The following is a 57,671-nucleotide window of genomic DNA, read 5'->3' as shown; positions in this document are numbered from 1 at the left end:
CCGGCTGCACTGCGAACTGCCGCTGCTGGCGTTCACCCCGGAGGAGCACGCGCGCAACCAGATGGCGCTGTCCTGGGGCGTTGAGACGTTCCTCGTGCCGTTCGTGCACCACACCGACGACATGTTCCGCCAGGTCGACCAGGCGCTGCTGGGCCTCGGCCGCGGCAAGCCCGGCGACGTCGTGGTCATCGTGGCCGGTTCGCCGCCCGGCACGCCCGGTTCGACGAACACGCTGCGCCTGCACCCGCTCGGGTCGCTGACCGGCCACATCGGCCGCTGATTCGGCGCGTACGCGTCCACGGGGCATCCGGATCACACCGGGTGCCCCGTTCGGCGTGTGTGGCACAGCGGACACCGTGCGGAAACCCGGAAAGGCCCTACCGGCCGGTAGTCTCCGCTGGTGAGCACCAATGATCCGGTGACCGGTCAGGCGGCCGTGGACCACCTCGTGCAGCTGCTGGACCTCGACCGCGTCGACGACCTGCGGTTCGTCGGCCACAGCCCGGCCGAGCTGCCCATCCGCGTCTACGGCGGACAGGTCGCGGCGCAGGCGCTGTGTGCCGCCGGGCGGACCGTCGAGGAGTCCCGGCGCGTGCACTCCCTGCACGGGTACTTCGTCCGCGCCGGCGACCCCCGCCAGCCCATCGAGTACGCCGTCGAGGTCATCCGGGACGGCCGGTCGTTCTCGGTCCGGCGTACCGTCGCGATCCAGGACGGTAAGCCGATCTTCCTGATGTCGGCGTCGTTCCAGATCGAGGAGTCCGGGCTGGACCACCACGCGCCCGGCCCCGACGACGTGCCCGGCCCGGACGGGTTGCCGACGATGCTGGACCGGCTGACGCCCTACCCGGAGCGGGCCGAACTGTGGCAGACCATCCCGCGCCCCCTCGACGTACGCTACGTCGGCGAGCCCGGCTGGGTCCGGCCCGGCACCCGGCAGCCCGATCCGCACCAGCGGGTCTGGATGCGCATCGACGGCAAGCTGCCCGAGGACCCGCTGGTGCACGCCTGCGCCCTCACGTACGCCTCCGACCTGACCCTGCTCGACTCGGTGCTGTCGGTGCACGGCGAAGTGTGGGGGCCGGGCGGGGTGATCGGCGCGTCGCTGGATCACGCGCTGTGGTTCCACCGGCCCTTCCGGGCGGACGAGTGGTTCCTCTACGACTGCTGGTCCCCGTCGGCCTCGGGCGCGCGCGGCCTGGCGACCGGCCGGATGATCGACGTCGAGGGCCGGCACATCGCCACCGCGGTCCAGGAGGGACTTCTCCGGAAAGTCCACTAGCGGACGCTGGCCCCTAAGATGCCCCGGAGCGCGTGGGAACACGGACAACGGTCGGATAAAGTTGTTCATGTGCGCCTCTCCGCCCGCGTGGACTACGCGATCCGTGCCGTGATCGAGCTCGCCTCCGTCGAGCCGGTCCTGGCCGGCAAGCCCCCGGCGGACTTCCCGATCACCTCCGAGCGGATAGCCAAGGCGCAGGAGATCCCGCCGAAGTTCCTGGAAAGCATCCTGCTGCAGCTGCGCCGCGGCGGCGTGGTCAACGCGCAGCGCGGCCCCGAGGGCGGCTACTGGCTCGCCCGGCCCGCGTCGGAGATCACCCTGGCGGCCGTCATCGAGATCATCGACGGCCCGCTGTCACAGGTGCGCGGCCAGCTGCCGGCCGATCTCGGCTACCAGGGCCCGGCCCAGACCCTGCAGAAGGTCTGGATCGCGGTGGAGGCGCAGGAGCGCACCATGCTGGAGCAGGTGACGTTCGAGCACCTGGCGAGCGGGTCCCTGCCTTTCTGATCTTTAGTTCGAGATCAATTTCAAGATCAAGTTCGGATCAAAATACTGTCCCGGGTTCGTCGATCTCACTTCCGCTCCTCGCGCGGGAGACCGTTCCGGCCCTGGGGGGCCTCCACTGCCACCTGAGTGGGGCGAAGCATCGTCCGCCGTCGTCCGGTCACCGTTTACCCCCAACCAAACCCCGCCCGGCTTGGGTCGGCCCGGCCTTTGTCGCGCCTGTCCGGCTTGTGTGGCCAGTCGACGGCCGGCGGGGTGATCGTTTGCGGCTGAGGTGCGGAAAAGGCCGCCCGATGCATGATCGTTTACGGTTCTGGAGCGCGTTGACCGGCTTTTGCTACACCTGACGCGTAAATGATCATGCAGATCCGGCCGGATTTACACCCCAGCCGTAAATGATCACGAAAACAGGATCAGTGCCGCATCGTAGAAGATCGTTCCCGCATCCCGGGCCACAGCGGTCGGCCAGACGGCTTAGCGTGATCCACAGCGGCTGAGATGTAGAAAACCGGCCTGTAGCGACCCGGGACGAATTGATCTTAGAGAAGATCTTGATGTACCCGTGACCTGAGTCACCCGTTCGGCCATCTTCCGGATTTCCCCGCCTCATGCCAAACTCAATGCCTAGTAAGTCAGTAGGGAATATATGGATGGTAGGGATAGTGGGGATGACGATGGGTAGGGCACGTGTCGCGGCGAGCATCGCCGCCCTCGCGGTCGCGGCGATCGGCCTCGCCGGCTGCTCGAAGGACTCCGGCAGCGGCGCCGGGGACAAGCCGGAGGTGACGCTCTCGCTGGTGGCGTACTCGACTCCGCAGGCGGCGTACGAGGCGCTGATCAAGGCCTTCCAGAAGACCGACGCCGGCAAGAACGTGAAGTTCAAGCAGTCCTACGGCGCCTCCGGCGACCAGAGCCGCGCCGTCGCGGCCGGCCTGAAGGCCGACATCGTGGCCTTCTCGCTGGAGCCGGACGTCACCCGCCTGGTCACGGCCGGTCTGGTCGCCGACGACTGGAACAAGAACGCCACCAACGGCTTCGTCACGGACTCGGTCGCCGTCATCGGCGTCCGCAAGGGGAACCCGAAGAACCTCAAGACCTGGGACGACCTGGTGCAGCCGGGTGTCGAGGTGCTGACGCCGAACCCGTTCACGTCGGGCGGCGCCCGGTGGAACATCCTCGCCGGCTACGGCGCGAAGTCGAACAAGGGCGCCGACCAGCAGGCCGGCCTCGACTACCTGGACAAGCTGATCTCCAACGTCCCGGTGCAGGACTCGTCCGGCCGCGCCTCGCTGCAGACGTTCACCGGCGGCAAGGGCGACGCGTTCATCTCGTACGAGAACGAGGCGATCTTCGCCCAGCAGCACGGGCAGGCCGTCGACTACACCATCCCGGACTCGACGATCCTCATCGAGAACCCGATCGCGGTCACCAAGAACTCCGAGCACCCGACTGAGGCCAAGGCGTTCCTCGACTTCCTCTTCTCGGCCGACGGCCAGAAGATCTACGCGCAGAACGGGTACCGGCCGACGGTGCAGGGCGTCGACACCGGCGGCGTGAACTTCCCGACCCCTTCGGGCCTGTTCACCATCAAGGACCTGGGCGGCTGGACCGACGTGACCAAGAAGTTCTTCGACACGAAGACCGGCCTGGTCACGGCGATCGAGCAGAAGCACGGCGTCGCCACGGTCGCCGCGTCCCCGAGCGCATCAGCGAAATAGCATGACCGCCACCCTCGACAGGACGGCCGCGCCCGGTGCCACCAAGGCACCGGGCTCGGCCCGCGTCCGGGGACCCAAGAGCCCCGGGCTCGGCCTCGGCCTCGCCGTCCTCTACCTCAGCCTGATCGTGCTGTTCCCGCTGGCCGCCGTCGCCTGGCGCGGCGTCGAGGGCGGCCCGCAGGCGTTCTGGTCCGCGGTCACCACGCCCGATTCCTGGGCCGCCCTCAAGCTCACCCTCGGCGCGTCCGCCCTGGTCGCGATCATCAACGTCGTCATGGGCACGGTGATCGCCTGGGTCCTGGTCCGCGACAGGTTCTGGGGCAAAGGCGTCGTCGACGCCCTCATCGACCTGCCGTTCGCGCTGCCCACGATCGTCGCCGGCCTCGTGCTCCTCGCGCTGTACGGCGTCACCAGCCCGCTGCACGTGAACCTCGCGTACACGCGGGCGGGGGTGGTGGTCGCGCTCCTGTTCGTCACCCTTCCCTTCGTCGTACGCACGGTCCAGCCGGTCCTGCAGGAACTCGACCGGGACATGGAGCAGGCCGCGTACTCGCTGGGGGCCGGGCCGGGGCTGACGTTCCGGCGGATCATCCTGCCGAACCTGGTGCCCGCGATGGTCTCGGGGGCCGGGCTCGCCTTCACCCGGGCGATCGCCGAGTTCGGCTCGACCGTCCTGCTCTCCGGCAACCTGCCGTTCCAGACCCAGGTCGCCGCGGTCAACATCTTCGGCCGGATCGAGGGCGACGACACCGCGTCGGCGGCGGCCGTCTCGACCGCGCTGCTCGTCGTCTCGTTCCTGGTCCTCGTCGTCCTCGATCTGCTGCAGCGCTGGGGGTCGCGTCGTGGCTAAGTGGATTCTGCGCCTGGTCGCGCTCGCGTACCTGTTGTTCCTGCTGATCCTGCCGATCGGGCTGATCGGCTGGCGGACGTTCGCCGACGGGCTCGCCCCGGTGATCGAATCGCTCACCTCCGAGGAGGCCCTGCACGCCATGCGGGTCACCGTCGAGGTCGCGATCTGGGCGGTCGTGCTCAACACGGTCTTCGGCGTCGGCGCCGCGATCCTGCTCGTCCGCCGGGAATTCCCGGGCAAGCGGCTGCTCAACGCCCTCATCGACCTGCCGCTCGCCGTGTCGCCGGTCGTCGTCGGGCTCGCGCTGATCCTCGCGTACGGGAAATATTCGACGGTCGGCGGCTGGCTGGAGACGGCGGGCATCCAGGTGATCTTCTCGGTCCCGGGCATGGTCCTGGCGACCGTGTTCGTGTCGTTGCCCCTGGTCGTCCGCGCGATCGTGCCGGTGCTGGAGCAGATGGGCGACGACCAGGAGCAGGCCGCCCGTACGCTCGGCGCCGGCGGCTGGGCGACGTTCCGGCGGATCACGGTGCCGGGCATCCGCGGCGCGCTCGGCTACGGGATCGTGCTCTGCCTGGCGCGGGCGCTGGGGGAGTACGGCGCCGTGGCGGTGGTGTCCGGCAAGATCGTCGGCGAGACGCAGACGCTGACCCTGTTCGTCGAGGAGCGCTACCTCAATTACGAGGTACTCACCGCCTTCGCCGCCGCCTCGCTGCTCGCACTCGTGGCCGTCGCCACGCTCCTGATCACCCGAGTCCTTCGCCCGAAGGAGGGCAACTGATGGCCATCGAAGTACGCGACGTCTCCAAGTCGTTCGGCAGCACCCCGGTCCTGAAGGACGTGAGCGTCGACATCACCTCCGGCTCGCTGACCGCGCTGCTCGGCCCGAGCGGCGGCGGCAAGTCCACGCTGCTGCGGGTGATCGCGGGCCTGGAGACGCCGGACGCGGGCACGGTCACGATCTCGGGTGTGGACGCGACGCGGCTGTCCCCGCAGCGGCGCAACGTCGGCTTCGTCTTCCAGCACTACGCCGCGTTCAAGCACATGAGCGTGTTCCGCAACGTCGCGTTCGGCCTGGAGATCCGCAAGCGCCCCAAGGCCGAGATCCGCAAGCGGGTCGACGAGCTGCTGCAGCTGGTGCACCTGGAACAGTTCCGCGACCGCTATCCCGCGCAGCTGTCGGGCGGCCAGCGCCAGCGCATGGCGCTCGCCCGGGCGCTCGCGGTCGAGCCCGAGGTGCTGCTCCTCGACGAGCCCTTCGGCGCCCTCGACGCCCAGGTACGCAAGGAGTTGCGTACGTGGCTGCGGCGGTTGCACGACGAGGTGCACGTGACGACCGTCTTTGTGACGCACGACCAGGAGGAGGCGATGGACGTGTCGGACTCGATCGTCGTGCTCGCCGACGGGCAGGTGCAGCAGGCCGGTACGCCGCAGCAGCTCTACGACGAGCCGGCGAGCCCGTTCGTGATGAGCTTCCTCGGCCCGGTGACCCGGCTGGACGGGCGGCTGGTCCGGCCGCACGACATCGACATCGCGACCTCGCCCGAGCCCGGGACCGTCGAGGCGACCGTGAACCGGATCGTCCACCTGGGCTTCGAGGTACGCGTCGAGCTCCAGGCCCGCTCCGCGGCCGAGGACCCGGAGGACGTCTGGGTGCAGGTGACCCGGGGGACCGCCGAAGGGCTGCGGCTGCGTACGGGGGACACCGTCCACCTGCGGGCGATCCCGTCGGCGCTCTCGCTCACGGTGTGATCCCGGCATGACCCTGCCGGCCCGCGTCGACTACGCGGTGCGGGCGCTGCTCGGCCTGGCCCGGTCGGCGCCCGCACCGGCGAAGGCGGCCACCCTCGCCCGGGACGCGGGCATCCCCCGGCCGTACCTCTACGACGTGCTGGCCGAGCTGCGCCGGGCCAACCTGGTCCGGGCCCAGCGCGGCCACTACGGCGGGTACGCGCTCAGCCGCCCGCCGGACCAGATCACGCTGGCCGACGTCCGGCGCGTCCTCGACCCGCCGGGACCGCCCGCGCCCCGCCGCGCGGACCCGCTGGGCGAGCGGCTGAGCACGTTGTGGGGAGCGGCCGACGACGCGACCCTGCGCGTACTGGACGAGGTTTCGATCGCCGATCTGTTGTCGGGGTGTGAGAGCACGTCTGGTTGACTCGGCGGCGTGACCACCCTCGCCCGCCGGCTCGGCACGCTCGACGCCGTCGTCATCGGCCTCGGCTCCATGATCGGCGCAGGCGTCTTCGCCTCCTTCGCGCCCGCCGCCCGGGCGGCCGGACCGCTGTTCTTGGCCGGCCTCGGGATCGCCGCGATCGTCGCGTACTGCAACGCGACCGCGTCGGCGCAGCTGGCCGCGCAGTACCCGACGTCCGGCGGCACCTACGTGTACGGACGCGAACGCCTCGGCGACTGGTGGGGTTTCATCGCCGGCTGGGGCTTCGTCGTCGGCAAGACGGCCTCCTGCGCGGCCATGGCGCTGACGTTCGCCGCGTACGCCGCCCCCGCCGGCTGGGAACGTCCCGTGGCCGTGGCCGCCGTGGCGGGACTGGTGGCGGTCAACTACCGCGGGGTCACGCGTACGGCGAAACTGGCTCGGATCCTGGTCGCCGCGGTGCTGGTGGTGCTCGCGGTGGTGACGGCGGCCGGGTTGCGTGCCCCCGGGGCGCCGGCGGGGCAGGTGCACGGTGCCTACGGCGTGCTGCAGTCGGCGGGCCTGCTGTTCTTCGCGTTCGCGGGCTACGCGCGGATCGCGACCATGGGCGAGGAGGTACGCGAACCGCGCCGCACGATCCCCCGGGCGATCCTGATCGCGCTGGGCATCGCCGTCATCGTGTACGCGTTCGTCGGCGTGGCCGTCCTGCACGCGCTCGGCGCCGACGCGCTCGCGACGTCCACCGCCCCGCTGCACGACGCGTACCCGTCGGTGATCGTGACGATCGGCGCGGCACTCGCGTCCCTCGGCGCGCTGCTGGCGCTGATCGCGGGAGTGGGGCGCACGACGCTGGCGATGGCCCGGACCGGCGACCTGCCGCGGTACCTCGCCGCGGTGCACGAGAAGTACCAGGTGCCCCACCGCGCGGAGCTGGTACTCGGCGCGGTGGTCTGCGCACTCGTGCTGACGGTGGACCTGCGCGGGGCGATCGGATTCTCGTCGTTCGGCGTGCTGGTCTACTACCTGGTCGCGAACCTGGCCGCGTTCACGCAGACCGACCGCCTCTACGCCCGCTTCTGGCAGGTGCTCGGCGCGCTCGGCTGCGTGGTGCTGGTCGTGACGCTGCCGCTGCCGGCGATCCTGGCCGGGGTGGGGGTCTACGCCGTCGGCCTTGTCTATCGCGTCGTTCGGCTGAGATCAAGGGCTTGAGAATCTTTTATCAAGATCTTTTGTTCCCGGGTTCGTCGATCTCACCTCCGCTCCTCCCGCGGGAGACCGTTCCGGCCCTGGGGGGCCTCCACTGCCAGCTGAGTGGGGCGAGGCATCCATCACCGTCGTCCGGTCGCTGGTTCACCCCTTCAACCCGGCTTTTGTCGCGACTGTCCGATATGGGTATCGGTTGCCGGCGGGTCCTGTGCCCGACGCCATGATCATGTAGCGCCATTCCGGCGATGGGGGTGGCTGCGCCTTGATCATGTAACGCCATATCGGCAGGAGAGCGTTTTCTTGCCGGAACAGGGTTACATGATCAAGGAGTTCGGCGCGATCATCGGCGACCCGCTATGGGTGACGCGGCTCTTTACCCCGGACTTTGTCGCGACTGTCCGATATGGCGATCGGGTGGATCGGCTGGTGGGTGATCGTTCGCGGCTGGGATGTAGTTTTCGGGCCTGTTCCTCGATCCATTGCGGCTGGGATGTCGCTATGGGCCGATTTCCTACATCTGGGGCGCCCTGGATCTTGGGACAGGGGCGGGTTTTAACATCGCAGCCGCTGTCGATCAAGCGCGCGCCGCCCCGTCCTCGGCCGGAGCCCATGACGCGAGAACGATCTTCCGTCATGTGGGCCGGAGGCGCGGAGTCCTTGATCATTTACGGCTGAGGTGTCAATCCGAGCCGATCTGCATGATCATTTACGCCTCAGGTGTAGCCGGAGCCGGTCAGCGTGCTCCAGGACCGTCAACGATCATGCATCAAGGGGCCGTTTTCACACCTCGGCCGTAAACGATCACCAAGTCCGGCCGCGACCGTCACCAAGTCCGGCCGCGACCGTCACCAAGTCCGGCCGCGACCGTCCGTGCAAATCGGATAGTCGCGACAAAGCACATGGCGGGGTCAGAGGGCGGCGCGGACCAGCGCGGCCAGGTGGTTGGCGGCCTCCGCGACCGGGACCTTGGTGGTTTCGCCGCTCGCGCGGACCGTGATCTCCACCGTGCCCTCGGCGAGCCCGCGCGCTCCGACCGTGACCCGCAGCGGGAAGCCGACCAGTTCGGCGTCGCTGAACTTCACGCCCGGCCGCTCCTCGCGGTCGTCGAGGATGACCTCGACGCGCCGGTCGAGCAGGTCGGAGTAGAGGGTGTCGGCGGCGGCCACGGTCGCCTCGTCCTGGCCGAGCCGCACGATCGCCACGTGGAACGGCGCTGTGGCCATCGGCCAGAGGATGCCCTTCTCGTCGTGGTGGCTCTCGACGATCGCGGCGAGCGCCCGCTCGACGCCGATGCCGTACGAGCCCATGATCGGGGCCACCCGCCGGCCGTCCTGGGTCAGCACGCTGACGCCCAGCGACTCGGTGAACTTGTAGCCGAGCTTGAAGATGTGGCCGACCTCGACCGTGCGGACGACTTCGAGGGTCGCGCCGCAGCGGGCACAGGTCTCGCCCGCGACGACCTCGCGCAGGTCCGCCCAGCGTCCGACGGTGATGTCGCGTTCCACGTCCACGCCGCGCAGGTGCACGTCGTCGATGTTGGCGCCGGTCGCCATGCCCCGGCGGCCGCGCAGCGCCTCGTCCGCCACGATCGGCAGGCCCGTCACGCCGACCGCGCCGAGGCTGCCGGGCAGCGCGCCGAGCGCCGACTGGATCTCCTCCGGATGGGCCGGGCGTACGCCGACGGCGCCGAGCACGTCGATCAACTTCTGCTCGACGAGCGCGTGGTCGCCGCGCATCAGCACGAGCGTCAGCTGGTCGTCGACGACGTAGACGAGCGTCTTGACCTGCCTGTTCCCGGGGAACCCGAACCGGACGTCGAGGTCGTCGATCGTGCGTACGCCGGGGGTGTCGAAACGCTCCGGGGTGTCCAGGAGGCCGTCGTCCTCGACCGGGGCCAGGGCGGCGGCCGCCTTCTCCACGTTCGCGGCGTACCCGCAGGCGGGGCAGTGCACGACGAGGTCCTCGCCGGCGCCGCACGGCGACATGAACTCCCGGGAGTCGCTGCCGCCCATGGTGCCGTTGGACGCCTCGACCGGGATCGCCTCGATGCCCAGCCGCTGGAAGATCCGCACGTACGCGTCGTAGTGCCTGTCGAACGACACGTCCAGGCCGGCCTGGTCGAGATCGAAGCTGTAGGAGTCCTTCATCGTGAACTCGCGTACGCGGATCAGACCGCTCTTCGGCCGCGGCTCGTCGCGGAACTTGGTCTGGAACTGGTACCACATCTGCGGCAGCTCGCGATAGGAGCGCAGCTCGGCGGCGAGGGTAGTGAAGATCTCCTCGTGCGTCATGCCGAGCGCCAGGTCGGCTCCCCGGCGGTCACGCAGCCGGAACATCTCCTGTCCCATCACGTCCCAGCGTCCCGACTTGTGCCAGATCTCCGCCGGATGCATCGCCGGCAGCAGGAACTCCTGCGAGCCGATCCGGTCCATCTCCTCGCGGATCACGGTCATGATCTTCGCGCGTACGCGTACCGCCATGGGCAGGAGGCTGTAGTGGCCGGACATGAGCTGTCGGACGAAGCCCGCGCGCAGCAGCAGCCGGTGGCTGACCGCGTCGGCGTCGGCGGGGTCCTGCCGCAGGGTGGGGACGTACATCTGAGACCAGCGCATAGTCGCCGAGCCTAGCCGACGGTCCCGGCGAACCGGACATCAGTTAAGCAGGGCCGAAGCGGTGAAAGTGCCGGGAGCGGGACTCGAACCCGCACGCCCTTTCAGGCAATGGATTTTGAGGCCATGGTGTCTACCGATTCCACCATCCCGGCGCGGACGGCTCACTCTACCCGACTAGGCTTCGGGGCAGAAACAGGGTTCGCTGGGTGTTGGGAGTTGTCGGTGACGGAAGTGCAGGCGGGCGCGGCTCGTAAGCGGGTGCTGATCGCGGAGGACGAGGCGCTCATCCGGCTCGACCTCGCCGAGATGCTCGGCGAGGAGGGCTATGAGGTCGTGGGCGAGGCGGGCGACGGCGAGACGGCCGTGCGGCTGGCCGAGGAGCTCAAGCCCGATCTCTGCATCTTCGACATCAAGATGCCGATCATGGACGGCCTCGCCGCGGCGGAGAAGGTGGCCGGCGCCCGGATCGCCCCGGTGATCATTCTGACCGCGTTCAGCCAGCGCGACCTGGTCGAGCGGGCGCGCGCGGCCGGTGCCATGGCGTACCTGGTGAAGCCGTTCCAGAAGTCGGACCTGGTGCCCTCGATCGAGATCGCGCTGTCCCGGCACGCCGAAGTGGCGGCGCTGGAGGCCGAGGTGGCCGGATTGTCCGACCGGCTGGAGACCCGCAAGGCCGTCGAGCGGGCCAAGGGTGCCCTGATGACCCAGTACGGCATGACCGAACCGCAGTCGTTCAAGTGGATTCAGCGGACCGCGATGGACCATCGGATGACCATGCGGGAGGTCGCCGAGCGGATCATCGAAGAGGCTGCCGCCGAGGCCGCTGAGTAGGCGCTGTCATCACCTGTTAACACGCAACCCGTAGGTCTCTGACCTGCGGGTTTTCGTATTGATTGATTAAGTTGAGATTGTTTCGCCGAGATGACCGCATCACCTCGGCCACCATTGCATTACGGCTTGGTAGGCAAACACGCCGGTGGGGCGTCCCAAGCCTTGACACAGCTCTCGTCGACAACCTACGTTCGCGCCACCGGTGTGCCGCATCACAGCCAGGATCACCGAATTGGCTGTTGAGCGCTGGTACGCCGCGAGCGCCGCGGGCCCGTGCCCGAGGCGCCCACTTGGGTTGAGGAGTCGAGAGGACAAGGATGAACAGGCGCATCAAGGCACTCACCGTGCTCGTCGCCGCGACCGCCACCGCGTTGACGGCGACCGCGTGTGACAAGTCCGGCAATAGCGGCTCGGCCACCACCGAGGTCGTCGTCGGCGTGGACCTGCCCTTCACGGGTTCGTCCAAGGACGCGTCCGACTCGACGTACCAGGCGATGGAGCTGTACCTCAAGCAGCACGACGGCAAGGCCGGCAAGTACAAGGTCACGCTGAAGAAGTACGACAACGCGACCGCCGCGCTGGGCAAGTGGGACGCCTCGCAGTGCACCAAGAACGCCAACGACCACGTCGCGAACGCCAGCGAGGTCGCGGTCATGGGCACCTACAACTCCGGCTGCGCGCAGCTGGAGATCCCGGTGCTCAACCAGGACCCGTCCGGCCCGATGCTGATGATCTCCGAGGCGAACACCTACCCCGGCCTCACCAAGGCGTGGAGCGACAACGAGCCCAACAAGTACTACCCGACCAACACGCGTAACTACGCGCGCGTCGTCACCACCGACGACCTCCAGGGCAAGGCCGGCGCCCAGATGGCCGCCCAGGACCTGGGCGTGAAGAAGTGCCTGGTCCTCGACGACACCGAGACCTACGGCAAGGGTGTCGCGAAGCAGTTCGCGCTGGAGGCCACGGCCAAGGGCATCACCGTCACGACGGCTGCCTGGGACGGCAAGGCCACCAACTACAACGCGCTGTTCAACAAGGCCAAGACGGACGGCGTCGACTGCGTCTACTTCGGTGGCGTGTTCGACAACAACGGCGGCCAGCTGCTCAAGGACAAGGTCCGCATCCTCGGCGACAACAAGACCGTGAAGGTCGTCACCCCCGACGGCTGGGTCGGCTACACCGACCTGGACGCCATGCCCGAGGCGGAGGGCATCTACAACACCTTCCCCGGTCTCGGCCTCGACGACCTGGGCAAGACCGCCATCACCGGCAAGTTCCTGGACGACTACAACAAGGAGTACGGCAAGGCCCCGGCCAGCCCGTACGCCCTCTACGGCGTCCAGGCGCTCCAGGTGATCCTGGCCGCGATCGAGAAGTCGGACGGCACCCGCAAGAGCGTGACGTCGCAGGTTCTCGGCGGCAGCACGGGCATCACCGTCCCGGCCGACACCGCGATCCTCGGCAAGGAGATCAAGATCGACCCGGCCTCCGGTGACGTCAACGCGATCGACATGACGATCCAGACCATCACCGGTGGCAAGGAGACCTCGATCAAGGCCTGGCCGGTCAGCTGATCCTCGGATCGGAAGATCCCGGGTAATCGACCCGGTCGGAAACAGAAGAGAGCCGGCGCGGCTGACCGCCGCGCCGGCTCTTTCACCACCCAGGCCGGCCGCCGATCCGGCGGCCCACACCGGCCCTCCCAAGGAGCACCATGGCACAGTCCCCGACAGCGGCGGCGTCCTTGCCGAAGAGCCGCCTGCGCCTGTCCGCGTACGGCGAGCGCGTGGCCGCGTACACGATCCTCGCGGCAGTCTTCGCATGGCTCGTCGTGAACTTCCTCGACAACCCGCAGCAGTTCCTCTCGGCGGCGGTCTTCGGCATCAGCAACGGCGCGCTCTACGCGCTCATCGCGCTGGGCTACTCGCTCGTGTACGGCATCATCGAGCTGATCAATTTCGCCCACGGCGACCTCTTCATGCTCGGTACGCTCTTCAGCGGCTTCATCATCACCGTCGTCTTCGGCAGCAAGGCCATGAGCGCCATGGGCTGGGTGGCCTTCCTCGTTGCGCTGGTCCTCGTGATTCTGTTCTGCGCCTCGATCAACATGTCGATCGAGTTCCTCGCGTACCGGCGGTTGCGACACGCGCCGAAGCTCGCCCCGCTCATCACCGCGGTCGGCATGAGCTTCGTCCTGCAGTTCGTGGGTCTGAAGTGGAACGGCTCGACGCAGAAGAGCCAGCCGAGCGTGCTCCCGCAGGGCTACATCGACCTCGGCGGCGTACGCATCTACACGTCCTTCCTCATCGTGCTGGCGGTGACGATCCCGATCCTCGGCCTGATGACCTGGATCGTGACCAAGACCCGGATGGGCAAGGCGATGCGGGCCACCGCGCAGGACCAGGACGCTGCCCGGCTGATGGGAGTCAACGTCAACCGGATCATCTCCTTCACCTTCGGCATCGGCGGCGCGCTGGCGGGCGTGGCCGGCCTGATGTACGAGCAGACGGTCGGCACCACCCGCTACGACCTCGGTCTGCAGCTGGGCCTCATCGCGTTCACCGCGGCCGTCCTCGGCGGCATCGGCAGCCTGCCGGGCGCGGTGCTCGGCGGCGTCCTCATCGGCCTGATCCAGGGCCTCAACGAGGGCGTACGCTACGGCGCCGGCCAGCGCTGGACGCAGAGCGTCGTGTTCTCGATCCTCATCCTGTTCATGGTCTTCAAGCCGACCGGCCTGATGGGCGTCTCGATGCGGGAGAAGGTGTGACCATGGCCCAGCCGAATTTCGCCGTACCCGTGCCCCAGCGGCCGCAGAACGTCGACCGGACCAAGCGATCGTGGCCGATCGGGTTCGCCATCGCCGCCGTGGTGATCTTCATCTTCTACAGCTTCATCCTGCCGTACCTCACGCCGGACATCCGGACGGTCGTCCAGCACTGGATGCCCCTCGGGACCATCAACACCGCCCTGATCTGGGCGATGAGCGCGCTCGGGCTGAACATCGTCGTCGGCTACGCCGGCCTGCTCGACCTCGGCTACGTGGCCTTCTGGGCCCTGGGCGGGTACGCGGCCGCCTGGCTGATGTCGTACTTCGTCCCGGTCAGCGCGATCAACATCCTGGGCAACGCCGCGCCCGGCACGAAGACGGGCCTGCACCTGAACATCCTGCTGGTGCTGATCGGGGCGGCCGCGTTCTGCGCCTTGTTCGGCGTCATCATCGGCGCGCCGACGCTGCGGTTGCGCAGCGACTATCTCGCCCTGGTGACGCTCGGCTTCGGTGAGATCATTCCGCAGATCTTCAAGAACGGCGACGATTTCTTCGGCCACAACATCTCCAACGGCACGCAGAGCATCGGCCCGATCGATGCGGTCGAGGGCGTGACCGCCCGCACCACGGTCGTGGCGGGGGTCGCCCAGCACACCGACGTGGGCTGGGGTGACCTGCTAGCCTTCGACCACTCCGGCCGCTTCATTATGTTCACGCTGCTCACGGCGCTGATCATCTTCATCTCGCTGCGCATCCGGCAGGGCCGGCTCGGCCGCGCCTGGCTGGCCATCCGCGAGGACGAGCTGGCGGCCAGCGCGATGGGCGTACCGCTGATGCGGGCCAAGCTGGCCGCGTACGCGGTCGGTGCCGTCGCGGGCGGCATCTGCGGCGTCGCGTACGCGCTGCAGCTCAACCGGATGCTGCCCGACCCGTTCACCTTCTCGGTGTCGATCACGCTGCTGGCCATGGTCGTGCTCGGCGGCATGGGCAACGTGTGGGGAGTGCTCGTCGGCGCCCTGCTCATCGCGTGGTTCAACTCGACCGGCCTGCCGGAGATCGGCGACACGGTCAACGGCACGTTCGGTACGAACATCGATTTCCCGTCGTACAGCTTCCTGATCTTCGGCGGCACGCTGGTGATCATGATGTTGTTCCGCCGCGAGGGCCTGCTGCCCGAACGGCGTACACGGCTGGTCCTGCACGAGGGCGCGGCCGGCGACACGCAGGCGGAGGAGCCCGACGAGGAGCTCGTGGACCAGGCGGGAGCCGTCAAGTGACCGAAACCCAGACCGCCGTCCCGGAAGCCGAGGCCCCGGCCCCGGCCGCGCTGTCGGCGGAGAACATCACCGTGACGTTCGGCGGCCTCGTGGCCGTCAACGACGTCTCGTTCACCGTGCCGGACCAGAGCATCGTCAGCCTCATCGGGCCGAACGGCGCCGGCAAGACCACCTTCTTCAACGCCCTGACCGGTCTCTACCAGCCGGACCGGGGCGGCCGGGTCGTCCTCAACGGCCTGGACGTCACCGGGATGTCGCCCAACCGGATCGCCTCCCTCGGGCTCGCCCGCACGTTCCAGAACATCCGGCTGTTCAACCTGATGACGGCCGAGGAGAACGTGAAGGTGGCGATGCACTCCCACCTGAAGTCGGGCGTCTTCGGCACCGTGCTCGGCCTGCCCTGGCAGCGCCGGGAGGAGCGCGAGGCGCACGAGGTCGCGCTCGAACTGCTGGACTTCGTGGGCATCGGCAAGACCGCCTACGAGTACGCCCGCAACCTGTCCTACGGCGACCAGCGGCGGCTGGAGGTGGCCCGGGCGCTGGCGTTGAAGCCGCGCGTGGTGCTGCTCGACGAGCCGACGGCCGGCATGAACCCGCGCGAGTCGGCGGCGTTCGTCGAGTTCGTCCACCGCGTACGCGACGAGCGGAAGGTGTCGGTGCTGCTCATCGAGCACGACATGAGCGTCGTCATGCGGGTGTCGGAGCGGATCACCGTGCTCGACCGGGGCGAGAAGATCGCCGAGGGCACCGCCGAGGAGGTCCGCACGAACCCCCGGGTCGTCGAGGCGTACCTGGGCAGTTCGGCCGGGGACAACCACATCACGATCGCCGACGAGGAGGGCGAATGACCACCACTCCCGCCGGTCCGATGCTGGAGATCTCCGGCCTGTCGGTGTACTACGGCAACATCGCCGCGGTGAAGGGGCTCAACCTCACCGTCAACGAGGGCGAGATCATCACGCTCATCGGCTCCAACGGCGCCGGCAAGTCGACGACCCTGCGTACGGTGTCGGGGCTCATCCGGCCGCGCAGCGGTGCGGTGACGTTCCTCGGCCAGCGGATCGACAGCCTGCCCGCGCACGACGTGGTCAAGCGCGGTCTGGCCCAGTCGCCCGAGGGCCGGCGGATCTTCCCGCGGATGACCGTGGCGGAGAACCTCGACCTGGGCGCGTTCCTGCGCAACGACAAGGCCGGGATCGCCCAGGACCAGGAGCGCATGCTGGAGCTGTTCCCGCGGCTGCGCGAGCGCATCTCGCAGAAGGCCGGCACGCTGTCGGGCGGCGAGCAGCAGATGCTGGCGGTCGCCCGGGCGCTCATGGCCCGGCCCCGGCTGCTGCTGCTGGACGAGCCCTCGATGGGCCTCGCGCCGGTGCTGGTCGACGTCATCTTCGCGACCATCCGGCGGATCCGCGAGCAGGGCACGACCGTCCTGCTCGTCGAGCAGAACGCGCGGGCGGCGCTGAGCGTCGCCGACCGGGCGTACGTGCTGGAGTCGGGCACCATCAAGCTCTCCGGCAACGCCCGGGAGCTGCGCAACGACCCCGAGATCGCCAAGGCGTACCTCGGCGGCTGAGGCACCGTCCACGAGCGAGCCGGGGTCCACGGGCCCCGGCTCGCTCCATGCAGGACGAGCTCGTCAGGACGCGCCGTACGCGAACCGGCCCGCGGACGATGACCGGCGCGTTACCCTGCGTAGGTGCGATTTGTCCATTTTGCCACTGCCCGATATGCCGCTGTCCGGTACGCCACGGTCGTGATCGCCGCCGGCGTCGCGCTCTCCGCCTGCGGGAGTGACGACGGCACCGGCACGACGCCCACGACGCAGCCGCTGCCCACGGTGACCGCGGATGCCGCCCTGGCGGCGATGGTGCCCGACGCGATCAAGGCGGACGGCAAGATCACGGCCGGCGTCGAGGCGACCTACCCGCCGGCCGAGTTCCTGGCCGAGGACGGCAAGACGGTCATCGGCTTCGACCCCGACCTGTTCAAGGCGGTCGCGGCCAAGCTCGGGCTCACCGTCGAGTTCCAGCAGAGCACGTTCGGCGACATCATCCCGGGCGTCGGGACGGGCAAGTACGAGGCCGGCGTCAGCGCGTTCACGATCAACAAGGACCGCATCCAGCAGGCCAACATGGTCAGCTACTTCAACGCCGGTACGCAGTGGGCGACGAAGAAGGGCAACCCGGCCGGGGTGTCGATCGACGAGCCGTGCGGCAAGCGGATCGCCGTCCAGAAGGACACGGTGCAGGTCGACGACATCACCGTACGCTCGACCGCCTGCACGTCGGCCGGCAAGCCGGCGGTCACCATCGACCCCTACCCGGGGCAGGACGCGGCCGCCAACGCCGTCGTGTCCGGCAAGGACGACGCGATGCTGGCCGACTCGCCCGTGATCGCGTACGCGGTCCAGCAGTCGAACGGGCAGCTCGAGAAGCTCGGCGACATCTACGACTCCGCCCCGTACGGCTACGTGGTCAAGAAGTCGGACATGCAGTTCGCCCAGGCGATCCAGAAGGCCACGCAGGCCCTGATCGACGACGGCTCGTACAAGAAGATCCTCGACGCCTGGAACGTGGGCGACGGCGCGATCAAGACCTCGGAGATCAACCCGGCGTGAGCCAGCCCGAACCCATCCGCGCCGTTCCCGTCCGCCACCCGTGGCGGTGGGTGGCGGTCGGCTTCCTCGCGGTCCTGACCGCGATGTTCGTCCACATGCTGGTGACGAACGAGAACTTCCACTGGCGGTTCATGTTCCGCCACATGTTCACCCCGGCCGTCCTGCGCGGCCTGCAGGGCACGATCCTCGTCACGGTGCTCGCCATGATCTTCGGGATCGGCCTGGGCGTCCTCGTGGCGATCGCCCGGCTGTCGCCGAATCCGGTGCTGCGCGGGGTGTCGTGGGCGTACACCTGGTTCTTCCGGGCGGTGCCGCGCATCGTCCTGCTCGCGGTCTTCGGCAACCTGAACATCCTGTGGCCGAACCTGTCGCTGGGCGTCCCGTTCGACACCTACATCGGCAAGATCTTCGGGGTCACCGACCTCCACATGCGACTGTTCACCGTGGAGACCCGGTCGCTGCTCACCGGATTCATCGCCGGCACGATCAGCCTCGCGCTGTCCGAGGCCGCGTACATGGCCGAGATCGTGCGCGCCGGCATGCAGTCGGTCGACCCCGGCCAGGAGGAGGCGGCGACCGCCCTGGGCATGAGCCGCGGCCAGGCCCTGCGCCGCGTCGTGCTGCCGCAGGCCATGCGTGTGATCATCCCGCCGACCGGCAACGAGACCATCGCGATGCTCAAGGACACCTCGCTGCTGATCTACGTACCGGTCACGACCGAGCTGTTCTACCAGCTCTCGGCCATCGGCTCGCGGTTCTTCCTGCCGTTCCCGATGTACGTCGCCGCCTGCCTCTGGTACCTCGCCATCGTCAGCGTCCTGCTGGTCGGCCAGTACTACCTCGAACGGCACTTCGCCCGCGGCCACCGCACCGAACAGGCCCGCATCCGGCTGTCCGGCATCGCGGGCGAGCAGGGCGGTGCGGTATGACCGACGTGGACCCGACCGGGCCGATGGTGCGTACCGTCGGGGTGCACAAGTCCTTCGGCCGGCTGGAAGTGCTGCGCGGCATCGACATGGTGGTCGAGCGCGGGCAGGTCTGCGTCGTCCTCGGCCCGTCCGGGTCCGGCAAGTCGACCTTCCTGCGCTGCCTCAACCACCTGGAGAAGATCGACGCGGGGGAGATCTGGATCGACGGGCGGCTCGTCGGTTACCGCCGCAAGGGCGACAAGCTCTACGAACTGCACGACAAGGTGATCGCCGAGCAGCGCCGCGACATCGGCATGGTCTTCCAGCGGTTCAACCTGTTCCCGCACATGACCGCGCTCCAGAACGTCATGGAGGCGCCCCTGCGCGTCAAGGGCGAGAGCAAGGCCGACGTCCGCGAACGGGCCGGCGCCCTGCTCGCCCGGGTCGGCCTGGCGGACAAGGCGACCAGCTATCCCAACCAGCTGTCCGGCGGCCAGCAGCAGCGGGTCGCCATCGCCCGGGCGCTGGCTATGCGCCCGAAGCTCATGCTCTTCGACGAACCCACCAGCGCCCTGGACCCCGAGTTGGTGGGCGAGGTCCTGGACGCCATGAAGGACCTGGCCCGCGAGGGCATGACCATGGTCGTCGTCACCCACGAGATCGGCTTCGCGCGCGAGGTGGGCGATCTCCTGGTCTTCATGGACGGCGGCGTGGTCGTCGAGTCCGGGAATCCCCGAGAGGTCATCGCGAACCCGAAGCACGAACGCACGAAGTCATTCCTGGCGAAGGTCCTGTAAGCCTTTCAAGAACTCGTCACGCTCCGCGTCCGAGAGCGCCGTCCAAGGCCCGGCCGCCGTCTCGTTCGTTCTCTCCTCGATCCGTGTACGCGTCGCGTGGTCGACCGATTCCGAGGACATCTCGGCGGCCGTGGCGCCGGCGGACTGCCACGCCGACGCGTGCGCATCCGCCCTCGCGTAGCGCAGGCAGCTCAGTCTGTTCAACAGGAGCACACCGGTAGGCGTACCCGGAGGTTCGAAAGGGGGAGCGACGGCGGCGAGGGCGTGCCCGTCGGCGGTCTCGGGCGGTGAGATCCGAGCCGCCTGAAGGACGCGATGTGCCCAGGGGGCGAGGTGCTCGGGCCAGGAGCGGGTGATCCGGGCATGGAGGGTGTAGACGGCGGTGATCAGCTCGCGGCCTCTGCCGGTGGCCTCGATGGTGCCGTCCTCGTAGGTGATCATGCCTAGCTCGGCCTGGCGGAGGAGAGCCTGGTGGGTCTGGGCCGGATCCCAGTAGCGACGAAACGGGACGAACTGCTCGTTGGTGACCTTGCCGCCCTCTTCGCCCAGCCTGGTGCGGAGGTCGATGAGGACGCCGACAGCTTCCGGACCGCCGTAGCTGCGGCCGAGTTCGAGGCCGCCGTGGGCGCGGGCGGCCTGCATGGCGCCGATGAAGACGCGGTCGATTTCCCGGGCGATCTCCGCCGTGAACTCGGTGAGTTGATCCACGCGCGGACCCTACCGCGGCGGCGCGGAAGTGGCGGCGCGGAAGTGTCGGGGGCTTGGCATAGGCTTCCCGGGTGACTGACCGACTGCTGCTGCTTGATGGCCACTCGCTCGCCTACCGGGCGTTCTTCGCGCTGCCGGTGGAGAACTTCTCCACGTCGACGGGGCAGTCGACCAACGCCGTCTACGGCTTCACGTCGATGCTCATCAACGTGCTGAAGGACGAGCAGCCGACGCACATCGCGGTGGCCTTCGACGTGTCCCGCAAGTCCTTCCGCACCGATCAGTACGCGGAGTACAAGGCGGGCCGGTCGGAGTCGCCCGAAGGGTTCAAGGGGCAGGTCGGGCTGGTCCAGGAGGTGCTGGACGCGCTGCAGGTCAAGCACGTGCAGATCGAGGGCTTCGAGGCCGACGACATCATCGCCACGATGGCCCGGCAGGGCCGCGAGGCGGGCATGAAGGTCCTCATCTGCTCCGGCGACCGCGACGCGTTCCAGCTCGTCACCGACGACGTCACCGTGCTCTACCCGCGCAAGGGCGTCTCCGACCTGGCCCGGATGACCCCGGCGGCCGTCCAGGAGAAGTACGGCGTCGGCCCCGGCCGGTACCGCGACCTGGCCGCGCTGGTCGGCGAGTCGAGCGACAACCTGCCCGGCGTACCGGGGGTGGGGCCGAAGACCGCCGCGAAGTGGATCGAGCAGTACGACGGCCTCGACGGCGTGATCAACAGCGCCGACCAGATCAAGGGCAAGGCCGGCGAGAGCTTCCGCGAGCACCTGGCCGGCGTCATGCGCAACTACCAGATCAACCTGCTCGTCGACGACGTCGAACTGCCCTTCGCGGCGACCGAGACGGCCTGGTCGGGCTGGGACCGCGAGGCCGTGCACCGGGTCTTCGACACCCTGGAGTTCCGCGTCCTGCGCGAGCGGCTCTACCAGTACCTCGACAACACCGAGCCGGAGGCGCAGGAGGGCTTCGAGCTGACCGGCGACGTGCTCACCGAGCCCGGCGCGCTGACCGCCTGGCTGGGCGAGAAGGCGACCGGCCTGGTCGGCGTCGCCGTCGCGGGCTCGTTCGGCCGCGGCACCGGCAGCCTGACCGGGATCGCGCTGGCCACCGGCGAGGCGGCCGCCTGGTTCGACCCGGCCGAGCTGGACCCCGCCGACGACAACGCGTTCGCCGCCTGGCTCGCCGCCGCCGACCGGCCCAAGGTGCTGCACGACGTCAAGCCCGCCCTGCTCGCCTTCGAGGCGCGGGGCTGGTCGCTGGACGGGGTCGCCGCCGACACGGCGCTGTCGGCGTACCTGGCCCGGCCGGATCAGCGCACCTACGACCTGGCCGACCTGTCGGTCCGGTACCTGCACCGGGAACTGCGTACCGAGACGCCGGACGACGGGCAGCTCGCCCTCGACTTCGGCGACTCGTCCGGTGTGGACAGCGCGGCCGAGGCGCTCATGCTGCGCGCCCGGGCCACCCTCGATCTCGTCGAGGCGCTCGGAACCGAGCTCGACCGCGGCGAGGGCAGCGGGACGCGCCTGCTCGACGAGGTCGAGCTGCCGCTGATCCGGGTGCTCGCCGCGATGGAGAAGACCGGTATCGCGGCCGACACGGAGTACCTCAGCGAGCTGGAGGCGTTCTTCGCGGGCGAGGTGAAGTCGGCGGCCCAGTCGGCGTACGGGGTGATCGGGCGCGAGTTCAACCTCGGTTCGCCCAAGCAGCTGCAGGAGATCCTGTTCACCGAGCTGAACCTGCCGAAGACCAAGAAGATCAAGACCGGTTACACGACCGACGCAGACTCCCTCCAGTGGCTGTACGCCGAGACCACGCACCCGGTCCTCGAACACCTGCTGCGGCACCGGGACGTCGCCAAGCTGAAGTCCACGGTCGACGGCCTGCTCAAGTCGGTCAGCGACGACGGCCGCATCCACACCACGTTCTTCCAGACGGTGGCCGCGACCGGCCGGCTGTCGAGCACCGACCCGAACCTGCAGAACGTGCCGATCCGGACAGAGGAGGGCCGGCGCATCCGGCGCGCGTTCGTCGTGGGCGAGGGCTACGAGACGCTGCTGACCGCCGACTACTCGCAGATCGAGATGCGGATCATGGCGACCCTCTCCGGCGACGAGGGCCTCATCGACGCCTTCATGTCCGGCGAGGACCTGCACACGACGGTCGCGTCGCGGGTGTTCCAGACCGACGACGTCACGCCCGACCACCGCCGCAAGATCAAGGCGATGTCCTACGGGCTCGCGTACGGGCTGTCGGCGTACGGGCTGTCGCAGCAGCTCAACATCTCGACCGCCGAGGCGAGCGGGCTGATGGAGGAGTACTTCGCCCGGTTCGGCGGCGTCCGCGACTACCTGCACCGCGTCGTCGAGCAGGCCCGGCGCGACGGGTACACCGAGACGATCCTCGGCCGCCGCCGCTACCTGCCCGACCTGACCAGCGACAACCGGCAGCGGCGCGAGATGGCCGAGCGGATGGCGCTCAACGCCCCGATCCAGGGGTCGGCCGCGGACATCATCAAGATCGCGATGCTGCGCGTCGACGCCGCCCTGCGGTCCGAGCAGCTGTCGTCCCGGCTGCTGCTCCAGGTGCACGACGAACTCGTCCTCGAAGTCGCGCCCGGCGAACGTGAGCGGGCCGAGGCGCTGGTCCGCCGCGAGATGGCCGGCGCGTGGGAACTGCGTACGCCGCTGGAGGTCTCGGTCGGCGCCGGCACGGACTGGAACGCCGCCGACCACTAGGCCGGGGCAGCGGGGCCGGTCGAGTTGTGCTTGGATCGGCGCTCGTGTCCACCACTCCCACCGCGGCCTACCTGCCGCAATCGCTGTCTGCCGAGGCGGTCTCGGTCGCGATCGAGCACCGCCTCGGCCAGCACGTCGCCACCTTTCCGCGGGCGAAGGGCTGGCGGCGCATCATCGCCGGCGTGCTGCTCGGCGTGGTCTTCGTGCCCATCGGGCTCGGCATCGCCCTCAGCGCCGTCGGCGACGACGCCGGCGAGGCCGCGCCGATGATCCTCCTCGGGTCGATCTTCGGCCTGATCGGCCTGGGATTCCTCGGCTTCGCCGGCTACCTGGCGACGCAGAGTCCGGTGTTCTCCGCGAAGGCGGCGGCCCGGCCGTTCCAGTCCTTCGCCAACGGCTACATCGAGATGGCCAAGACCGGTCCGGTCGCGTACCGGTTCGACCAGATGGCCACGGTGTTCCAGGAGATCACCACGACCTACGTCAACGGCGTCAACACCGGGACGAACTACATCTACCGGATCACGATGACCGACGGGCGCAAGGTCAGGCTGCACTCGAACAACACCAACATGGCCGCGTTCGGGCCGGTCATCCAGCGCGGCGTGGCCGAGGCGCACGTGCCCCTGGCGATCGACGCGCTGCGCGCCGGGCACCCGATCCCGTTCGGCGACGTCCAGCTCACGCAGGCCGGCCTGCAGACGGGCAAGGGCGTCCTGCCCTGGCCCGAGATCAGCGACCTGCGGGTGCAGCGCGGCTACGTCTTCGTCGACCGGGCCGGGAAGCGGATCTCGTTCTTCAGCCGCCAGTGCAAGCGGATCCCGAACCTGCCGGTGTTCCTCACGCTGCTCGACCGCGGCCGCCAGACCGCCGGCCGCTTCTGACCCACCCCACCCCGCCACCCCTGCCCGCCCCAAGATCCCCCGCCCCAAGATCCCCCGGCCCAAGATCCCGCTTGGATCACGGTTGTCACCCGAATCATGGCCCAAGATTCGGGTGATTTCCCTGATCCAAGCGGGATCTTGGGGGCTGTGGGGTGGGTTACCGAGTGGTCCATTCGGAGCGGGTGCCTTCGTGGAGGCCGGCGTAGACGCGGTCGCGCAGGGCGTTCGCGTCGGCGTCGGTGAGGGTCCGGTCCGGATGCCGGAGCACCAGGCGGAGCAGCAGGTTCTTCTGCCCGTCCCGCATCCCCATCCGCGTGCGCGCCGAGTCGGGCAGGGCGGCGTACGCGGTCTCGGACAGGAGCACCACCTCCTCGATCGCCTCGGCCTCCTCGGCCAGCAGTCCGCGTACGCGGTCACCGAGCAGTTCCTCGTCGAGATCGGCCGGCACCGCGAGGGAGAGATCACGGCGTACCGGGGGCATCATCGAGACCGGTACGTAGGGCGCCAGGTCGAGCATCTGGGCGGCGACGCGCGGGTCGGCGGAGCGCAGCAGCCGGATGTCGGGCACTCCCTTGGCCAGCATCACCAGCCGGTCGAGGCCGAGGCCCATCGCGAGCCCCGACGCGCCCGCGAGCCCGGCCGCGGCCAGCACCTCGGGGTGCGCGAGACCGCATTCGCCGATCTCGACCGCGCCGCCGCCGTCCTCGACGTAGATCTCGCGTCCCTCCACTGTGTAGGGATGCTCGCTCGGCACCGTCCACCACCGGCGGCCCGGCAGGATCGCGCCGACGATCAGACCCGCCATCCACTCCAGGTCCTCGCCGGTCAGGCGGCCGTTGCGGCGTACGCGCCACAGATCCAGCTGGTGCGGCTGCCCGACGTGGTGGCGGTCGATGACGTCGCGGCGGTAGCAGAGCCCGGGCACGCACAGCACCACGTCCCCGGTGACCTCCCGGAGCAGCCCCGGAATCCGGGCGGTGGTGTGCGACCGGAGCATCCGTCCGGCGCCGATGTAGCGGGTGTAGCGGCGGTCGCGGGTGACGGCGTCGGGCGCGTACCGCAGGGCGTCGTAGTTGTCGGTGACCTCGACGACGCGGCTGCCCCGGTCGCGCCGGACCGGTACGCCCCACGCGGCGGCCAGCGCGGCCTCGATCCGTTCGAGCACGACCTGCATCGCGTGCGGGCCGGCGGCCGGATCGGACAAGTCGCGCAGGCGCAGCGCGGCGTCGAGCTCTGCGGCACCGAGTTCAGTGGCACCGAGTTCAGCGGCGTCGAGCCGGGCGGTGCCGATTCGGGCGGTGCCGAGTCGGGCGGTGTCGATTCGAGCGGTGGGGACGGTGTCCATGATGATCTCCTCGCGGGTGCGGCCGATGCCACGGAAATGCGAGAACCCCCGGACTCTGCCGGGGGCCGCGAGGTGCCTGCGCACGCGGAGAAGTCAGCCCACCGGAGTCCGGGGGCCGGCAAATCGCGCGGCGGCTGTCATGGCGTCCAGTGTGCGCGGGGACGCGTACGCGATCAAGCGGGTTTGGCCGCGCAGAAGATCGCGGTGCCGGGGAAGAGGTGGCCACGCAGGGGTGACCACTGGCCCCAGATCTGTTCGTGGCCCTCGGGCCATTCGGGCTCGACCAGGTCGGTGAGCACGAAGCCGGCGGCGATCAGCTCGCGCAGCCGGTCGCCGAGGGTGCGGTGGTGCTCGACGTAGGTCGCGACGCCGTTCTCGTCCTGCTCCACGTACGCGCTGCGGTCGAAGTACGAGTTGACCGCCATCAGCCCCTCCTCGCCCGGCTCGTCGAGGAAGATCCAGCGCATCGGATGCGTGACGGAGAACACCCAGCGGCCGCCGGGCCGCAGCACCCGGAACACCTCGCGCATCGCGAGCGCGGAGTCGTCCACGAACGGGATCGCCCCGAAGGCGGTGCAGACGATGTCGAACGCGGCGTCGCCGAACGGCAGGGCCAGCGCGTCGGCCTGGACGAGGGCCGGGCGCAGACCGGTCGCGTCGGCCGCCTCCCGCGCGTGGCGCAGCATGCCGCCGGACAGGTCCAGGGCGACCACCTCCGCGCCCTGGGCGACCAGCCAGCGGGCGGCGGCCGCGGCGCCGCAGCCGAGTTCGAGGACGCGCCGGCCGGCGACGTCGCCGAGCAGGCGGGCGTCCTCCTCCCGCAGGCCCTCGGGGCACCAGACGAAGTCGGCGCGGCCGAGGAAGTCCCCGTGCTCGGCCTGGTACTCGTCGGCGTCCTCGTCCCACCAGTGCCGGCTGGCCCGGCGGTTCTCGCCGCTGGTCACGGCGCGGCGGGCGGGGATGCCCTCGCCTGGGGGCGCGGCCGGGGGAGCAGTCAGGGGAGCGGAAGGGGGAGCGGACGGGCGGGCGCTGGCGAAAACGGCGTCGGGCACGCCGTCATCCTATTGGTGTGAGCGAGCACACAGTCGGCCCATAACCTCATCTACACGGGCGTTGCGGCGAAGGTGGTGCCTCTCTTATCGGGAGGGGTTGCGGCGTGTGCTAAGGCGCACGGTAAGCTGTTCAGTGCACTTGCGCGCTGCGTGCCTCAGTAGGGAGCAGGTTCGCGGTCGTCGATATCGGTGATCATCGCTACATCCGGTTTCCGCCGGATGCGACGGTCGTCCTCGATGCCGGCGGCGGGCGCGGCGGTGCGGCTGGGCAACCAGACGTCTGTCACCACGACGACCATCCGACCGGAGCAACAGTCCACATGACGAGCAGCATCGAGGCCACCTCGAGCGTCACCAAGGTCATCACCCACGACGATCTCGGTTCTGAGGAGGCATTCCTCGCCGCGATCGACGAGACCATCAAGTACTTCAACGACGGCGACATTGTCGAAGGCACCGTCGTCAAGGTCGATCGGGACGAGGTCCTGCTCGACATCGGCTACAAGACCGAGGGCGTCATCCCCTCGCGCGAGTTGTCGATCAAGCACGACGTTGACCCTTCCGAGGTCGTCACGGTTGGTGACCACATCGAGGCCCTTGTTCTCCAGAAGGAGGACAAGGAGGGGCGTCTGATCCTGTCGAAGAAGCGCGCGCAGTACGAGCGGGCGTGGGGCACGATCGAGAAGATCAAGGACGAGGACGGCGTCGTTCGGGGTTCGGTCATCGAGGTCGTCAAGGGTGGTCTCATCCTGGACATCGGCCTGCGGGGCTTCCTCCCGGCGTCGCTGGTCGAGATGCGCCGTGTGCGCGACCTCCAGCCGTACGTCGGCCGGGAGCTCGAGGCGAAGATCATCGAGCTGGACAAGAACCGCAACAACGTGGTCCTGTCCCGCCGGGCGTACCTGGAGCAGACGCAGTCCGAGGTCCGTACCGAGTTCCTCAACAAGCTCGGCAAGGGCCAGGTCCGCAAGGGCGTCGTCTCCTCGATCGTCAACTTCGGCGCGTTCGTGGACCTCGGCGGTGTCGACGGTCTGGTGCACGTCTCCGAGCTGTCCTGGAAGCACATCGACCACCCGTCCGAGGTCGTCGAGGTGGGCCAGGAGGTCGAGGTCGAGGTCCTGGACGTCGACCTGGACCGCGAGCGGGTCTCGCTGTCGCTCAAGGCGACGCAGGAGGACCCGTGGCGCCAGTTCGCGCGTACGCACGCGATCAACAACATCGTGCCCGGTAAGGTCACCAAGCTGGTTCCGTTCGGTGCGTTCGTGCGCGTCGAGGACGGCATCGAGGGCCTGGTGCACATCTCCGAGCTGGCCGAGCGCCACGTGGAGATCCCGGAGCAGGTCGTCCAGGTCGGCAGCGACGTCATGGTCAAGGTCATCGACATCGACCTGGAGCGTCGCCGCATCTCGCTGTCGCTGAAGCAGGCCAACGAGGGCTTCGTCGAGGGCGAGGAGCACTTCGACCCGACCCTCTACGGCATGTCGGCCACGTACGACAACGAGGGCAACTACATCTACCCCGAGGGCTTCGACCCGGAGACGGGTGAGTGGCTCGAGGGTTACGACAAGCAGCGCGAAACCTGGGAGACGCAGTACGCCGAGGCGCGCCAGCGCTGGGAGGCCCACACCAAGCAGGTGCAGACCTCTCGCGCCGCCGACGCGGCCGCCGCGACGGAGGCCCCGGTGGGCAACGTCTCGACGTCGACCCCCGTCAAGGCGACCGAGGAGCCCACGGGCACCCTGGCCACCGACGAGGCGCTCGCCGCGCTGAAGGAGAAGCTGGCCGGCGGCAAGTGACCCGCTGAACAGTCGCAACGAGGCCCGTCCCCGGAAGGGGGCGGGCCTCGCCTTGTCCGCGAAGAATCGCTACGGAACACGCACCCGCTACGGGAGCAGCATCGTCGCCACCGCGACGACACCGCGGGCGGCCGCCGCGAAGCTGACCGCCGCCACCGCGGCACAGACGATCAACGTCACCGTGAACGCGGCCGGCGAGACCAGGTGCGTCGACCCGCGCCGGCCGTGCCGGGGGCCCGCCCACTGCCGGGGCCGCGGGCCTATGCGGAAGGGCACCGATCCCGGTCTGCCCTGCCGATGCCTTCCCCGCGCGTACGCCACGAAATGAACTTTATGTCGGATTAGCCGGAAGCGATTGCCGCCACGCCGCCCCGCGCGGACCTGGGTAGGGTGTGTCCATGCTGTTCGTGGGGCTGACCGGAGGTATCGGGTCGGGCAAGAGCGCCGTGGCGGCGCGCCTGGCCGAGCTGGGAGCGGTCGTGCTGGACTCCGACCGGATCGCGCGCGAGGTCGTCGAGCCCGGCACCGACGGGTACGCGGCGGTCGTGGCGGAGTTCGGCCCGGGTGTGCTCGGCGCGGACGGCGGCATCGACCGGGCGGCCTTGGCGCGCAAGGTTTTCGGTGACGCCGAGGCGCGGCGCCGGCTGGAGGCGGTGATCCATCCACGGGTGGCCCAGCGGATCGCCGAGCTGACCGCCGCGGTGCCGCCGGGTACGGTCGTCGTCAACGACGTGCCGCTGCTCGTCGAGGCGAAGCTCGCCGGGCGCTACCAGTTCGTCGTGGTGGTCCTCGCCGACGAGACCACCCGGATCGAGCGCCTGATCCGCACCCGCGGCATGACCGCGGACGAGGCCCGTGCCCGGATCGCCGCCCAGGCCACCGACGAGCAGCGCCGGGCCGTGGCCGACGTGGTCATCCCCAACGACGGTACGCTCGCCGACCTGCACTCCACTGTGGACGACGTCTGGGAACGGGAGCTCAGGCCACGCGCGCGGGCAGCGTAGGCAGCTTCGACCCGATCGCGAGGTCGAGCTGGGCGAAGCCGACCCGCGTACGCAGTTCGATGCGGTGCACGACCCCGAACGCGTCGACCCAGTAGCGCATCAGGGCCGTGCCCGCCGGCGTGGCCCGGTCGCCCGGCGAGTGGATCTCGAACACGCCGACCGTCCGGCCGTCGAGCTTGTCGACCCGCAGCCGGTACGCCCGGTCCAGCAGATCCTTCGGGTCGTCGGCCGCGTTCAGCCCGATCGACAGCGCCTCGTGCAGCAGGACGTCGAGATCCGTGGCCGGGGCGGTGACGCCGAGGTCCTCCCAGGCGCGTACCTCCCAGGCGCCCCGGGGTGCGGGCAGCGGCGGCTTGACCAGGCTCCCCGCCGCCCGCAACGAGATCTTCGTGTGGCCCGCGTGCACGAGCGCGTTCAGCTTCGAGTCGTCCTCGTTGTGCGCCAACGCGTACGCGACCCCCGCCCGCCAGTCCAGCCAGCCTTCGGCGAGCACCATCCCGGACGGGGCGAGCGGCATCGTGATCGACATCGTCCCGCCCCGGGCGGACAGCGTACGGCGGCGCATCATCGACAGCGCCCTCGCCTCGACGGAGGTGACCTTCCGAGGGCTGATCCGCGCGCCGCCCAGAGCCGCGATCGGCACCGGAACGGGCTGCGCGGACCGGTCGAAGTCCACCCGCGCGGAGACGGTGTCGGACAGCAGGGTCTCCAGGCGCTGCAACCGGGACTGTCCGTCCACCCAGTACGCGACCGCACCGCCGTGGGCACGCAGCTCGTTCGGCCCGGGGCTGCTCGAAGTCAGGCCGGGCTTCGGAGTCGAACCGGGCTTCGGGCTGGTGCCCGCCTTCGGAGTCGTGCTCGCCTTCGGGCTGGTGCTCGCTGTGGGGGACGCGGCGAGTAGTTCGTTGTGCGCGGGGGCGAGGACGCCGCCCGAGGCCGAGGGGACCGGCTGGGGCATCAGCGCCGGTCCCATCAGCACCTCTACCGCGGTGCCCTGGTAGCTGTCGTGGCGGATCCAGCGGGAATCCGTCCGCTGCAGCAGTCCCGGGTCGTCCGGACGGTTCGCCGCGAGCGCGAACAGCAACTGCACCAGCGAGTCCATCGGATCGGGCTTGTCGGGCAGCGGCAGGCCGAGCGGGCGTACGCGCCAGTTGTCGGCCGGGGCCACGGCCGGCGGCATCGTCCCAGGCGGCGGTGGCGTGGCGGACGGGTGCGGGTCGGACCGGATCGCCATCAGGCCCGGTTCGGCCTGGATGAGCAGCGCCGCCATCCCCGCCCGCGCGTCCGTGCGCACGTACAGCAGCGGCTGCCGCCAGTCGACCCAGCCGGTGAACCGTATCTGCTTCGTGGCGTCGCCGACCTGGCCCCGAATTCCCACGCGGCCGTCGGAGTAGTCGCGTACGCGTACCCGGGCCAGCCGGTCGGCCTCGACGGCGTTGAGCGGCCTCGGCTGCTCGGCCGCCGCCGGCTTCGGCGGAGAGCAGGCGCTGATGCCCTGGGTCAGGCCCAGCAGGGCACCCACGGCGAGACATCCGGCCGTCATGATCGAGGCGAACCGGCGGCGGCGGTTGGGGCGGGCGGACTCCACGGCATGCAGAACTGCGGGGGCGGGTGGCGGGTGACGGCCCTGTCGCATTTACGGCGTTTCCGGGCACTCGATCGTTCCCTGGCACACGGGTCGAAACGTTCCCCGACGCACGGGTCGGAACATTGCCCGACACACGGGTCGAAAGTGGAACAAAACGCATAAGGACGCCCGCGGCGGCGGGTCTGCGCGCGTGAGCGCGCGACCACGTGGGTGCGCTCACCAGGGCGCGACGCCCATCGCCGGTTTGGGTCAGCGACGGTCGTCGTGGCGGGAGCAGCGACCCCGCACCGAGGGGACCGGCCGGTGTGGAGGTCCGGTCACAGCCTCGGTCGGCCGCCGCGAGCGGCCTACGGGATTGACGGTACCCGGATGGATCGCGTCACACAATCGCAATATTCGGCCCGGATCCGGCCCTACAGGGCGTTGTCGGCGGAGGTTGTCATACCCACGGGCTAGGTTGGGCTCATGGCTCTGGAGATTCCGCGGCTGGACGGCGAGTTCCGCGTCATCAGCGATTACGTCCCCTCCGGCGACCAGCCGACCGCGATCGCGGAGCTGGAGCGCCGGGTGCGGGCCGGCGAGAAGCACGTCGTCCTCATGGGTGCCACCGGCACGGGCAAGAGCGCCACCACGGCCTGGCTGATCGAGCGCCTGCAGCGCCCGACGCTGGTGCTCGCCCCCAACAAGACGCTGTGCGCCCAGCTCGCCAAGGAGTTCCGCGAGCTGCTGCCGAACAACGCGGTCGAGTACTTCGTGAGCTACTACGACTACTACCAGCCCGAGGCGTACATCCCGCAGACGGACACCTACATCGAGAAGGACTCCTCGATCAACGAGGAGGTCGAGCGGCTGCGCCACTCGGCGACCATGTCCCTGCTGACCCGCCGGGACGTCGTCGTCGTGGCGACCGTCAGCGCGATCTACGGCCTCGGAACGCCGCAGGAATACCTGGAGCGGGCGGTCAAGGTCAAGGTCGGCGACGAGGTCGACCGGGACAAGCTGCTGCGCCAGCTGGTCGACATCCAGTACAGCCGCAACGACCTGGCGTTCAACCGGGGGACGTTCCGCGTCCGCGGGGACACGCTGGAGATCATTCCGGCCTACGAGGAGCTGGCGGTCCGCGTCGAACTGTTCGGCGACGAGGTCGAGAAGCTGTCCTACCTGCACCCGCTGACCGGCGACGTCGTGAAGGAGGTCGACCAGCTGCTGGTCTTCCCGGCCACGCACTACACCGCCGGCCCGGAGCGGATGGAACGCGCGCTGGCCGGCATCGAGAAGGAGCTGGAGGACCGGCTCGCCGAGCTCGACCGGCAGGGCAAGCTGCTGGAGGCGCAGCGGCTGCGGATGCGGACCACCTACGACATCGAGATGATGCGCCAGGTCGGGTTCTGCTCCGGCATCGAGAACTACTCGCGGCACATCGACTACCGCGAGGCCGGCAGCCCGCCGCACTGCCTCCTCGACTACTTCCCGGACGACTTCCTGACCGTCGTCGACGAGTCGCACAACACCGTCCCCCAGATCGGCGGCATGTACGAGGGCGACGCCTCGCGCAAGCGCGTACTGGTGGAGCACGGTTTCCGGCTGCCGTCCGCGATGGACAACCGGCCGCTGCGCTTCGACGAGTTCCTGGAGCGGGTCGGTCAGCAGGTGTTCCTGTCGGCCACCCCCGGCCCGTGGGAGCTGCGCCAGTCCGGCGGCGAGTTCGTCGAGCAGGTCATCCGGCCGACCGGCCTGGTCGACCCCCAGGTCGTCATCAAGCCGACCAAGGGCCAGATCGACGATCTCATGCACGAGATCGGGCTGCGTACCGAGCGGGACGAGCGGGTGCTGGTCACGACGCTGACGAAGAAGATGGCCGAGGACCTCACCGACTACCTCCTCGAGCACGGCATCCGCGTGCGCTACCTGCACTCCGAAGTGGACACCCTGCGCCGGGTCGAGCTGCTCAAGGAGCTGCGCAAGGGCGACTTCGACGTGCTCGTCGGCATCAACCTGCTGCGGGAAGGGCTCGACCTGCCGGAGGTCTCGCTCGTGGCGATCCTCGACGCGGACAAGGAAGGCTTCCTGCGTTCGGGGACGTCGCTCGTGCAGACCATCGGCCGCGCCGCGCGTAACGTCTCCGGCGAGGTCCACATGTACGCCGACAAGATCACACCGTCGATGGCCAAGGCCATCGAGGAGACCGACCGGCGGCGGGCGAAGCAGATCGCGCACAACGAGGCACACGGCATCGACCCGCAGCCGCTGCGCAAGCGCATCCACGACATCCTCGACGACATCTACCGCGAGGCGGAGGAGACCGACGCCGTGCTCGGTTCGACCCCGGTCGGCGGCAGCGGCCGTGGCATGTCGCGCGGCAAGACGCCGACCCCGACCGGTTCGAGCCGCAAGTCCAGCGGGCACATCGAGGCCAAGACGCAGGGCATGGCGCGCGAGGAGCTGACCCGGCTCATCGGCGACCTGAACGAGCAGATGCTCGCGGCGGCCGGCGAACTCCAGTTCGAGCTGGCGGCCCGGATCCGGGACGAGATGCAGGAGCTGAAGAAGGAGCTGCGGGTGATGGACGCGGCCGCCTGAGACGCCGCCGCCCAACACACCGCAGCCCAACACACCGCAGCCTGAGAGGCCCGGCTATGCCGTGAGCTGCTTGACCGCCCATTGCGCGACGCGGTCGAGCAGCTCCGGCGGAGCGGCGTTCTCGGCGTGCCCGAAGCCCGCCTCGATCCACAGTTCCTTGGGCGGCTCGGCCGCGTCATAGAGCTGGTGCGCGTGCTCCACCGGGAAGTAGGCGTCGGCGTCCCCGTGCACCACGAGCAGAGGGGCCGGCGCGATCCGTCCGGACACCTCGAACGGCGCCTCGGGGACCGGGTCCCAGGCGCCGCCCCCGGCGATCCGCGTACGCAGGAAGACCCGGGACACCATCCGGCCGACCGGGTTCTCGATGACGAGATGCACCCGGCGCATGGGCGGCGTTCCGCGGTAGTACCAGCGCGCCGGACCGCTGACGGCGACGGCAGCGGCGACTCCGCGTACGAGGGCGGCGTGGCGTACCACCACGGAGGCGCCCATCGAGAAGCCGACCGTGACGATCTTGTCGTAGCCCAGTTCGCGGGCCCAGCCGACGGCCGCCTCCAGGTCGTGGATCTCCAGGGCGCCGACGGTCGACCCGCCCGCCGACCGGCCGTGGCCGCGGAAGTCGAAGGTCACGACGCCGCCGTAGCGCGCGAACACGGCCGCCGCCCGCCGGGTCGCCGGCTTCCGCCAGGTGCCCGTGAATCCGTGGGCCACGACGAACGCGGTCCTCGCGGGTTCGACGGATTCAGTCCTCGCGGGTTCGACGGATTCGCCGGACGTGAGGCGACCGGCGCTGGGTGGGGAGAGCGGGGCGGGGCCGGGATCATGGTGCGCGTCGATCGCGACCCCGTCCGAAGTGATCAACCTCACGGGATGTGCCGTCCGGCTCAGAGGTCGGCGAAGTGCTCGACCGCCGGCGGCGCGGCGAAGTGCGGACCGATCAATGCCCGCCACTGGCCGAAGCGCTCCGACCCGCGGAAATTCTCCTCGTGCGCGGCCACCGTCGCCCACTCGACCAGCAGGACGAAACGGGACGGCGACTCCACGCCGCGGGTCATGCGTACCGACAGGAAGCCGTCGGTGGCCTCCAGCAGGTGCCGGGCCTGCGCGTACGCGGCCGCGAACGCGTCCTCCTGACCAGGGATGATCTCGAACTGGGCGATCTCCAGAACCATGGAGAAGATCCTGCCACGCCGATCTTCCGGCCCGGTTTCGCCCTGGGGCGTCTCATGAGCGACAATGGTGCTACAGAGAGGGGAGTATCCCCCCGCGATGGCCTCGTCAGCACGGCTCGCACAGAGGAGCCCGGTGTCATCGGTCGTGTGAACCCTGAGCGTAGGGCTCTCGCGGCGGGAGAGACCTCTGGGGCAAAATGCTGCCAACCGGAGGATTCTCTATGAACGTCACCACGCTGGAATGGGTCGTCACTCTCGTCGCGCTGGTAGCGCTGCTCGTGGTGGACCTCATGATCGTGGGGCGCCGCCCCCATGAACCCTCGATGCGCGAATCGTCGCTCTGGGTCGCCTTCTACGTCGGACTCGCCGCCCTCTTCGGCGTCTGGATCTACCTGCACGAAGGCAGCCAGTACGCAGGCGAGTTCTTCGCGGGCTGGCTGACCGAGTACAGCCTCTCCGTCGACAATCTCTTCGTCTTCGTGATCATCATGGCCCGGTTCGCGGTGCCCCGCGCGTACCAGCAGAAGGTTCTGCTCATCGGCATCGTGATAGCGCTGGTGATGCGCGGCGCGTTCATCGCCGCCGGCGCCGCGGTCGTGAGCCGGTTCTCCTGGGTCTTCTACTTCTTCGGGCTTTTCCTGGTCTACACCGCGATCACGCTGCTCAAGCACGGCGAGAACGACGAGAGTGACTACAAGGAGAACCTGATGATCCGGTGGGCCCGCCGGATCCTGCCGATGAGCAAGGAGTCCGACGGCGCCAAGCTGACCACGCGGGTCAACGGCAGGCGGCTGTTCACCCCGATGCTCATCGTCATGATCGCGATCGGCACCACCGACCTGATCTTCGCGCTCGACTCGATCCCCGCGATCTTCGGCCTCACCAAGGAGCCGTACCTGGTCTTCACCGCGAACGTCTTCGCGCTGATGGGCCTGCGCCAGCTGTACTTCCTCCTCGGCGGCCTGCTCAACCGGCTCGTCTACCTGTCCGTCGGGCTCGCCGCGGTCCTCGCGTTCATCGGCGTCAAGCTCTTCCTGGAGGCGCTCGCCACGAACAGCCTCCCGTTCATCAACGGCGGCGAACCGGTGGGCTGGGCCCCGCACATCCCGATCTGGCTGTCGCTCGCGGTGATCATCGGGACGCTGCTGGTGGCGACGATCGCCAGCCTGGTGAAGTCCAGCCGGGACCGCTCGTTACAGACATCCAAAGCGTAGGGATCCTTTAGGATCTTTTGTCCCGGGTCCGTCGATCTCACTTCCGCTCCTCCCGCGGGAGACCGCTCCGGCCCCGCCAAACCCGGGCGGGGCCTCCACTGCCAGCACAGTGGGGCGAAGCATCCTTCGCCGCGGTCTGGTCACCGTTTTCACCGCACCGACCTGCGGAGAGGTGGGTCAGGGGCGGTGGGTGGAGACCAGGGTGGCGGCGCGGTCGCCGGTCAGCTCCTCGATGACCACCTCGCCCTTGGCCGAGCAGGCGTGCAGCATCACCCGGCGGTCGCCGCGCGGGGCGGCGGCCACGAAGCCGACGTGGTGTACGCGTTCCCCGGGCCGGGCGAAGAAGTAGAGGTCGCCGGGCTTCTCCTCGCCGAACTCCAGCGGCTGGGTCGCGGCCGCCTGGTTGTACGCGTCGCGCGGCAGCGTCACGCCGTGCCGGCGGAAGGAGAGGTGCACGAGGCCGGAGCAGTCGATGCCGAACGGCGACAGCCCACCCCACACGTACGCGACTTCGCGCATCATCGTGGCCGTCTTGAGGACGTCGCGGGGGCGTACCGGGCCGGACGGGGTGCGGGACAGGTCGAGAGTGCGCGCCCAGAGGGGTTCGTCGAAACCGGGTACGCACACCGCCGACCAGCCGTCCGCGGCGTTGCTCCGGCGCCGGGCGGCCATCGGGTGGCCGGTCGCGGGGCGGAGATGCGTACCGAGGACGACGGAGGGGAGCACGAGGTCGCCGTCGGGGGCGTCGCGCAGCGTGGTCGCGGTCACCGCCACGACGAAGTCCGGGCCTTCCGGCGACGATGCAGCCGACGACGATGCAGCCGACGACGATGCAGCCGACGACGATGCAGCCGACGAGGAGACCGCCGGCGACGGGGCGAGCTGGTGGGTCGGGAGCCAGCCGGGATAGCCGCGGGTGTCCAGGTCGGTCGCGGGCTGCCCGGTCACCACGACCCGGGACCAGCCGTCGCGCTCCTCCTCGACGACGACGTGCTCGCCGAGCAGCGCCTGCGTGACGACGGCGGGACGCATCCGTTCCTTGTCGTCGAGGCCGGCGACCCAGCGGCGGACGTCGGTGACGGCGGCGAGCGCCGGTTCGTCGGCCGGCCGGTCGCCGGTGGGCTGCCGGAAGAGGGTGGCGGTGGCCACTCGGACGGACGCGTTCACAGCTCGACCCCCAGACCCGGCCCCTCCGGCAGGACGATCTCGGCGCCCTCGTATCTCAGGCCGCCGGTGACGGGCGAGGACTCCAGCCACCAGGCGGCGTCGAGGTCCGGCACGGCGGTCGTCGGGTACGCGGCCACCAGCGCGGCCGCCGCCCCGATGCCGATCGGGGACTCCATCATGGAGCCGACGACCGTCCCGAGGTCGTGGGCGCGGGCGAGTTCCAGCAGCGTACGCGCGTTCGTCAGGCCGCCGCACTTGGCCAGCTTGACGTTGACCAGGTCGGCCGCGCGGCGCCGGATGATCTCGACGAGGTCGCGTACGGAGAACAGGGACTCGTCGGCCATGATCGGCGTCTCGACGCGGTCGCTGACCCAGGCCAGGCCCTCGATGTCCCAGTGCGGTACCGGCTGTTCGACGAACTCGACGCCGAGGGCGGCGTTCTCCAGGCCGTGGATGATGCGTACCGCTTCGCGGGCGGACCAGCCCTGGTTGGCGTCGAGCCGGATGGTGACGTCGGGTCCGGCGGCGTCCCGGACGGCGGCGATGCGGGCCAGGTCCCCGGCCGCGTCGGTGCCCACCTTGAGTTTCAGGGTCGTGAAGCCCTCGGCGACCCGCTCCTTCGCGGCCGACCGCAACGCCTCCACCTCGCCGGCCGCGATCGTCACGTCGGTGCGTACGCGCGAACCGGTGCCGCCGAGCAGGCGTACCAGGGAGATGTTCCGGCGGCGCGCGGCGAGGTCGTGCAGCGCGATGTCGACGGCCATCTTGGCGGCCTGGTTGTCGCGGACCGCGCGTTCGACGCGGCGGGTGAGCGCGACGGTGTCGTCGGGGTCGGCGCCGGTGAGCAGCGGGCGCAGAACGGCCTCGACGCAGGCCTGGGCGCCGGCGATGTTGTCGCCGGTGACCTGCCAGACCCCGGGCGCCTCGCCGTAGCCGTGCCGCCCGTCCTCGTCGACGAGCTCGACGATCAGGCTTTCCGTGTGCGTCGTACGCCGGAGCGCCGTGACGAACGGGGTGTGCAGGGGGGCGACGAGGCGGTGCGTGCGCACTTCAGAGATCGGCACGGGGGCCAGCCTATGTGAAGGCTTTTCGGTCGCGCCAGGCCGCCTCGGCGATCCTTGCCACGAGAGCGGCCCCTTCGGCCTCGCCGAGATCGGTGGAGGTGCAGATCACGAGGGTGAAGGGCGGCTCGTCGTCGGGGAGCACCACCGCGGCGCCGTGTCGTACACCCGTCACCCAGCCGTTCTTTGCGGCCACCGGCGTGCCCTCGGGCAGGCCGGCCGGCAGGTCGTCGCGGTACTCCTGGGCGAGCAGGATGCGCAGCATCGCGTCGCAGCTCTCCGTGGTCGCGATGTCGTGCCGGGCGAGCGCCGAGAACAGCGCGGCCAGGTCCGCGGCGGTCACCGTGTTGGTCACCCCGGCCTCGCGCGCCGCCGCGTCCTCGATGCCGCGGCCGGTCACCGACCGCTTCGCGCCGACCGCCCGCCACACCTCGTTGACCCCGGCCGTCCCGCCCAGCTGCTCGATCACCAGGTTCGTGGCCAGATTGCTGGAGCGCACGATCATGCGCTCGATCAGCCAGCCCAGGTCGGCCCGCCCGCCGATCCGGCTGGTCACCGCCTCGTCGTTGTCGTCGTCGGCGTCGATGGCGTACGCGGGGGCGCCCGGGTGGGCCGACGTGAACCGGTTGACGATGTCGACCTGGGCACCGAGGTCGAGCTCGTCGCGCTCGGCGGCCCGGAAGGCGGCCGCCATGACGGCGACCTTCATCGTGCTCGCCGCGTAGTGCCCGGCATCCTCGTTCCACGCGTACGCCGGGGGGCCGTCGATCGGACCGGCCCATATGGACACGGTTCCGCCGGTGCTGGTCAGGGCTTCGAGGTCGGGGCGGAGGGCGTCGAGCGCGCGCGTCATGCCCCGGACGCTACCCGAACCGCTGAGCTATTTCCCCCTGCGCGAATGAGTATCCGAACCCTTTTGGCGCACTTGGGGTACGCGGGTAGGTTCAACCGGGTCCGCCGGTATTTCCCCCGTTCCGGCGGCACGGGGAGGCGTACGTGAACAGCAGGAACGGATTGGTCATCTCGATCGCTGCGCTGGTCGCCGGGGCGAGCCTGGTCGGCCTGGCCGCCTTCGGCTTCTCCGGTAAGCCTGATCCGGTGGCGGTGGTGGGCCCGTCGCCGTCCGCCTCGGCGGTGCCTCCGTCGATCGAGGCCGCCGTCCTGCCCTCGGCGTCGACGGCGAAGTCGCCGTCGGTGAAGCCGAGCGCCTCGCGCAAGCCGAGTCCGAAGCCGACGCCGAGCCGCAAGCCGGTCACGGTCACGCAGCCGCCGCCCAAGCCGAAGGCGTCACCGCTGCCGAGCGGCGTGAAGTGCCCGTACCACGCCGGGACCGACGCCGCCAAGACGGACGTACGCGCCGCCCTCGACACCGCGGCCGCGAAGTCGTTCTGGCCCGGCACCGCCGTCGACCTCACCCCGCAGCTGCTCAAGGCGATCGCGTGGCAGGAGAGCGGCTGGCAGTCGACCATCATGGCCTGCGACGGCGGGATCGGCACGATGCAGGTCATGCCGAACACGGCCACCTGGATGAACCAGAAGTTCGGCACCGACTACGACGTGAAGACGCTGTCCGGCAACACGATGATCGGGGCGGCGTACCTGCAGTGGCTGGTGAAGTACTTCGGGGACGTGTACTTCGACAGCGACTACTCGCTCAGCGCGGACGACTGCGTCAGCGGTGACCCGGCGGTGCCGAACTACAAGACTCCATGCCTGCTCAACGCGGTGATCGCCAGCTACAACTACGGGTACGGGGCGGTCGACACCGACGCCGGGATCAAGATTCCCAACCCGTCGTACGTGAGCAGCGTGCGGGCGCTGATGGTCAACTGCACGTGCTTCGGGATCTGAGGCGGTAGCATCCCGCTGATCTTTCCCCTCGCTCCCCGGTAGGCCCCCTCATGACCGACCTGTTCCCGCCGAACCTCTCCCAGCGTCCGGGCGCGTACCCGGTGGCGCCGCCCGTGCCCGGGCTCGTCTGCCGGTTCTGCGGCAACGGGCCCGCCGCGCAGACCACGTTCCGCAAGCACACCGGGATGATCCTGGTGATGCGGTTCGCGTCGGTCACCGGACCGTTCTGCCGCGACTGCGGCCTGTACGCCTTCCGCTCCACCACGGCCCACACGCTGCTCGCCGGCTGGTGGGGGTACGCGTCGATGGTGATCGCCCCGGTCACCATCCTGATCAACCTGTTCCGGCGCTCGACGGTGGCGAACCTGCCCGCGGCGCAGCCGATGCCGGGCGGTCGCGCGCCGGCCGATCCGGGCAAGCCGCTGTACCAGCGTCCGGCGATCCTGGGCGTCCTCCTGCCCGTCCTGGTCATCGGGTTGATCGTCCTGGCGGCGTCGACCGACGCCAACGACCCGTACTCGCCGTACGAGCAGAGTCCGGTGATCACGAGTACGCCGGTCATCACCGGTTCGGGGATCCCGTCGGTCGAGGACGTCATCAACGGCCTGGCGGGCAAGTGCGTGAACCGCGGCGGCGGCCGGTTGACCGAAGTGGACTGCGCCGGCCCGCATGACGCCGAGGTCGTCGCCGTCACGGACGGGGCGTCGTGTCACGGAACGCCGCTGCCGTCCCGGAAGTACGGCGTTCTCTGCATCCAGAACGCTCAGTAGATCCAGAAGGCGCAGTAGATCCAGAAAGCGCAGTAGCCGGGCTGGACAAGCGAAAGGGCGGGTGCCGACCGGCACCCGCCCTTCTGCGTCTGCTCCGGGCAGATCAGCTGGCGTGCTTGCGGCGGGCCGTCTCGCGGGCCCGCTGCGTCTGGTCCAGCACCACCTTGCGGATGCGTACGGCCACCGGCGTCACCTCGACGCACTCGTCCTCGCGGCAGAACTCGAGGGCCTGCTCCAGCGACAGCTTGCGCGGCGGGATCAGCTTCTCGGTCTCGTCCGACGTGGACGCGCGCATGTTGGTGAGCTTCTTCTCCTTGGTGATGTTCACGTCCATGTCGTCCGAGCGCGAGTTCTCACCGACGATCATGCCCTCGTAGACCTCGGTGCCGGGGTCGACGAACAGCGTGCCGCGCTCCTGCAGGTTGGTCATCGCGAAGGCGGTCACCGGGCCGGACCGGTCGGCCACGAGCGAGCCGTTGTTGCGCGTACGCAGCTCGCCGAACCAGGGCTCGTACTTCTCGAAGACGTGGTGCAGGATGCCGGTGCCGCGGGTGTCGGTGAGGAACTCGGTCCGGAAGCCGATCAGGCCGCGGGCCGGGACCAGCCACTCCATCCGGATCCAGCCGGTGCCGTGGTTGACCATCTGCTCCATGCGGCCCTTGCGGGTGGCCAGCAGCTGCGTGATCGCGCCGAGGTACTCGTCGGGAGCGTCGATGGTGAGGCGCTCGACCGGCTCGTGGACCCGGCCGTCGATCTCCTTGGTGACGACCTGCGGCTTGCCCACCGTCAGCTCGTAGGACTCGCGGCGCATCTGCTCGACGAGGATGGCCAGGGCCAGCTCGCCGCGGCCCTGCACCTCCCAGGTGTCGGGGCGCTCGGTCGGCAGGACCCGCAGCGAGACGTTGCCGACCAGCTCCTTCTCCAGGCGGTCCTTGACCATGCGGGCGGTGACCTTGCTCCCCTTGGCCCGGCCGACCAGCGGCGAGGAGTTGGTGCCGATGGTCATCGAGATGGCCGGCTCGTCGACCGTGATCAGCGGCAGCGCGATCGGGTTCTCGGCGTCGGCCAGGGTCTCACCGATCATGATCTCCGGGATGCCGGCGACCGCGATGATGTCGCCCGGGCCCGCCTGCTCGGCCGGCTTGCGCTCCAGGCCGTCGGTCATGAGCAGTTCGGAGATGCGTACGCGCTCCGTGGTGCCGTCGGTCTTGCACCACATCACCGACTGGCCCTTGCGGATGACGCCCTCGCGGACGCGGCACAGCGCGAGCCGGCCGAGGAACGGTGAGGCGTCCAGGTTGGTGACGTGCGCCTGCAGCGGGGCGTTCTCGGTGTACGCCGGCGCCGGGATCGTGTCGAGCAGCGTCTGGAAGAGCGGCTGCAGGGTGTCCGAGTCGGTCGGGACCTTGCCGTCCTCGGGCTGGCTCAGCGAGGCGATGCCGTCGCGGGCGCAGGCGTAGACGATCGGGAAGTCGATCTGCGACTCGTCCGCGTCGAGGTCGAGGAAGAGCTCGTAGGTGTCGTCCACGACCTCCTTGATCCGCGCGTCCGGGCGGTCCACCTTGTTGATGACGAGGATGATCGGCAGCTTCGCCTTGAGCGCCTTGCGGAGCACGAAGCGGGTCTGCGGGAGCGGGCCCTCGGAGGCGTCCACGAGGAGCACGACACCGTCGACCATGGTCAGACCGCGCTCGACCTCACCGCCGAAGTCGGCGTGGCCCGGGGTGTCGATGATGTTGATCGTGATCGACTCGCCGGCGGCGTTCTGGTAGTGCACTGCGGTGTTCTTGGCGAGGATCGTGATGCCCTTTTCGCGCTCCAGATCCATGGAATCCATCACGCGGTCGGCCATCTCGCCGCGCGTGTGGATCGCACCGCCCTGCTTGAGCATGGCGTCGACGAGCGTTGTCTTGCCATGATCGACGTGGGCGACGATCGCGACGTTCCGGAGATCGGGGCGGGTCAGCATAGTGACCATTGTCGCGTGTCACCGGCCCCAAACCGGCATCGGGGTAGCCCTGAGCGGCGAACCTCACGTCCGGGGGTTCTCCGCGAATTCCGACGCCGTGTCGTATTCATCCGGTTACGCTGGGTATGCGATGAGTGCTCGCTTTACCGGCTTTCGAACCGGATGTCACGAGGAGGCCGTCATGCGGAACCACCGGCGGGCCTTCCGGGAACCGCGCCGCGCCCTCGTCCTGCCGGTCCTCGCGCTGCTGCTGAGCCCGTTCACGGCTCCCGGAAGCGCCGAAGCGGTTCCCGGGAACGCCGTAGCGGCCGCCGCCGGGCCCGTGGTCCGGTCCTCGATCGGGCTGAACGTGCGTACCGGGCCGGGGCTGTCGCACCCGGTCGTCCGGCGGGTGGCGAACCGGTCCGCGCTCGCCGTCGCCTGCCGGATGACCGGCCAGAACATCGTCGGCAGCCTGCGGACGACCGCCGCCTGGGACCGGCTCGCCGGCGGCGGGTTCGTCTCCGACGCCTTCGTGGCGTGGCCGCGCGGGCGTACGGCGCCGGACTGCGCGGACCTCGCGGGCACGGTCGCCGCCGGCATCGTGTCCGCGGGCATCGTGTCCGGCACGCCCGTCAACGTCCGCTCCGGGCCCGGCCTGCGCGCCGCCGTGGTCGGCCACCTCGCCCCCGGCGCGGGCGTCACGGTCACGTGCCGCGTGTGGGCCGAGAACATCGCCGGCGATCCCGTCTGGTACCGGCTCGGCGCCGGCCGCTACATCACCCAGGCCTACGTCCGCTGGACCGGGGGTACGCGTCCCTGGCTGCCCTGGTGCGGCCAGGCGCCCGCCGAGAACCCGCCCGCCACGCGAGCCGCCTTCATCGCCCGGGTCGCCGGCCCGGCCCGGGTGAGCCGGCAGCGGTTCGGCGTACCGGCGTCGGTGACGATCGCGCAGGCCATCCTGGAGTCGGGGTGGGGGAGCAGCCCGCTGACGGTCAAGGACCACGGCTACTTCGGCATGAAATGCTTCGGCGACCCCGGCAGGGTGGCCGTCGGCTGCTCGGCGTACGCGACGCGCGAATGCGCCGGCCGCGGGCATTGCTGGAACACGCGGGACGTGTTCCGGGCGTACCGGAACGCGACCGATTCGTTCGTGGACCACGGCCGGCTGCTGGCCCTCTACGACCGGTACGCGACCGCGATGAAGTACCGGAAGGCGCCCGAACGGTTCGCCCGGGAACTCCAGCGGGCCGGGTACGCGACCTCGCCGACCTACGCCGCCGCGCTGATCGGCATCATGCGGCAGTTCCAGCTGTACAAGTACGACTCCTAGCGGACGTACGTCGGGTTGTCGGCGACCCACTGCGGGACCGTGTCGTTCGCGACGGCTTGCCAGAGCTCCGGCGACTTCGTCTCGTCCGAGAGGACCACGCTCTCGCCGTCGATGGTCGGCGTACCGGCGGAGGGGTTCGTCACGAACGTGACGTCGGCGCTGGTGATCGAGCGCATCGCCCAGGCCGTGTCGAGCGGTGACAGGGTGTCGTCCACGGTGACGGCGCTGGCCGTGGCGCTGAGGAACGAGTGCAGCTTGGCCAGGTCGGTGACCGTGCCGGTGCTGACCGCCTTGTCCATGACGGCCTTGATCACCTGGTGCTGGTGCGCGATGCGGGTGAAGTCGCCGTCGGTGAACTGGTAGCGCTGGCGGGCGTAGTCGAGGGCGGTCGCGCCGTCCATGTGGGTCGTCTGCCCGTCGGCGTTCTTGACGAACTCGTGCTGCGTGTGGATCGAGGTGAACGTCTGGTCGACGTGGATGTCGATGCCGCCGAGCGCGTCCACGATCTCCTTGAAGCCGGAGAAGTCGATCAGCGCCACGTGGTCGATCCGCAGCCCGGTGAAGGACTGCACCGTACGCACCATCAGGTCGGCCCCGCCCTCGGCGAACGCGGAGTTGATTTTGTCCTTGCCGTGGTCGGGAATGTCCACGTAGGTGTCCCGGGGAATCGAGATCAGCTGGACGCTGCGGTGGTCGGCCGAGATGTGGGCCACCATGATCGTGTCCGTGCGCGAGCCGTCCGTCGTGTCGGGATTGCGGGAGTCGGAGCCGAGCAGCAGGATGTTCTGCGTACCGGCGGCGATGTTCTGCGGGCTGTTCTGCGGATCGGTCAGCGAGGCGACGCTGATCCGGTGGAGCTTGCTGTCGACGGAGTGGTAGTACGCCCACCCGCCCACCGCGGCCCCCGCCAGCAGGACGACGAGCACCAGCCCGGCGATGAGAGCGATCCGCCGGCCTCGCCGGCGCCGCGCAGGAGCCTCGTAGATCGTTCCCATGGCTTCACGCTAGCCGTGTATTCCCAGGTCAGCCATGAATGTCGGCTGGGAGAACGATTTACGGCACGAGTGCGAATCGTACTTCGTCCCAACAAGTACCTCTTAAGCGGTAACTGCGGTTAAACCTGCATGAAGCTCGCTCTGGCCGCCCTGGTCCTCGGCGCCCTCGCGGGGACCGGTGTCACCGCTCCCGCGTACGCCGCCGGCTCGTCCGCGATCGTCCGCGCGTCCGGCGGGCTGAACGTCCGCTCGGGGGCGGCGACGGACCGTTCCGTGATCGGCGCCGTCACCGACGGCTCGACCGTCCACGTCGTGTGCCAGGTGTTCGGCCAGCAGATCAGCGGCAGCCAGCGCACCTCCGCGCTGTGGGACCGGCTGGACTGGGGGCACGGCCACGTCGCCGACGCGTTCGTGCAGTGGCCGGGCGGCGTACGCCCGAAGCTGCCCTGGTGCGGCGACGCGCCCACCGACGCCACGCACCCGGCCGTCCACATCACCAGCGGCGTGCTCAACGTCCGCACGGGGCCTGGCACCGGGTACGCGACGGCGCGGCAGCTCGCCGACGGCACGGGCCTGACCGTCGAGTGCCGCGCCTGGGGTACGAAGATCGAGGGCAACGGCACCTGGGACCGGCTGGCGGCCGGCCAGTATGTCGCCGACCAGTACGTGCGGTGGAGCCCGGCCAGACCGCGCTACCCGTGGTGCGGGCAGGACCCGGCGACCGTACCGCCGGCCACGACGGCCGCGTTCCTCTCGCTGGTCGCCGGGCCGGCCCAGCAGAGCATGCGGACGTGGCAGGTGCCCGCCTCGGTCACCATGGCCCAGGCCGTCCTCGAATCAGGCTGGGGCCGCAGTACGCTCACCCGCCTCGACCACAGCTACTTCGGCATGAAGTGCTTCGGCGACCCGGGCGGCATCGCGATCGGCTGCTCGAACTACCTGACCTCGGAGTGCTCCGGCAGTACCTGCCACAGCGAGCGGGCCGACTTCCGGGCGTACCGGCGGATGGCCGACTCGTTCGACGATCACGGGCGGCAGCTGGCGACCCTGTCCCGGTACGCGACCGCGATGAAGCACCGCGACGACCCCGAGCAGTTCGCGCGGGAGCTGCAGAAGGCCGGGTACGCGACCTCGCAGACGTACGCGAACAGCCTCATCGATCTCATCCGGCGCTACGGCCTGCGAAAGTACGACAAAATCGGGTAACAATCTGTTCTCCATCAAACGATTGACGGAGGCATTGTCGACACAGTAGCTTGGCGGGCATGGCCACCCCGGACGACAGTCGTGAACGCGTCCTCGCGGCGGCCACGCGGCTGTTCGCCGAGCGCGGCTACGACGGCACCACCACCCGCGAGATCGGCAAGGCCAGCGGGCTCAACATCGCCACCGTCGCGTACCACGTGGGCTCGAAGGCGGAGCTGTACCGCGAGGTGATGCGGCGCGCGTACACCCGGGAGATGGCGGCGCTGACCGACGCGGTGGGGGAGCTGGCGGCGGCGGGCGACCTGGTCGCGGGCGCGCGCCTGCTGGTGGGCCGCTACCTGGACTTCTGCCTGGCGAACCCGGAGATACCGGCGCTGTGGATGCGCCGGTGGCTGGCGGACGCCGCGGAGGTGGGCGAGCCCGAGGCCGAGTACGCGTGGCCGCTCGCGGGACTGGTGCTGGAGGCGTTCTCGGCGCGCGGCCGGGACGTGCAGATGGCACTGTGGACGGTCACGTGGAGCATCCACGGCTTCTGCCGCGGCGGCATCATCGAGCCCGACGGCCGGCGGCACGGCCCCGGCGACCAGGCCACTGTGGACAGATACCGCGCGCACCTCGACACCCTCGTCACGGCGTTACTGACGGAGACCCCATGAAGCGTGCCCGCCTCTTCGGCTACGGCGTCGGCTCGATCGGGACGGGCGTCTTCTCGACCGTCCCCGGGCTGCTGCTCCTCTACTACATGACCGACATCCTGGCCGTCCCGGCGGCGCTCGCCGGCGTGGTCGTGGTCGCCCCCAAGGCCCTCGACGTGCTCTTCAACCCCCTGATCGGGGCGGCCTCCGATCGCGAGGCCGTCCGCACCGGCCGCCGTCGGCGGCTGCTGCTGCTCGGCTCGTTCGCGCTGCCGGTGGCGTTCGCGCTGATGTTCCTCGCGCCCGGGACCGGCTCGGCCGCCGCGGGCTGGGTGATCGTCGCCTTCGTGTTCGCCTCGGTCAGCTTCGCCGCGTTCCAGGTCCCCTACGTGGCCCTGCCCGCGGAGATGTCGCCGGATCAGGGCGTACGCCTGCGGATCATGACGTGGCGGATCGTCTTCCTGACCCTCGGCATCCTGGTCGCGGGCGGCCTCGCCCCGGTCGTGGTGAACGCGGGCGGCAAGGGCCGGCCCGGGTACGCGCTCATGGGCCTGGTCGTCGGCGTCGTCATCCTGGCCGCCTGCCTCACCGCGACGCTGTCCACCCGCTGGGTGCCGTCGTCCGCCGGCGAGCAGCCGCTCGGCCTCGCCGCCACCTTCCGTACCGCGCGCGGGAACCGCCCGTTCTTCCGGCTCATGACCGCGTTCGTCGTCCAGGCGCTCGGCATCGCGACGATGCTCGCGGCGGCGCCCTACATCGCCACCTACTGGCTCGGCGACAACACGCTGACCTCGGCGCTGTTCGTCTGCGTGGTCGGGCCGAGCGCGCTGGCCGTGCCCGTCTGGTCGGCGCTCGCCCGCCGCTTCGGCCGGCTGCGCTGCTTCACGGTCGCCACCGTCGGCTTCGCCGCCGCCTGCGCGCTGGGCTACCCCGCCGCCGCCGCGAAGTCCGTCCCGGCCGTGCTCGCGCTGGCCGCCGTCCTCGGGCTCTGCTACGCGGCGCTGCAGGTACTGCCGCTCGCGTTGATGCCGGACGCCGTCGTGGCGGACGCGGCGCGGACCGGGCGGATGCAGGCGGGCGCCTTCACCGGCGCCTGGACGGCGGGGGAGACCGCCGGGCTCGCGATCGGCCCCGGCGTCTACGCGGTGCTGCTCACCCTGGGCGGCTTCGCCTCGTCCACCTTCGACGCCCCGGTGGCCCAGACGGCCACCGCGCGCACCATGCTGCTACTCGGCTACACGGCCGTCCCGGCAGTGCTCATGCTCGTCTCGCTGCCGGCGCTGCGCGCGTACGGCCGCACCCGGACCGTCACGGGTCCCGGGGTGGCGGCCGCCGAGCCCAGCCGCTAACCCAGTCCAGCTAGTCCAGCCCAGCTCAGCTCAGCTCAGCCATCCAGCAAGGAGAAGACCGTTGCTGCCGGAGAACGGACGCCCCGTCGAGGAACTGCTCGCCGAACTCGCCGCGGCCCGCCGCGCCGACCTGCCGACCCAGGGCGGGCGCACCACCGCCTACGTCTACGACAGCGGGCGCGAGGACGTGCGCCAGGCCGCGCGGGCGGCGTACCTGGAGATGCTGGAGGTCAACGGGCTCGACCCGACCGCCTTCCCCAGCATCGTGCACCTCGAACGCCAGGTCGTCGGCGCGGTCGCGAGCCGGCTCGGCGGCTCCGCGGCCACCCCCGGCATCTTCACCAGCGGCGGCACCGAGTCGATCATCCTCGCCGTCAAGGCCGCGCGCGACGCTCGGCCCGAGATCACCGATCCCGAGATCATCGTCCCGACCACCGCCCACGCCGCGTTCCACAAGGCCGGGCACTACCTGGGCGTACGCGTGAAGTCGGTCCCGGTCGACGCGGACACCTTCCGCGCCGACCCGGCCGCCATGATCTCGGCGATCACCCCGTCGACGGTGCTCGTGGTCGTGTCCGCGCCCTCGTACGCCCACGGCGTCATCGACCCCGTCGCGGAGATCGCCGCGTCGGCGGCCGACCGGGGCGTACCCTGCCACGTGGACGCGTGCGTCGGCGGCTGGCTGCTGCCGTGGCTCGGCGTACCGGTGCGGCCGTTCGACCTCTCCGTTCCCGGCGTCACCTCGCTCTCCGTGGACCTGCACAAGTTCGGGTACGCCCCGAAGGGCGCCTCGGTCCTGCTCTTCGCCGACGACGCGCTGCGCCGGGCCGCGTACTTCGCGTGCGCCGACTGGCCCGGCTACACGGTGATCAACTCGACCGTCCAGAGCAGCAAGGGCGCCGGACCGCTGGCCGGAGCCTGGGCGACCCTCCAGGCGCTGGGCGCGTCCGGTTACGCTTCGCTCGGCCAGGACGCCTACGCCGCGACGCGGGCACTGATCGCCGGCGTCTCGACCATCCCCGATCTCCACGTCCTCGGCGAGCCGGACGCGACCCTGGTGGCGCTCGGATCGTCCACCGTCGACCTGTTCGTGGTGGCCGACGAGGCGCGGGCCCGCGGGTTCTTCATCCAGCCGCAGCTCAGCTACGCCGGACTGCCCGCCAGCCTGCACCTGACCCTGACCGGCGTCAGCCTCGGCGCGGTCGACGCGATGCTCGCCGTGCTCCGGGAGTCGGTCGAGGCCGCCCGTCTGCGGGGCCCGGTCGCCGCGCCGCCGGAACTGCTCGGCATGCTGTCGTCGCTGGACTTCTCCACCATGGACGATGCGGCGTTCGCCGCGCTGCTGCCGGCGGTGGGGGTGGACTTCTCCGGCGGCCAGCCCGAGATGGCGACGGTGAACGCGGTACTGGACGCGCTGCCGCCCAAGGTCCGCGAGGTGATCCTCATCCGCTTCCTCAGCGCCCTCTACAGCCCTTATCTGAGCTGACTACGTGGATGGCGTCACGAGCTTCGAGCTCTGGCGCCATTCCACCGCCTCCGGTTCCTCGTGGAACTGGAGCACATGTTCGCTCGCCGCCTCGCGGAGAAGGTCGCGTACCTCGGCCGGGGTGGCGTAGAAGAACTCGCGCCGGAGGTTGACCTTATTCACGGCCCGGTCGCGCAGCATCGTGTGTAGCCGGGTCTCCAGACCCACCGCGTCCGAGCTGAAGATCAGCGCGTGCGTGTCGAACCGGAACGGCACCGACGCGTCGCCCAGCTCGCGTACGCGATCTTCGGGCTCCAGGCGGCGAGTCATGCCGATCTTGACCATCTTGGGCCCGAACGCGCCGACGTTGGAGATCACGTAGACGAACCCTGCCCGGATGTTCGCCTCTCGAGCTTCGACGCCGGCGATGGCCTCGTCGATCTCCTTGAGCTTCGCCGTCATCTCCGCCGCGGCGGCCGCGTTGCCGTTGGCGGTGAGCTTCGCCAGGGCGTTCTCGTAATGCGCACGCTCCTTGGCGAGGCGTGCCTTCTCGCGCTCGAATTCGAGTGCAGCCGCCCGTTCCTCTTTCTGGCGTTCGCGCTCTTCTCGTACGCGCTCCTTCTCTTCCTCAAGCCGCGATCGATAGTCGGCGGTCAATCGGATTTCCTGCACTCGGAGCTGGTGGTATTCCGGCGCGATGCGAATGCCCATCGTCTTGCCGAGCTTGGCGATCGTCTCCGCCACCTTGGTCAGCCGGTCGATGACTGTGTGGACGCGGTGCGGCTGAACCCGCAGTACGCAGGCGTCCGCCTCCGCGTTGTAGGCGCGGAGCATGAGTTTCGAATACTCCTTGAGCATCTTCCTGCCCTCTGCCATCGACCCGTTCACGGTCCATCCCGTGGCGGCGAGGACCGCTCCGTCGCCACGCGCCATCACCTTGATGTGGTCGGTGAGGTCCGCCAGACGAGCTTTGTACGCGACTGCGTCCTCGAGCGGATGCTGGTACGCGTACACGCCGACCTCTTGGAGGTCCACGTCGATCGATGTCTGTACCAATTGTGCCCTCAGTTGTGCGAGCTGGGCCTGAAGCTGCGCGTACTCCTGGCGGGACTGCTGGAGAGCGGAGCGGATGGAGTCGCCTTCGGCGCGAGCGGCGGCGAGGTCGAGGCCCAGCAAGCGGTTGACTTCGCCACGCAGTTGCTCGTTCTCTTCTTCCAGGTGGCGCCGCCGCCCGAACAAGCCGCCCGAGTGAATCGGCGGTGATGCTTGTCCGAGCGGAGCCGCGGGAGCGGCGGTAGGGACGGGCGCTGGCGGCGACGCAGGAACCGATGGGGTCACGGTCGCGATCGGAACCCACCATTGCCATCCGGGCGGGGCGGGCGGAAGAGATGGATCCGGCTGCCAGCCCTCCGGCGGGCGCCAACCCACGGGAGCGGGCGGCCATCCGGGCGGTGGATTGAACTGGACATCGGTCATGGCTCGCTCATTCCGCGTGGCATTCGTTGTCTATCACGCTAGTGATGAATGCGGTGCGAGAAAGCCGGGCGGACGAACGACCCCGAATCGACGAAACATCCCTCAGAAGGACGCTTCCGGCCGTTCCGTCGTTGTTTCGGATGATGATCAGGCGGATGAGGGGGTGCGGACCTGGGGTGGGCGGCCGGCGTGCGGCTGGTCGTGGCTGAGCACCAGCCGGGCCTCGACCTGCTCCCCGTCCGCGTACGCGGTCGCCGCCGAGGGCGGGTACCCGGACGCGACCACCGTGTACGCGCCGTCCGGCAGGTCCTCGAAACTGAAGGCGCCCTCGGTTGCGGTGACGAGGTGGGCGCGTACCTGGCCGCGGTCGTCGAGCAGCATGACGTGCGCGTCGGCCACCGGCGTGCCGGCAGGGGTACGCACGACGCCGCCGATCGCGGCCATCCGCCGCAGGTGGACGGGGACGGTCAGCCGTTCGCCGGGGCCGAGCGGGACGGGGTGCGCGAACGGCTGGTGGCCGGGCGCGGTGACGGTCAGGGTGTAGTCGCCCGCGTCGAGCCGCTCGAACGTGAAGCCGCCGTCCGCGCCGGTACGCGCCGACGCGGCCACCTGTCCGTCCACTGAGGAGGTCAGCGTCACGGTCGAACCGGCGGGTGCGGTTCCGGCGACGGTCGCGGCGCCGCCGAGGGTCACGTCGTGGACGGCCGGGCCGTCGACGCGTACGCGGTCGGCCTTCGGCCAGTGTCCGGGAGCGGCCGCGACCAGCACGTACGTTTCCGGCCGGCGAACCGCGACGGAGTAGGAGCCGGTCGGGTCGACGGTCGCGCCGGCGACGTAGCCGCCGTCCGGGGCGAGCAGGGTCACCCGGGCCCGGTCGAGCGGCCGCCCGTCCGTCGCGCGTACGCGGCCGGTCAGCGTCAGGGTGCCGGGGCCGGGGCCGGGGCCGGTGCCGGGGCCGGGGCTGACCGCGGATGCGGGGTGGCCGCGCAGGGCGTCGGCGGGCAGGAACGCCACGCAGACCAGGGCCACGGCCAGCAGCGGCACGAGGTAACCGAAGATCGGCGGCAGCGCGTGGGCGAACGCGTGCGCGATCGGCTCGCGTACGGCCGCGGGCAGGTGGGCCAGCTGCGCGGGGGTCAGCGAGGCCACGTTCAGGCCGTGCGGCAGCCGGGCCGTGAACAGCGAGCCGCAGACCGCCACGCCGAGCGCGCCGCCGACCTGCCGGACGAACGTGATCGTCGAGGTCGCCACCCCGAGATCCCGCCGCGCCGCGGTCGCCTGCACGACCAGGATCAGCACCTGCAGGATCAGCCCGATCCCCAGGCCCACGACCACCATGTACGCGCTGATCAGCGTACGGCTGGTGGTTTCGTCCATGGTGGACAGCAGGAACGTGCCCGCGCCGGTGAGGACGCAGCCCAGGATCGGGTACGCCTTGTACCGCCCGGTCCGGCTGATCAGCTGCCCGGACAGGATGGCGGTGACCAGGATCCCGGCGACCAGCGGCAGCATGAGCAGCCCGGAGTCGGTGGCGTTCGCGCCGTTGACGACCTGCATGAAGGTCGGCAGGTAGCTGACCGAGCCGAACAGGGCCACGCCGACGGCCACGCTCGCCACACTGGCCAGCGCGAACGTGCGGTCCGCGAACAACCGCAGCGGCAGGATCGGCTCGGCCGTCCGCCGCGCGCTGACGAACCAGGCCAGGCCGAGCACGACCGTCGAGCCGATCAGCCAGCGGATCTGAGGACTGCTCCACGCGTACTCGGAGCCTCCCCAGGAAGTGACGAGGACCAGGCCGGTGACGGTGGCCGAGAGCAACGCGGCGCCGAGGTAGTCGATGGTGCCCGGGGCCGACGGCGCCGGCAGGTGCAGGACCAGCGCGATCACCACGAGCGCCAGCACGCCGAGCGGCAGGTTGATGAAGAAGACCCAGCGCCAGCTGGCATGGTCGGTGAGGTAGCCGCCGAGCAGCGGGCCGGCGACCGAGGCGACGCCGAAGGCCGCGCCGATGAAGCCCATGTAGCGGCCGCGCTCGCGGGGCGGGACGAGCTCGGCGATGATCGCCTGCGCGGAGACCATGAGGCCGCCGGCGCCGATGCCCTGCACCGCGCGGAACGCGATGAGCTGCGTCATCGTCTGCGACCAGCCGCACAGCAACGATCCGGCGAGGAACACCGCGATCGCGAACAGGAAGACCGGCTTGCGGCCGAACAGGTCGCCGGCCCGGCCGTAGAGCGGCAGCGTGACCGTCGAGGTCAGCAGGTACGCCGTCACGACCCACGCGATGTGGTCCAGCCCGTCGAGGTCGCCCACGATCGTCGGCAGGGCGGTCGCGACGATCGTCTGGTCCAGGGCCGCGAGCAGGACGCACAGCATCAGACCCAGGAAGATCGCGATCAGCCGGGGACGGCGAAGCTCCTCAGAGGATTGATCGGGCACGCATCACCCAACGAACCCGTCGCGCTTGCGGTGCGGTTTTTGCCGGTTTTGCGCAACTGGCGGCCGCCTCCAAGATCCCGCTTGGATCAGGGAAATCACCCGAATCTTGGGCCATGATTCGGGTGACAACCGTGATCCAAACGGGATCATGGCGACCCTGAACCAGACGGGATCTGGAAAGCAGAGGGTTCCTGCTGAGTGGGGGATCAGTAAGACTGGTGCATGGCGTACGACGTGGTGATCATCGGTGCGGGGCACAACGGGTTGACCGCTGCCGCGTACCTGGCCCGGGCGGGGCGGAAGGTTCTGGTGCTGGAGCGGCGGCCCGTCGTCGGCGGCGCGGCGATCTCCGAGCATCCCTTCGGGCCCGACTACACCGTCACGGCGCTGTCCTATGTGGTCAGCTGGCTCGACCGGGCGATGGTCCGTGACCTGCGCCTCGAAGAGCACGGGTATCACGTCTACCCGCAGGGACCGTACTTCGCGCCGAGGCGGGACGGGCGCCATCTCCGGCTGCCGGACGATCCGGCGGCCCGGCATGAGGAGATCGCGAAGTTCTCGCGGAAGGACGCCGACGCGTACGCGGAGTGGGACGCCTGGCTCGGCCGCCTCGGTCGGCTCGTCGGCCCGCTGCTGCACGAGATACCGCCGAAGGTCGGCTCGAAGCGGCCGGCGGATCTGCTCTCCCAGGCCGGTCTGCTGGGCCGGCTGCGCGGGGCCGGCGTACGCGACGCGTTCGATCTGACCCGGCTGTTCACGGCCAGCGTGGCGGACATCGTCGAGGACCGGTTCGCGTCCGACGCGATGCGGGGCGTGCTGAGCGTGTCCGGCGTGATCGGCGGCTGGGCGGGCCCGCGCAGCGCCGGTACGGCGTACGTGATGCTGCACCATCATCTCGGCGACGCGGTGGACGGCCAGGTCGGCGCCTGGGGGTTCCCGCGCGGCGGCATGGGGGCGGTCAGCGGGGCCATCGCGGCGGCGGCCCGCGGCTTCGGCGCCGAGATCCGCACGGACGCCGAGGTCGCCCGCATCGATACGCGCGACGGCCGGGCGGTCGGGGTGACCCTCGGCGACGGGACCGAGATCAAGGCGTCCACCGTGGTCACCACCGCGCATCCGCAGATCTCGTTCCTGCGCCTGCTCGACCGGGCCGACCTGCCCGGCGACTTCGTGCGGGACATCGAGGCGTACCGGAGCCGGTCGGGGACCGTGAAGATCAATTATGCGGTGGACAGGCTGCCGGTCTTCGCGTCGCATCCGGACTTCGACCCCCAGGTCCACGGGGGCACGATCGTGCTCTCCGAGTCGCTCGACGACGTCGAGGGCGCCTTCCGCGAGGCCGCCGCCGGGCAGCCCGCCACGCTGCCCTTCGCCGACGTCTGCATCCCCTCCGTCTTCGATCCCACCCTCGCGCCCGAGGGGCACCACATCGTCTCCGCCTTCACCCAGTGGGTGCCCCACACCTATGCGTCCACACCGGACAGAGCGGGGCTGTCGGCGTACGCGGACCGGCTCACGGCCCGCCTCGAAGCCGTCGCGCCCGGCTTCACGGCCTCCGTCGTCGGCCGCCAGGTCATCGGTCCCCATGAGATGCAGCAGGAGTACGCGTTGCCGGGCGGGAACATCTTCCACGGTGAACTGGTACCGGGGCAGATGTTCCACTGCCGTCCGGCCGCCGGGTACGCCGATCTGCGTACCCCCGTCAAGGGGCTGTACCAGGCCGGTTCGGCGACCCATGGCGGGGGCGGCGTGACCGGCGTACCCGGGCGGAACGTGGTGCGCCAGATCCTGCGGGATCAGCGGCGCTTCAGGCTGGGGTTCGGATCACGGTGACGTGCAGGTGACCGCCGGGATCGCGTTGGTGCCGCTCCAGCTGGCGTTGAAGCCGAACCAGACCTCCGCGCCCGCCGCGAGCGAGCCGTTCCAGGTCTGGTTCTTGACGGTGATGTTCGCGCCGCTCACCGTCATGACGCCGTTCCACAGCGACGAGATCACCTGGCCGTTGGCGAAGGTCCACTTCGCGGTCCAGCCGTTGATCGGTGCCGCACCGGCCTTGACGTGCACGTCTCCGCTGAACCCGCCGGGCCAGCTGTTCGTGATGACGTACGTCGCGGTGCAGGCGCCGCCCGCGGTGGGCGACGACGACGGCGAGACCGACGCGCTCGGGGAAGCCGACGCGCTCGGCGAGGCCGACGGCGATCGGGAGGCCGAGGGGGAGACCGACGGGGAGGCCGACGCCGACGGGGACGACGGGTTGGACGGGGACGCCGTCGATCCACCGCTCGTCGTGTACGTGACCTGCGTGTACGGCGCGCTGCACTGCGAGGAGCAGGTCGAGGGCAGCGTGAACGAGTACACCCGGCCGCCGTTGATGAGAGCGCCGTTCACGTCGCGTACGCGGATCTGGAAGGCGTTCGCACCGCTCGTCGTGCCGCCGATGATGTACGACTGGCCCATGTCGCCGTTCATCGAGGCGGTGACCCAGCTGCCGTTGGCGAGGTACTCGACCCCGTGGATGCCGTTGGCCAGGTGGGAGACGGAGATCGCCGGCCACCAGACCTGCGCGCCGTTGAGGAAGCCGACCTTGATGTCGCCCGAGTAGTTCGGCGCCGGCACGAAGTTCCAGGTGATGTGCCGGTTGTTGAAGTGGTTCGGGTACATGTCGGTCATCGTGGTGCCGTTCTTCACGAACCTGTTGAGCGACGGCTTCGACAGGTCCAGGTGGTAGGGATCGTCGCGGCACCAGGCGTTCGAGTCGCCGCAGCTGTCCGCGACGAGCATGGTCAGCGTGCCCCCGTTGTACGCGTCGGAGACCCAGGAGCCGTTGCGGCAGAACGCCTGCCCCGGGGCGCCGTCATTGGTGCCGGTGCAGAAGTCGCTGATGCTGACCTGGACGTAGCGGCCGCAGTTGAGGCCGTTGTTCCACATGCCGGTCTTGGCGGAGTCGGCGGCCGGCACCGGCCGGGTCGAGTACGCGTAGTCGCCCGGGGTGTTGAACACGTTGAGCGCCACGAAGTCCTGGCTGTCGAGGTCGGCCTGGGGCAGGCCGCAGCCGCCGTAGGGCGCGCCGAGGCCGTCGAAGTACGTGGAGTTCCCGGTGACGGGAGAAGGCGGATCGGGCAGGGCCTGGGCGACCGCGTCGAACGACGCTATGGCCAGCATGGACGCCATGGACAGCAGACAGGCGGAGACGGCGGCTATGACCGTGGAGCGCAGCCGGGTCCCGCGCCTCAGACGAGGCACGAGCATGGGGACGACCCTTCTCAAGAGAGCCGTGCGCACCCGTCGGCGTGAAGTCGGCGGCACGTCTGGGCGGACGCGTACGCCGGGGACGGACTTACACGGCTGTGGATATGTTTGACTCTACTACCGATCTGCGTTCTGCTGATCCGGTGAGAACGAGAGCGCTGGTCCTCGGCGGCGGCGGAGTCACCGGAGTCGCCTGGGAACTGGGAGTTCTGGCCGGGCTGTCCGATCGGGGCGTCGATTTCGGCACGGCCGACCTGATCGTCGGCACTTCCGCCGGCGCGGTCGTCGGCGCCCAGCTCTGGTCCGGCACCCCGATCGCCGCCCTGTACGCCGCCCAGCTCGAACCGCCCGGTGCGGAGATCCCGGCCCGGCTCGGGTCCGGCTGGGTCGCCCGGATCGCCTGGAGTTCCGTGCTCTCCCGCAGCCCGGAGTCGTTCCGGCGGCGCGTCGGGCGTACCGCGCTGGCCCTGGCGGAGCCGACCGAGGCCCAGCGGCGGGAGGTCATCGCGGCCCGGCTGCCGAGCCACGAGTGGCCGATCGGCTCGCTGAAGATCACGGCGGTCGACGCCGTCTCCGGCGAGTTCGTCGTCTTCGACCGGGACACGAAAGTGTCGCTTGTGGACGCGGTCGGGGCCAGTTGCGCGGTGCCGGGCGTCTGGCCGCCGGTGACGATCGGCGGCCGGCGCTACATGGACGGCGGCATGCGCTCCTCGACCAACGCGGACCTCGCCGTCGGCTTCGGACGCATCGCCGTCATCGCGCCGATCACCCGTGGCGGCGGCCACATCGGCCGGGTCACGGAGGAGATGCGGATCGTCGGGCAGATGGGCCGGCCCTGGCTGATCTCGCCGGACGCGGCCGCGAAAGCGGCGATCGGCGGCAACGTGCTGGATCCGGCGCGCCGGGCGGGTGCCGCGCAGGCCGGCCGGGCCCAGGGCCGGGACCTGGCCGAGCAGGCCGCCCAGTTCTGGAAGTGACCCACCCGCCCGCACCCCCAGCCCCCAGCCCCCAGCCCCCAGCCCCCAGCCCCCAGCCCCCAGCCTCCAAGATTCCGCTTGGATCAGGGAAATCACCCGAATCATGGCCCAAGATTCGGGTGGTAACCGTGATCCA

The 57,671-nt window shown here is 69.9% G+C and carries 48 protein-coding genes, 1 tRNA gene and 3 pseudogenes (1 of these 52 running past the window's edge); 34 read left to right on the top strand and 18 right to left on the bottom strand.

Annotated elements, in window-relative coordinates; translation table 11 throughout:
- The 10 genes and pseudogenes from pyk to G401_RS0129400 all read left to right on the top strand — a co-directional run.
- On the top strand, positions 1 to 280 hold the final stretch of the coding sequence (pyk, locus tag G401_RS0129440; RefSeq protein ID WP_084557744.1) for a pyruvate kinase. It extends 1,154 nt beyond the left edge of the window; only the last 280 of its 1,434 coding nucleotides appear in the window; its start codon lies beyond the left edge, outside the window; it ends in the stop codon at positions 278 to 280.
- A 120-nt stretch (positions 281 to 400) separates the two neighbouring features.
- Positions 401 to 1,282 (top strand): acyl-CoA thioesterase, encoded by an 882-nt coding sequence (locus G401_RS0129435; protein ID WP_027345302.1) that lies wholly within the window; start codon positions 401 to 403, stop codon positions 1,280 to 1,282.
- Positions 1,283 to 1,351: 69 nt separating this feature from the next.
- On the top strand, positions 1,352 to 1,789 hold the full coding sequence (locus G401_RS49285; protein ID WP_051367327.1) for an RrF2 family transcriptional regulator: 438 nt from the start codon (positions 1,352 to 1,354) through the stop codon (positions 1,787 to 1,789).
- Between the two features lie 671 nt (positions 1,790 to 2,460).
- A complete protein-coding gene (locus G401_RS0129425; RefSeq protein ID WP_027345301.1) occupies positions 2,461 to 3,504 on the top strand; it encodes a sulfate ABC transporter substrate-binding protein in 1,044 nt (347 codons plus the stop codon).
- 1 nt (position 3,505) lies between these two features.
- Complete coding sequence (gene cysT, locus G401_RS0129420) at positions 3,506 to 4,354, top strand: sulfate ABC transporter permease subunit CysT (protein WP_027345300.1); 849 nt, start codon at positions 3,506 to 3,508, stop codon at positions 4,352 to 4,354.
- On the top strand, positions 4,347 to 5,135 hold the full coding sequence (locus tag G401_RS0129415) for a sulfate ABC transporter permease subunit (RefSeq protein ID WP_027345299.1): 789 nt from the start codon (positions 4,347 to 4,349) through the stop codon (positions 5,133 to 5,135). Before cysT ends, G401_RS0129415 begins: the two co-directional genes overlap by 8 nt.
- Positions 5,135 to 5,791, top strand: a pseudogene (locus G401_RS0129410) (sulfate/molybdate ABC transporter ATP-binding protein); the annotation flags it as partial. The gene G401_RS0129415 and the pseudogene G401_RS0129410, both read left to right, overlap by 1 nt.
- A 30-nt stretch (positions 5,792 to 5,821) precedes the next feature.
- Positions 5,822 to 6,106: a TOBE-like domain-containing protein gene (locus G401_RS58685; protein WP_407636957.1), complete on the top strand. Its 285-nt coding sequence runs from the start codon at positions 5,822 to 5,824 to the stop codon at positions 6,104 to 6,106.
- A gap of 7 nt (positions 6,107 to 6,113) precedes the next feature.
- The gene (locus tag G401_RS49280; RefSeq protein ID WP_051367326.1) at positions 6,114 to 6,512 is read left to right on the top strand and encodes an RrF2 family transcriptional regulator; all 399 of its coding nucleotides are present in this window, start codon (positions 6,114 to 6,116) and stop codon (positions 6,510 to 6,512) included.
- Positions 6,513 to 6,521: 9 nt separating this feature from the next.
- Positions 6,522 to 7,718 carry an APC family permease gene (locus tag G401_RS0129400; protein WP_027345297.1) on the top strand — a complete coding sequence of 399 codons (1,197 nt, stop codon included), beginning with the start codon at positions 6,522 to 6,524 and terminating at the stop codon, positions 7,716 to 7,718.
- Positions 7,719 to 8,623: 905 nt separating this feature from the next.
- Here G401_RS0129400 and G401_RS0129395 read toward each other — a convergent pair.
- Positions 8,624 to 10,327 (bottom strand): proline--tRNA ligase, encoded by a 1,704-nt coding sequence (locus G401_RS0129395; RefSeq protein ID WP_027345296.1) that lies wholly within the window; start codon positions 10,325 to 10,327, stop codon positions 8,624 to 8,626.
- Between the two features lie 68 nt (positions 10,328 to 10,395).
- Positions 10,396 to 10,479 (bottom strand) — tRNA-Leu (locus tag G401_RS0129390).
- 70 nt (positions 10,480 to 10,549) lie between these two features.
- Between G401_RS0129390 and G401_RS0129385 the strand changes: the two genes are divergently transcribed.
- From G401_RS0129385 to G401_RS0129345, 9 genes and pseudogenes are all read left to right on the top strand, one after another.
- On the top strand, positions 10,550 to 11,158 hold the full coding sequence (locus G401_RS0129385) for an ANTAR domain-containing response regulator (protein ID WP_027345295.1): 609 nt from the start codon (positions 10,550 to 10,552) through the stop codon (positions 11,156 to 11,158).
- 317 nt (positions 11,159 to 11,475) lie between these two features.
- Positions 11,476 to 12,735: a branched-chain amino acid ABC transporter substrate-binding protein gene (locus G401_RS0129380; protein ID WP_027345294.1), complete on the top strand. Its 1,260-nt coding sequence runs from the start codon at positions 11,476 to 11,478 to the stop codon at positions 12,733 to 12,735.
- Between the two features lie 140 nt (positions 12,736 to 12,875).
- Complete coding sequence (locus tag G401_RS0129375) at positions 12,876 to 13,928, top strand: branched-chain amino acid ABC transporter permease (protein WP_084557742.1); 1,053 nt, start codon at positions 12,876 to 12,878, stop codon at positions 13,926 to 13,928.
- A 2-nt stretch (positions 13,929 to 13,930) separates the two neighbouring features.
- Positions 13,931 to 15,064 (top strand): annotated as a pseudogene (locus G401_RS49275) (branched-chain amino acid ABC transporter permease); the annotation flags it as partial.
- Between the two features lie 137 nt (positions 15,065 to 15,201).
- Positions 15,202 to 16,053, top strand: a complete 852-nt coding sequence (locus G401_RS0129365; protein ID WP_051367324.1) for an ABC transporter ATP-binding protein — start codon at positions 15,202 to 15,204, stop codon at positions 16,051 to 16,053.
- Positions 16,050 to 16,778, top strand: a complete 729-nt coding sequence (locus tag G401_RS0129360) for an ABC transporter ATP-binding protein (protein ID WP_034593552.1) — start codon at positions 16,050 to 16,052, stop codon at positions 16,776 to 16,778. The genes G401_RS0129365 and G401_RS0129360 overlap by 4 nt, the downstream gene beginning before the upstream one ends.
- A gap of 123 nt (positions 16,779 to 16,901) precedes the next feature.
- The gene (locus G401_RS0129355) at positions 16,902 to 17,822 is read left to right on the top strand and encodes an ABC transporter substrate-binding protein (RefSeq protein ID WP_027345290.1); all 921 of its coding nucleotides are present in this window, start codon (positions 16,902 to 16,904) and stop codon (positions 17,820 to 17,822) included.
- Positions 17,819 to 18,751, top strand: a complete 933-nt coding sequence (locus tag G401_RS0129350) for an amino acid ABC transporter permease (RefSeq protein ID WP_027345289.1) — start codon at positions 17,819 to 17,821, stop codon at positions 18,749 to 18,751. Before G401_RS0129355 ends, G401_RS0129350 begins: the two co-directional genes overlap by 4 nt.
- Positions 18,748 to 19,527, top strand: coding sequence for an amino acid ABC transporter ATP-binding protein (locus G401_RS0129345; protein ID WP_027345288.1), 780 nt, complete (start codon positions 18,748 to 18,750; stop codon positions 19,525 to 19,527). Before G401_RS0129350 ends, G401_RS0129345 begins: the two co-directional genes overlap by 4 nt.
- Here the strand turns inward: G401_RS0129345 and G401_RS53495 are convergent.
- A complete protein-coding gene (locus G401_RS53495; protein WP_051367323.1) occupies positions 19,504 to 20,235 on the bottom strand; it encodes a hypothetical protein in 732 nt (243 codons plus the stop codon). The two genes, G401_RS0129345 and G401_RS53495, sit on opposite strands and share 24 nt — an antisense overlap.
- Before the next feature lie 71 nt (positions 20,236 to 20,306).
- On the opposite strand from G401_RS53495, the gene polA reads away from it, so the two are divergent.
- Positions 20,307 to 22,979: a DNA polymerase I gene (gene polA, locus G401_RS0129335; RefSeq protein ID WP_027345287.1), complete on the top strand. Its 2,673-nt coding sequence runs from the start codon at positions 20,307 to 20,309 to the stop codon at positions 22,977 to 22,979.
- A 44-nt stretch (positions 22,980 to 23,023) separates the two neighbouring features.
- Positions 23,024 to 23,863, top strand: coding sequence for a DUF6585 family protein (locus G401_RS0129330; RefSeq protein WP_027345286.1), 840 nt, complete (start codon positions 23,024 to 23,026; stop codon positions 23,861 to 23,863).
- A gap of 157 nt (positions 23,864 to 24,020) precedes the next feature.
- Here the strand turns inward: G401_RS0129330 and srmL are convergent, their stop codons facing one another.
- From srmL to G401_RS58445, 3 genes are all read right to left on the bottom strand, one after another.
- A complete protein-coding gene (srmL, locus tag G401_RS0129325; RefSeq protein WP_084557740.1) occupies positions 24,021 to 25,208 on the bottom strand; it encodes a PheS-related mystery ligase SrmL in 1,188 nt (395 codons plus the stop codon).
- 173 nt (positions 25,209 to 25,381) lie between these two features.
- Positions 25,382 to 26,170: a class I SAM-dependent methyltransferase gene (locus G401_RS0129320; protein ID WP_027345284.1), complete on the bottom strand. Its 789-nt coding sequence runs from the start codon at positions 26,168 to 26,170 to the stop codon at positions 25,382 to 25,384.
- Positions 26,171 to 26,415: 245 nt separating this feature from the next.
- Positions 26,416 to 26,547, bottom strand: a complete 132-nt coding sequence (locus tag G401_RS58445) for a hypothetical protein (protein WP_281174215.1) — start codon at positions 26,545 to 26,547, stop codon at positions 26,416 to 26,418.
- Between the two features lie 33 nt (positions 26,548 to 26,580).
- Between G401_RS58445 and rpsA the strand changes: the two genes are divergently transcribed.
- A complete protein-coding gene (rpsA, locus tag G401_RS0129310; RefSeq protein WP_027345283.1) occupies positions 26,581 to 28,056 on the top strand; it encodes a 30S ribosomal protein S1 in 1,476 nt (491 codons plus the stop codon).
- Between the two features lie 87 nt (positions 28,057 to 28,143).
- Here the strand turns inward: rpsA and G401_RS0129305 are convergent, their stop codons facing one another.
- Positions 28,144 to 28,332: a hypothetical protein gene (locus G401_RS0129305; protein WP_027345282.1), complete on the bottom strand. Its 189-nt coding sequence runs from the start codon at positions 28,330 to 28,332 to the stop codon at positions 28,144 to 28,146.
- Positions 28,333 to 28,454: 122 nt separating this feature from the next.
- On the opposite strand from G401_RS0129305, the pseudogene coaE reads away from it, so the two are divergent.
- Positions 28,455 to 29,048, top strand: a pseudogene (gene coaE / locus G401_RS49265) (dephospho-CoA kinase); the annotation flags it as partial.
- On the opposite strand, the gene G401_RS53490 reads toward coaE, so the two are convergent.
- Positions 29,035 to 30,648: a hypothetical protein gene (locus G401_RS53490; protein WP_051367321.1), complete on the bottom strand. Its 1,614-nt coding sequence runs from the start codon at positions 30,646 to 30,648 to the stop codon at positions 29,035 to 29,037. The pseudogene coaE and the gene G401_RS53490 overlap by 14 nt on opposite strands.
- A 465-nt stretch (positions 30,649 to 31,113) precedes the next feature.
- Here G401_RS53490 and uvrB point away from each other — a divergent pair, with 465 nt between their 5' ends.
- Entirely contained in the window at positions 31,114 to 33,228 is a 2,115-nt protein-coding gene (gene uvrB / locus G401_RS0129290; RefSeq protein WP_027345280.1) for an excinuclease ABC subunit UvrB, read from the top strand.
- A gap of 54 nt (positions 33,229 to 33,282) precedes the next feature.
- Here the strand turns inward: uvrB and G401_RS0129285 are convergent, their stop codons facing one another.
- Together G401_RS0129285 and G401_RS0129280 are read right to left on the bottom strand one after the other, a co-directional pair.
- A complete protein-coding gene (locus G401_RS0129285; protein WP_084557736.1) occupies positions 33,283 to 34,095 on the bottom strand; it encodes an alpha/beta hydrolase in 813 nt (270 codons plus the stop codon).
- A gap of 17 nt (positions 34,096 to 34,112) precedes the next feature.
- Entirely contained in the window at positions 34,113 to 34,400 is a 288-nt protein-coding gene (locus G401_RS0129280; protein ID WP_027345278.1) for an antibiotic biosynthesis monooxygenase family protein, read from the bottom strand.
- A gap of 221 nt (positions 34,401 to 34,621) precedes the next feature.
- Between G401_RS0129280 and G401_RS0129275 the strand changes: the two genes are divergently transcribed.
- Positions 34,622 to 35,614, top strand: coding sequence for a TerC family protein (locus G401_RS0129275; protein WP_027345277.1), 993 nt, complete (start codon positions 34,622 to 34,624; stop codon positions 35,612 to 35,614).
- A gap of 177 nt (positions 35,615 to 35,791) precedes the next feature.
- Here G401_RS0129275 and G401_RS0129270 read toward each other — a convergent pair whose 3' ends face one another.
- From G401_RS0129270 to G401_RS0129260, 3 genes are read right to left on the bottom strand one after another with little or no spacing between them, the layout of a single operon-like run.
- The gene (locus G401_RS0129270; protein WP_027345276.1) at positions 35,792 to 36,781 is read right to left on the bottom strand and encodes a C40 family peptidase; all 990 of its coding nucleotides are present in this window, start codon (positions 36,779 to 36,781) and stop codon (positions 35,792 to 35,794) included.
- Positions 36,778 to 37,845, bottom strand: coding sequence for a mandelate racemase/muconate lactonizing enzyme family protein (locus G401_RS0129265; protein ID WP_027345275.1), 1,068 nt, complete (start codon positions 37,843 to 37,845; stop codon positions 36,778 to 36,780). The genes G401_RS0129270 and G401_RS0129265 overlap by 4 nt, the downstream gene beginning before the upstream one ends.
- 10 nt (positions 37,846 to 37,855) lie before the next feature.
- Positions 37,856 to 38,695 carry a serine hydrolase gene (locus G401_RS0129260; RefSeq protein WP_034593530.1) on the bottom strand — a complete coding sequence of 280 codons (840 nt, stop codon included), beginning with the start codon at positions 38,693 to 38,695 and terminating at the stop codon, positions 37,856 to 37,858.
- A 143-nt stretch (positions 38,696 to 38,838) separates the two neighbouring features.
- Between G401_RS0129260 and G401_RS0129255 the strand changes: the two genes are divergently transcribed.
- Both G401_RS0129255 and G401_RS53485 read left to right on the top strand, forming a co-directional pair.
- Entirely contained in the window at positions 38,839 to 39,693 is an 855-nt protein-coding gene (locus G401_RS0129255; RefSeq protein WP_157546522.1) for a transglycosylase SLT domain-containing protein, read from the top strand.
- Between the two features lie 50 nt (positions 39,694 to 39,743).
- The gene (locus tag G401_RS53485; RefSeq protein WP_051367318.1) at positions 39,744 to 40,463 is read left to right on the top strand and encodes a hypothetical protein; all 720 of its coding nucleotides are present in this window, start codon (positions 39,744 to 39,746) and stop codon (positions 40,461 to 40,463) included.
- Positions 40,464 to 40,566: 103 nt separating this feature from the next.
- Here G401_RS53485 and typA read toward each other — a convergent pair whose 3' ends face one another.
- Positions 40,567 to 42,432, bottom strand: coding sequence for a translational GTPase TypA (gene typA, locus G401_RS0129245; protein ID WP_027345272.1), 1,866 nt, complete (start codon positions 42,430 to 42,432; stop codon positions 40,567 to 40,569).
- 181 nt (positions 42,433 to 42,613) lie between these two features.
- Between typA and gsmA (G401_RS53480) the strand changes: the two genes are divergently transcribed.
- Positions 42,614 to 43,744 carry a sporangiospore maturation cell wall hydrolase GsmA gene (gene gsmA, locus G401_RS53480; RefSeq protein ID WP_051367317.1) on the top strand — a complete coding sequence of 377 codons (1,131 nt, stop codon included), beginning with the start codon at positions 42,614 to 42,616 and terminating at the stop codon, positions 43,742 to 43,744.
- Here the strand turns inward: gsmA (G401_RS53480) and G401_RS49250 are convergent.
- Complete coding sequence (locus G401_RS49250) at positions 43,741 to 44,739, bottom strand: LCP family protein (protein WP_034593529.1); 999 nt, start codon at positions 44,737 to 44,739, stop codon at positions 43,741 to 43,743. The genes gsmA (G401_RS53480) and G401_RS49250 overlap by 4 nt on opposite strands.
- Positions 44,740 to 44,868: 129 nt before the next feature.
- Between G401_RS49250 and gsmA (G401_RS53475) the strand changes: the two genes are divergently transcribed.
- From gsmA (G401_RS53475) to G401_RS0129215, 4 genes are all read left to right on the top strand, one after another.
- A complete protein-coding gene (gene gsmA, locus G401_RS53475; protein WP_051367316.1) occupies positions 44,869 to 45,945 on the top strand; it encodes a sporangiospore maturation cell wall hydrolase GsmA in 1,077 nt (358 codons plus the stop codon).
- A 59-nt stretch (positions 45,946 to 46,004) separates the two neighbouring features.
- The gene (locus tag G401_RS0129225; protein ID WP_027345271.1) at positions 46,005 to 46,601 is read left to right on the top strand and encodes a TetR/AcrR family transcriptional regulator; all 597 of its coding nucleotides are present in this window, start codon (positions 46,005 to 46,007) and stop codon (positions 46,599 to 46,601) included.
- Positions 46,598 to 47,929 (top strand): MFS transporter, encoded by a 1,332-nt coding sequence (locus tag G401_RS49240; protein WP_051367315.1) that lies wholly within the window; start codon positions 46,598 to 46,600, stop codon positions 47,927 to 47,929. Before G401_RS0129225 ends, G401_RS49240 begins: the two co-directional genes overlap by 4 nt.
- Before the next feature lie 61 nt (positions 47,930 to 47,990).
- Positions 47,991 to 49,415, top strand: coding sequence for a pyridoxal phosphate-dependent decarboxylase family protein (locus G401_RS0129215; RefSeq protein ID WP_027345270.1), 1,425 nt, complete (start codon positions 47,991 to 47,993; stop codon positions 49,413 to 49,415).
- Here G401_RS0129215 and G401_RS0129210 read toward each other — a convergent pair whose 3' ends face one another.
- Both G401_RS0129210 and G401_RS49235 read right to left on the bottom strand, forming a co-directional pair.
- Positions 49,416 to 50,633 (bottom strand): DUF4041 domain-containing protein, encoded by a 1,218-nt coding sequence (locus G401_RS0129210; RefSeq protein ID WP_027345269.1) that lies wholly within the window; start codon positions 50,631 to 50,633, stop codon positions 49,416 to 49,418.
- A gap of 384 nt (positions 50,634 to 51,017) precedes the next feature.
- Positions 51,018 to 53,309 carry an MFS transporter gene (locus G401_RS49235; protein ID WP_157546519.1) on the bottom strand — a complete coding sequence of 764 codons (2,292 nt, stop codon included), beginning with the start codon at positions 53,307 to 53,309 and terminating at the stop codon, positions 51,018 to 51,020.
- Positions 53,310 to 53,531: 222 nt separating this feature from the next.
- Between G401_RS49235 and G401_RS0129200 the strand changes: the two genes are divergently transcribed.
- Positions 53,532 to 55,142 carry a phytoene desaturase family protein gene (locus G401_RS0129200; RefSeq protein WP_027345268.1) on the top strand — a complete coding sequence of 537 codons (1,611 nt, stop codon included), beginning with the start codon at positions 53,532 to 53,534 and terminating at the stop codon, positions 55,140 to 55,142.
- Here the strand turns inward: G401_RS0129200 and G401_RS0129195 are convergent.
- Positions 55,134 to 56,558 (bottom strand): cellulose binding domain-containing protein, encoded by a 1,425-nt coding sequence (locus tag G401_RS0129195; RefSeq protein WP_051367313.1) that lies wholly within the window; start codon positions 56,556 to 56,558, stop codon positions 55,134 to 55,136. The genes G401_RS0129200 and G401_RS0129195 overlap by 9 nt on opposite strands.
- Before the next feature lie 143 nt (positions 56,559 to 56,701).
- Between G401_RS0129195 and G401_RS0129190 the strand changes: the two genes are divergently transcribed.
- Positions 56,702 to 57,535, top strand: coding sequence for a patatin-like phospholipase family protein (locus G401_RS0129190; RefSeq protein WP_034593528.1), 834 nt, complete (start codon positions 56,702 to 56,704; stop codon positions 57,533 to 57,535).
- Positions 57,536 to 57,671 lie beyond the last annotated feature (136 nt).

The sequence above is a fragment of the Hamadaea tsunoensis DSM 44101 genome, from assembly GCF_000428945.1.
GTDB classification, from domain to species: Bacteria; Actinomycetota; Actinomycetes; order Mycobacteriales; family Micromonosporaceae; genus Hamadaea; species Hamadaea tsunoensis.
The sequence above is the reverse complement of the archived record's forward strand: the minus strand, read 5'-3'. Positions and strand labels throughout refer to the sequence as shown.

What these genes read in the sequence shown, in the direction of transcription:
- G401_RS0129425 (WP_027345301.1), top strand. Translation starts at nt 2,461, where the DNA reads ATGGGTAGGGCACGTGTCGCGGCGAGCATCGCCGCCCTCGCGGTCGCG.
- cysT (WP_027345300.1), top strand. Translation starts at nt 3,506, where the DNA reads ATGACCGCCACCCTCGACAGGACGGCCGCGCCCGGTGCCACCAAGGCA.
- G401_RS58685 (WP_407636957.1), top strand. Translation starts at nt 5,822, where the DNA reads ATGAGCTTCCTCGGCCCGGTGACCCGGCTGGACGGGCGGCTGGTCCGG.
- G401_RS49280 (WP_051367326.1), top strand. Translation starts at nt 6,114, where the DNA reads ATGACCCTGCCGGCCCGCGTCGACTACGCGGTGCGGGCGCTGCTCGGC.
- G401_RS0129395 (WP_027345296.1), bottom strand. Translation starts at nt 10,327, where the DNA reads ATGCGCTGGTCTCAGATGTACGTCCCCACCCTGCGGCAGGACCCCGCC.
- G401_RS0129380 (WP_027345294.1), top strand. Translation starts at nt 11,476, where the DNA reads ATGAACAGGCGCATCAAGGCACTCACCGTGCTCGTCGCCGCGACCGCC.
- G401_RS0129375 (WP_084557742.1), top strand. Translation starts at nt 12,876, where the DNA reads ATGGCACAGTCCCCGACAGCGGCGGCGTCCTTGCCGAAGAGCCGCCTG.
- G401_RS0129360 (WP_034593552.1), top strand. Translation starts at nt 16,050, where the DNA reads ATGACCACCACTCCCGCCGGTCCGATGCTGGAGATCTCCGGCCTGTCG.
- G401_RS0129345 (WP_027345288.1), top strand. Translation starts at nt 18,748, where the DNA reads ATGACCGACGTGGACCCGACCGGGCCGATGGTGCGTACCGTCGGGGTG.
- srmL (WP_084557740.1), bottom strand. Translation starts at nt 25,208, where the DNA reads ATGGACACCGTCCCCACCGCTCGAATCGACACCGCCCGACTCGGCACC.
- rpsA (WP_027345283.1), top strand. Translation starts at nt 26,581, where the DNA reads ATGACGAGCAGCATCGAGGCCACCTCGAGCGTCACCAAGGTCATCACC.
- uvrB (WP_027345280.1), top strand. Translation starts at nt 31,114, where the DNA reads ATGGCTCTGGAGATTCCGCGGCTGGACGGCGAGTTCCGCGTCATCAGC.
- G401_RS0129280 (WP_027345278.1), bottom strand. Translation starts at nt 34,400, where the DNA reads ATGGTTCTGGAGATCGCCCAGTTCGAGATCATCCCTGGTCAGGAGGAC.
- G401_RS0129275 (WP_027345277.1), top strand. Translation starts at nt 34,622, where the DNA reads ATGAACGTCACCACGCTGGAATGGGTCGTCACTCTCGTCGCGCTGGTA.
- G401_RS0129260 (WP_034593530.1), bottom strand. Translation starts at nt 38,695, where the DNA reads ATGACGCGCGCGCTCGACGCCCTCCGCCCCGACCTCGAAGCCCTGACC.
- G401_RS53485 (WP_051367318.1), top strand. Translation starts at nt 39,744, where the DNA reads ATGACCGACCTGTTCCCGCCGAACCTCTCCCAGCGTCCGGGCGCGTAC.
- typA (WP_027345272.1), bottom strand. Translation starts at nt 42,432, where the DNA reads ATGCTGACCCGCCCCGATCTCCGGAACGTCGCGATCGTCGCCCACGTC.
- gsmA (WP_051367317.1), top strand. Translation starts at nt 42,614, where the DNA reads ATGCGGAACCACCGGCGGGCCTTCCGGGAACCGCGCCGCGCCCTCGTC.
- G401_RS49250 (WP_034593529.1), bottom strand. Translation starts at nt 44,739, where the DNA reads ATGGGAACGATCTACGAGGCTCCTGCGCGGCGCCGGCGAGGCCGGCGG.
- gsmA (WP_051367316.1), top strand. Translation starts at nt 44,869, where the DNA reads ATGAAGCTCGCTCTGGCCGCCCTGGTCCTCGGCGCCCTCGCGGGGACC.
- G401_RS0129225 (WP_027345271.1), top strand. Translation starts at nt 46,005, where the DNA reads ATGGCCACCCCGGACGACAGTCGTGAACGCGTCCTCGCGGCGGCCACG.
- G401_RS49240 (WP_051367315.1), top strand. Translation starts at nt 46,598, where the DNA reads ATGAAGCGTGCCCGCCTCTTCGGCTACGGCGTCGGCTCGATCGGGACG.
- G401_RS0129200 (WP_027345268.1), top strand. Translation starts at nt 53,532, where the DNA reads ATGGCGTACGACGTGGTGATCATCGGTGCGGGGCACAACGGGTTGACC.
- G401_RS0129195 (WP_051367313.1), bottom strand. Translation starts at nt 56,558, where the DNA reads ATGCTCGTGCCTCGTCTGAGGCGCGGGACCCGGCTGCGCTCCACGGTC.